Consider the following 57671-nt stretch of genomic DNA (forward strand, 5'->3'; position numbering starts at 1 on the left):
ATACTGCACTGCTAACCATTGGACTACATATTCTGGCCAATTGGAACGCGACCTACCATCTGTAATAGATCCACCTATAAATCCTAGAGTAACCGTACCGGCTGAAATACACTGTTGAAAGACAGTTAATGGTTCTCTCTCTATCCAATACGGAAGTGTCATCTCTATATCTCCTTCAACTATTTATAACCATTCTATTAAGTTTCTTTCGAAAATGAAAAGCGCATCAGTAGTTATCTCTTCAGCTTAATATTAAGTTAGGTAATTGCTCTCTGGTTATAGTTCTAGGATGATTATAAAAGTCAATCAACGCTTGTCGCTGCGTATAAGTTTCACTGTAGCGAATATGATCACCTTGTCGTTTATATACAAATTCCCCATACCATGTGCAGTTCCACAGCCATAATGCATCATCTTTCATCATTTCTGAAACTGCTGGAATAACTCCATTTTCTGATAGTGTAATTATTTTATTACCTTTTGAATAAGAGCGAGCTTGTAAGAAACGATCTAATTGAGCGCTGTAGTCATGTTTTTCTGCATAGATATCTTCGCCAATAATATCTACATACTCATCTCCAGGATACCAATCATCATGCTGTCCATTCCATACCCAGATTAGATTATTCAAGCCATAATAATCCGTTAGACGATGGTACATATATTTCCATAGTTCCACACATGGTGCTGCTCCTTGAGCACCCCACCAAAACCATTCACCCGATGCTTCATGCAGTGGACGCCATAATACAGGAACATCTTCCGCTTGAAGACGTAATAATTGCTGGGCTATCGCATCAATATCTCTTACCATTAATTGAAATAATTCAGATTCTTTGTCTGCCATTGCTTCGGCAAAATTGAAGGTTGTTGCTTCAGTATAAAAACCACGATCCCAGCTACGTTCAGGTGGTATATCAATTAAGCCAACTGGAGCATTCCAATGCCAACAAAAAGTTACGATACCGCCATCTTTCCACCACTGAATCGCAATATCCGTATCTTCGCAGGTTGAACCACGCTCAACCCGTGAAGGAGTGTAATTCATAAAATCAAATCCATATACCGCGGGATACTTTCCAGTTGTTTCGCGAATAACCTCTATCTCAGGATGACCAATTACACCGATCTGCTGTCCAGAAAGTACTTTTTCACCATAAATACTGCAGAGATATTCCATTAATCGCCTTGCCGAAACAGAAGCCTTTTCATTAATAAGAGTAGGCTGTACATCATAATGCGGTAATTTATTTCTAGTATTCATACCATCTCTCCCAAAACTTTTCATCGTTTAAATGAAAAGTTGCATCGTAAGTGTAAAATTAGGAACAAATTACCCAACAATACCGCTTCTTTCAATACTTTCAACGAAGTATCTTTGTACAACCAGATATAATGCTAACAATGGTAGAATCGCAAGTAATATCCCTGTATCTATAATCATTGCCACATGATTCTGATCAGCTTTAAAATTGGAACTAGGTGAGTATCCCATTAATACAGGTATAAATTGATTCGCTTGAGACGGTAATGTTGCTACTTTCAAAGACATTAATTCCATACCATTCATAAACAATGTCGTATAAAATGTATCATTGTACTGCCATACAAAGCAGAACAATACGACCGTAATAATTGGTGGAATCGCATTAGGTAGCATAATTTGGAAAAAGGTTTGTATTCCACCAGCCCCATCAATAAGTGAAGCTTCCTCAATTTCCTTTGGTAAACCTTTGAAAAATTGACGGAAGATATAGATGAATAGTCCTGCCTTTAAGCCGATAGCGGTAGCTGAAGTAATAACTGATGGCCAATAACTATTCAACAGATTAATACCTGGTTTTCCAGAAAACAATTCAACAATTCCAAAAATATCAAAGTTTTTGAAATGTAAGTAATAAGGAAGCATTAGTGTTGTTGTTGGAACAAGTATCGTTACAATAACAAGTCCGAATAATATTCCATTACCAGGAAAATTAAACCTAGCAAACCCGTATCCTGCTAATGCACAACTAGCTACGGTACATAAGGTTGTTATAATTACAAAAACTAATGTTTTCCCTAACATTGGGAAGTAATCAAGAATTCCCATCGCTAACGTAATATTTTCCCAAGTAAAATTTACAGGTACCATATAAATGGTAGGATTATAAATATCTACTTTATCCTTAAAGGCAACGGCAATCTTCTGTAATATTGGATAGATAATGATGAATGATATACCTGTAATAAGTAAAGTACGAAATGCTACATAAAGTAGATCAAATACTTTTTGTAATAGCCGTTGATTACGATAATATCGTTCATCTGTATTTTCTTTGCTCATTACGACCACGCTCCTTTCATCGCTTTAAAGTATGATCAGTTGTAGTGTATTCGTTTGGCAAGTACTACCCCGATAATGGCTAAGAATATCGTAACTACCAACGTATATATCCAAGACATTGCTGCACTCAAACCGTAATTCTGTGTCTCAAATGCAGTAGAGTATATTAAGTTTGTAATTGGACTTCCACTGAATGAATCAATAATGGTATAGATAATATTCGTTAATATTAACGGACTCACCATCGGGAATGTAATCTTCCAAAACGATTCATAGGAAGTAGCACCTTCCATCTTCGCTACCTCATACATGGAACTTGGTACGGATTGTAGGGCAGCTAAAAATATTAAGATTTGAACGCCTGAACTTGTAATAATGCTATATATTTGTAAAATAGCTGTAACGATATAATCTGCATATGATAACGGTATACCAATATCAAGTAACATATAGACAATCGATGTTACGTTGTAGCTAGATAACGACCCTTGCATTTCTTCAACATACGTTGCACTACCTATTAAACTAATAAGGCCACTTTGCTCTGCAGATGCAATCGCATTAGACGCTAATATTACTGGTAAGAAGAAGATGGCGCGGGCTACTATCCTACCACGGAATTTCTGATTTAATAATGTCGCAGAGAACAAGCTGAAAAATAAAATCATCGGAACAGATAATATCATTTCCCACACTGAACTTGTAAGTATACGATTGAAAGTAGCTTCTACAAATAATGCCGATCGAAAGTTTTCAAAGCCTACTGGAAGTAAGGAATAACCTTCCGATTGAATTTGTAGTTTTGAAAAACTGAATTTAATAGATTGAATAAGCGGAGACATATAGAAAAATATAATTCCGAATAACCAAGGACCGATGAAGAAAAAGCCAAGCATCGAGCGCTTACGATATAGGGACATTTTGTTCAATTTCATGAGCGCTCTCCTCCTACACTGTAATTTCTTGGTGCGATTTGCACACCTTTCACCGACACTTCTTCATCGTTATAATTGACAATAACGACCTGGCCATTATCATATTGGACCTCAACAACTCCTGGCTCATGTACAATTCGATTGCTAATTGAGGCATTACTTACTGCTGCTAACACATCATTAACTTCGCTATACATGGTTACAGCATCCTCCAGCCATATTTCATATTGCGTAGAGAAATACTCATCGTATCTGGTGAACTTTAATTCAGAGGAATCATCATAACTCCATATAAAATGTGGGTATGCTCCTTGTTCAATAGATACTAGTATCTGATATTGTGTATCTTGCTCATCCGATAAGTTTATCGACTTACTTGTATAAGGAATATAACCGTGTAATACCATTTGATAGAATGGAACAGCTTCATCCGTAATATTAAAATTGCTAGATGCAGATGGCGCATCGATAATATGATCGGCATAGGCCCAAGCGTATGCATTACCACCTACAATTAATGTTTCTTGCTTATCAGCTATTTGTTGGAGTGATTGCTTGACAATTTCTTTAGCTGATTCACGATGAACAACTCTTGAGACTCGATAATCTGCACCTAGCACATTTCCTAGATCACGTAATGACAATCCCGTAACCTTATAGCGACTATAGCTATCAAGAAACTCATCTACGAAATAAGATAATTTGGATGGAGATAGTAAATATTGACTACCTAGAATTGGACTCATTCTGTTTAAAGAACGATTATAAGGATGTAGTTCTACAACTTCTCTCGTTACAAAACGTGAAGCATCAGATGACGGGGTAAAGCTTAGATCATCTTCATACATCAATTGGAACGCGACATCAGGGAACAGATTACCACCATTTTGTTGTAATTGTGCCGCTAATTGTTGCAAATCATCTTTATTACCTAGCACGGAATCAATCTTTGTGTTCGTTGGGGTTCCGTGTCGGATGCCTTTTTCGAACCAGCCAACGTAACGCATATTCACATTGTTAATTCCACGGCTACCTAATTGATCAACAATAGTACCTGCTTCTTTAAAAGTTGTCAGTGAATCGATTGCGCGATAAGGTATACCTAGAAACGACTCACGAGTATCATACGATCCAACGATATCAAGGTAGAATGGAACGGTAGCTTCTGATGTTAACTGCTGTAATATGCCCGCCTCAATTAGATGCTCCCGATAACGTTCTGCCATTCCACTATAATTCGCCTTCTCTCCACTTAGGAAGCTATAACGAACTTCAAAATCCCCGTTATATCGCTCTTCATTCAAGATTTGAATTTCTTGATATACGGTACCAGTATAAAGCTCAAGCCAATCTTCACCACGCAAACTGAATGACGAATAAACGTTATTGTAAGAGTTTTTCATTCCACTTATAGAACTAGTAATACTCCCTATAGCCTCACCATTGGTTATTTCTGCCAACCAACCTGCATCATTACGTGCCAATCCAAAGACAGGCATTCTTGCACTTTCGCTAACCATGCCACGCGACCAACGTGTATTATTCGGATCATCTCCATAAACACGTTGCACGTATTGTTCTTCTTTCACTTTACCGTTGTTCAAGTAGATTAAACTTCCTGAACCGTCTGGTACAAACATATAACCTTCATCTTCAAGTCCTGCAGCCCCAAAGAATGGCAGTATATCAATACTACGAATAAGGTAGCCGCTAGACTCTTCTATCGCCGCTACTGGAACTTTGGCAACTAATTGATCACCTTCAAGACGATATTCAAGAGAAACCGTAAACTTTGGTTTTTCAACAGTACTTCCCGCTCCAGCACCATTCTCTGCCTCGTCGAATGCCAAGTCTTCCTCCGTATATCCTGATTCATCAAAAGCTTTAATCATCTTATTAAGAACAAGTTGCTTTTCCACTTGAGCATCCAATCGTTCCATTACGTTAGGATTATCTTTCATCGCCATATAACGTGCTTTAACGTAATTCATTGAGCCTTCAGGTAGATTAGCTAGAACTTTTGATTCGAATCTTTCCTTACTAATATATTTGGGCAACGCGTCAATGCCTTTAGATACATCGCCTAGTGTGTAGGTTACACGTACACCATCAGTAATCGACTCTACAACAAATTGCTCATTTTCGATGCTTTTGTCGTAATTAGAAAAAACGTATAGATTACCTACAGTATCTCGATACTGCAGGACCAACTGTGAAGACAGTAAAGACTTTTCATATCCTGAAGCTATACTATCATCCGCCCTATCTTGCGGGTTACTGTACCAAGTTTCCCCAGTAGCAAGATTTACCACTGCAATTTCCGTGGACTTTTCATTGATGAATAGCGCTAATTCACCATTATCAGCAATGAGTTTCATGCCATCTACCTTTGCTGAACTTTTAACATTAATCGAGCTCAGGTCTTGCCCTATTTCAAGTTGTTCACTACGTGCAAATGCAGACAAATCTGTCGCAGGAGCTCCTTTATTAACTAGTAATAGTGTCCCAATGATCAATCCTGTAAGAAGGAGAGCACCGAGCACCACATATAAAACCTTTCTATTTTTCATGGTTGCCTCCCCCTTTACGTTCGGAACAGCATTTCACGGTATACGTTATAAATAAAATCATAAATTTGTTGAACCATACTTAATACAAGTGCACCAAGGAATACAATAATCCCCATTACTATGATCGTAAGACCGATTGTAATAATTGTTTTCAAGACAGTGTATTGATGCACGGTCATTATTCCAATAAAGAGCAGCCATATGAACCACAATGATGCAATCGAAATAAGTAAGTAGTAGAAGGCGATCTCCTCTTCTGCCATAAACCGACTAATAAAAGTCATTGGTAGATAAACAAGAATAATTGGAGTCAACGAGTATCCTGTCGCTTTTACAATTTCAAGAAATTTCCCTTCACCACCCATTAGCGTTGTAATGGACCAGTTGGCAACACACCATAGTAGAAATGGTAAGATTACGGTAACGATATCCATAATACTATTGAGTGTACGTGGATCAGAATAGTTAACAAGAAATCCTGCATATTTCTTCTGTAAAATGATAGCAAGAATCGTTAAGAAAATAAGAGTGTAGACAACTTTCAACTTACCTTTGTTTTCGTACTTCAGATCCCAGAAACTATCGAACGGCTTGAAGATAACTTGTAATGGGAAGTTGATGAAATCTTGCTTCATAACGCTTGATCCCTCCCAACGGAATGACTGTTATTGGATATAGCGTCTTTTCTACGCAATTTTCGCCAAATAGATATGCCAAATGCTACAAGAGAAATGATAAGAATAGTTGTCATAATAATAGTGAAATGTTCTTTCAGTTCTTCACGACGATAACGTTTGAATGCAACAGAATATTGTTCGCGCTCCATACCTTGCTTGAAGTAAAAAATTGCTTCTTCATTCTGTTTCGCCATAACTAATGAACGCCCAATGCCGATATATGCTACATCATAATTACTATTTAACGTAAGTATTTCTTTCCACAAAGGAACAGCTTCTTGACTATATCCGTTATAATGCAAACGAGATGCCTCATTGACGAGACTTCCAAATTTTGTAGGTTTTAGTATTGTAATATTAGCTTTGGCCCGATCGAGTATATATTGCTTCTCTCCATCGAATTCAACCGCTACAGGAGTTTTGAATGTTCCCATCTGATTACCAAGTGCACCATAGATATAAAGCAAATTGCCTTCTGCGTCATATGTAAATACTTTACCTTGGCGTCTATCTAATGCACTATATAGACCATCACCTAAATATTTAATATCCACAAAAACAGATGGCCCTACTGAAAACCGAAATATAATATCGCCTTTAACATCAAAATATCCGAATCGTTTTAATACATCTTCTCCAGAAGGATTCAGACGTTTAATCGGTGTCTGAGTATTCAAATCTATATTAGTCGCATATACAAATCCTTTATGATCGACATCAAGATTTGAAAATTCTGTAGGAATAAATAACACCATCTGACTGCGTTGTTCCTTCGTAGAAAGTGATCTCCATAATATTTCGTAATAATCACGTCGAACTTCATTTTTTCCGATATATCCTAGAAATGATCCATCGATATCGAATTGCATAATCCCCTCAAACACGCCATTCGCTACGACGTACATACGCTTTGCTTCGTCTACCGCTATTTTTTGTGGAACGAATTTGAACCCTGTAGCAATAATATCTGATTGTGGATTTTCAATAACAAGTCTCAAATTATATTGATCATCAAATGCAACGACTTGACCTAGTACAGAGTCTGCCACGTACAGTAAATTATCTGTATCTACAAATATACCTGTTGGATTTTGAAAATTCGTCTCCGTACCATCCACTGTTGTATACCCTTCAATTATCTGTTCAACTTGCCATTGTTCATTAATAATAACAATTCGCTTATTCCCTGTATCAGCAATGTAAATTGTACCGTCACTAGCTATTGCCATATCATTAGGCTCTAATAAAGCACCTATGCCCAGATCCATTCCATATATTGTTTTCTCTGGTACATAAGCTGCTGGAGAAGCAACTGCTTCTTTCCAATAGTTATAGTTATAGGCTTCATAAGGTGTACTTGCCTTCGCGACATCGATCATACTACTCGAGAAGAGAAGGGAAGCCATTACGACAGCTGATATCCATTTCTTAATGAACATAGTTACCCTCCTATTCCTTCATACCTGATGATGCCATCGTTTCAATGATCTTACTTTGTGAGAAGACGAATAGCGTAATGGGTACACTCATAAGGATTAGTGCCACCGCTGCTGCTGCACCTGCCCTAGCAATCCCCCCATAAATGATTTGGTTTGCTGCAAAGTGAAGACTTTTCAGTTGTTCACTGTAAATAAAACCATTGCCATCACTACCCCATAAAATTTGGAATTGTAAGATGATTAACGTTAACCAAGCAGGCTTCACATTCGGCATAACAATCGTCCAAAAAATACGATATTCACTTGCTCCATCAATTTTTGCAGATTCTAACAGTGCATCTGGCATTTGCTCCATAAATTGCTTCATTAGATATAGTCCGAGTGAATATGCGAATGCAGGGATGATTACTGCCCAATAAGAATCAATAAGGCCAAGCCAGCTCATTACCATGTAATTCGGAATTGCTGTAACTGCTGGTGTAAACATTAAAGATAAAACAACAATTTGAAACAAGATTTTTTTACCCGGGAAGCGATGTTTTGCTAGCGGATATGCTGCCGCCGAAGCAAAAATAACATGTCCTACAACACCCATTAATGTAATGAATACCGTATTAAAGATATAACGACTGAACGGGACCCAAGATTCTCCCAGTAGGTTAAGTAAGTCGCTAAAGTTATTAAAGGTCGGATTACGTACGAACAAAGTCGGTGGGAACAGAAATATTTCATCTAATGGCTTAAATGCATTATTAACCGCATATACCAAAGGCAAAATCATAAATGCTCCAAAGAAGGCTAGTATTGTAAACAAGCTAAAGCTTCCCCAGAACGAGCGATTTACCCTTTTTGTACGTAGTTTAAAGGAGAAGGGCATGCTCATTCACCTACCTTACGTAATAATTTTTGTACGATGAGGTTAGTACCTAGCATAATGATAAACAGTACGGTAGCAATTGACGAAGCATACCCCATCTCAAATCGAGTTGTACCGTAATCAATCAAATGGGTAACGATCGTTTCTGCTGCATAGTTCACACTTGGGAACCCAGCTAACGCTATCGATACTTCGGCGACGGCCAGTGAGGTTGTTAACTGGATAACCGCACCAAACATTAATTGTGGACGCATCGAAGGTAGAGTAATGTACCATAACTCTTGCCAACGATTACGAATTCCATCAACTGCACCCGCCTCATAAAGCGTACGATCTACCGTCTGTAGACCTGCAATAAATGCTAGGAAACCTGTTCCCAGTGACAACCATAATTGGACAATAATAATAATAGGTAAAATATATTCTTCCTTCTTCAACCATTGAATAGGCTCCAATAGTATGCCAACTTTAATAAGAAAACCGTTAGCTATACCGTAGCGATCACCTGAAAAGATCATTAACCAGATGAAAAATACATTACCTGAAATCGATGGTGCATAGAATACCAGCGTCATTAATGCTCGCAGCTTCGGAGATAACTCATTAATAATCCAAGCGAATACGAAGCAGGCGATGTAACTTATAGGACCCGTAATCACTGCAAATAATATTGTATTTTTGATTGCAACTAAGAAAATGTCATCCTCTAAAAATAGTCTGGAATAATTATGCCACCCAACAAATTTAGGGAATTCTAGCATATTGAAATACGTAAAGCTTAGGATCATCGAAATCATAACAGGTAGAATTGTAAATATTGCGAATAAAATCATATACGGTGCTAGAAGGATATATGATTGTTTGTTCTGTTTCATTGCTTGCCATTTCAAGCTCCACCAGTTGGACATGCTGTTCTCCCCTCCTTATTGTGGCAATCCAAACTCTTCTCGTTTATTATCAATCTCATCTTGAATGTAACCGGTATAGTCCATTAAAGCTTCTCTAGCTTCTATTTGACCGATAACCGTTTTGTAGAATGCATTAAATAGATGACGACCAGTAAAGTATCCGCCCGGTACTTCCGGAATTCCTACCACGTATTGGAATTGCTCTTTCAATTGCTTATAATCTGCAACTGGCCAAGGCAAACTATCAAGCGCATTAATGTTAGCGGTAGGGTAACGAGCTGCTGCTCCCATTAATCCTTCCATTTCACGTCCGAATTTCGCTTGCGTTTCGTCACTAGTCCACCATTTCATAAATTGCCATGCTGCTTCTTTGTCCTCTGCTTTTTCAAGCATCATTACAGAAGAACCACCACTTGGTACTTGACGATTAATTGAACCATCTTCTTGCAATGTACCTGGCATTGGTGCAAACCCCCATAGACCACGAATCTCTGGAGCAAACACTGTCAGCTGATTATAAAGTGTGTAATCTGCAATTCCGATTGGCATTTGACCTGTGCGGAAACGGTTTGCAAAATCATACTCACGTTCTAATTTGTAGTCGGTATAATACTCCGTCCATGTCTTAAATGTCTCAATAGCAAGACGCGAATCAAGATCTGATTCTTTGCCATCGTTTCGATAGAATTGACCACCATTTTGGAATAATAATGCCGCAAAGAGTGAGTTAGGTGGGATGTTCTGACCTTGTACTGCTGCTTGTTGTACTTGTGGCATTCCAAATTCCATATGATTTTTACTTAGGACCGCAAGTAAAGAAGACACTTCATCCCAAGTCGTTGGAACTTCTAATCCAAGCTCCTCCAACACATCTTTACGATAGAACAACATATTGAATGTTTGTTGCTCAGGTAGAGCATATACACCATCAGAGTATTGATAAGGGACAACTGCGCTTGAACGAAAACGTGTTGCTACCTCGGCGAAATCTTCAAATTGTGTTAGATCAACCGAAGAATTACGCATCGCAAAGTTTACTGGAATATCATTTTCAATTTGCATCGCAACATCTGGACCTTGCCCCGCTAAAGTTGCCGGTAGTAGCGTATGCATTTGGACAAGTTTCAAGTTAACGTTAATACCTGTCTCTGAAGTAAATGTCTCATCGATCATCGCCTTCATCGTATTCGCTTGGTCACGACCACTACCAATCCATACTGTTATCGTTCGTTGATCTGTAGCATCAGATACATTACCGATACTGTTGTAATCGATAAAGAAGGAATTAGCAAACGTCTTTACTTCATGCGTTGCTTTCGCTATCAAACCTAATCCATCTACTTTGATCTTCTCATCTGGTGAAGTTAGTAAAATGGCATCGATCTCAAGTGGATGTTCTCTAGCTTTTTGAACCCATGTGCCAAGACCACCTGTATTCGTCTTATATTCGTTTAGTTTACGATGAATATTTTCAGGTTTTTCAATCATTTCATTAAGCTGGACAGTCATTGTTTTCAATAATGCTTCTTGATCGCTTGAACCATCAGCTAATAGTTTCAATTGAGCTGCAACAGCCGTTAAACGATTTCGCTCTTTAGTTAAATTCTCAATTAAATTAGGAATTTTACTCGTCAGTTGATAATCACGATATTCATCAGGCTTCGTACCTGTAATCATGAGAATACTACGATAGGTCGAGTTAAGTTCGTATAAGGAATCTTCAACCTCAGAGATTAGCTCGGCAAATGGACCGAGTGTAACTTCCATACGAATCGAATGCTTACCCGCTGTGAAATGATATAAGTATGGTTTATCATCTGCTCCTAGTGTCTCCAGACGGTAGCCACTCTTGTATTTGAATCCTACTGCATTCATTTCTTGGAATGGAACTTGACCATCAATGTAAAGTTTTCTAGTAGAATAGATTCCGCGAACCCAGTTCTGCTGAGTTACAAACGATAGGTTATATAAACCATCGGTAGGAACATCTACTTCCCATTCCACCCATTGTCCTGGCATGCGCCAGTTAAATCCGCCAATCGTATTTATTTTAATTAGAGAAGCGCTATATGGTGATACCGCTGCACTAGTACGTTCACTAACTGGATAGAGCGTAGGAGAAGATTTTACAATAGCGGATTCACCTTCAACTCGAAGCTGCACTCCTGATGTTTCTACAATTCCTGCTTGCTCATATTGTTGCAATAACGTTTCATAGGTTGGCACAACTTGTTGTTGCATTAATTTTAATTCTTTCAGTATCATGGGCTCACGAGAAGCTTGGAATGAAAGACTATGTATGCCTTTACTAAAGTAAAATTGGAATGGCTCCGTTATGTAGCCATTAGAATCTTGAACTAGCTTAGTTGTCCATCGTGGAGCTTCGACTTGCCTAGGGCGTAACTCATTCCCTTGATTATCTACTTTAATTTCGGATAGTTCGTTATTCCATAATCGATCGAATTGGATAAATTGTGCTTCTTCAAAAGGTACTATGCCATCAATAGCAATAATTCTTTCGATAGATGAACTCTTTCCCTCTACGGGATAGTAAAGTACTTCTAATTGGTACAGTCCTGCTTGCTTGACCTCAAAATCCCATTGCACTGTTCCTGTCTCACCTGTGTAGAGTGCAGAACCTTCTATTCCTTCAACCTGTAACACTTCAAACTCAGTACCATTCACATGAGCATATTGGGTTGCGTCAATGACAATCGTTGTGTCAGGTTTTGATGCAGATTCATGTTCAGAAAGGTATGATGCATAGCTGTTCTCTCCATTTAGAGATGTCGCCAAAAAATCATTAATAGTCGATACTACTTGATTATCTTTACTTGAAAACGCATTCACAATAAGGATGATTGTCGTTAATAAGAGCAAACATGCCCCTAACATAACGATCGCTGTAGCCTTATTAGGCTTCCTACGCTGACGGCTCACCAAGTTTCCTCCTCACTTCCGCTATTGCTATGAACAATTATTGGTATAAGAAAAGGGAAGGCATAGTACACTTCCCCTTTTCATCATTAGCTATTGCAATTAATTACCAAGTTTCTTTATCGCAGCTTCTGCTTGCCCTTTATAAGTCTCCGCAGCGGCAGCAGCACTAACTTTATTGACAATAATATCATTAACAAATGCCCAAGTAGGGAATTCAGGGAAGGCATCATCAAGGGTGATTAAACCAGTACCAGCTATATGATTACGAAGCATATCAACATCATCTTCGAAGCCATATTTCCCTTCTAAGTAATCTTGACCTGGATAGTCTTCAAGCATTGGTACATCAAATGTTTCTTCGAAGATTTGGTAAACTAGTTTTGAATCTTTAACACCTTTACCAATGAACTTTCCAGACGCAGCTGTATTTGCATAAGTATAGTCTGTTGTTTGGCTAGGACCTTTAGGAATTGGCACGATACCGAAATCGAAAGTCAATCCTCCTAGATTCCATTCAGCTACCGTAAACATTGCTACGTCGCCGTCTTTGAATGTATTAGATTCATTCCAATCCATTGGGTCACCAGTACTTACTTTCACAACTTTATCTACATTATATAGTTGGTTCAAGAACTCGCCTGTTTCAATAGATCCTGCACTAGAAAGTCCTTCAACTAAATTTACATCATCAGCGATATTTACTCCATTTGATACTGCGAAATGTTTATAAACATCTAAACTCCATCCAGCGAATCCAAATACATCATTTTTACCGTCATTGTTCGTATCCTTTGTTGCTAGCTTAGCAAGCTCTAGGAATTTATCCCATGTCCACTCACCATTTGCATACAACTCTTTCGGATCTGGAAGACCAAGTTGTTCGAATATTGCACGATTATAGTGCATACCTGCTCCGATTGATGATGGATTGTCGAATCCATAGTAATCACCAGCAATTGGTGAATACTTAGTTAATAAGTTACCTTCGTTATTAATGTTACTAGCGGAATCAGTAAATTCACTAATAGGTTGAATGAGTCCTTGCATAATAAGTGGTAATGCTGCTTTATACTCTAGTTGTACGATATCAGCGAATGGTTCGCCGCTAAGTACACTATTCGTGAAATTAGCAACCATTTCTTCAAATGGAACGACCACGAATTCGATCTTCACCTTATATTTTTCCTCTACTGCAGCAATTTTTTCTAATCTGTTAATATCTGATTGTGTTTCACCTAGTGGGGTTTGATCATACCAAGCAGCAATTTTAATGACACGTCCACCAAGATCGTATGTTTCTTCTGGCTCAGGTGTTGGAGTTGTTTCTTCTACTACTGGAGTTGGTGTTGGAGTTGGTGTAGCATTAGCAGGACTTTTACCACCGCCACAAGCTGTAAGTACCATTACTAGACAAAGAAGCAAAAATGAAAACCCTTTCAATTTACGCATTGTCGAACCTCCCATTTTTATTATGTTTAGGTCACACCAACAAAACTGGACAAATGATGTAAAATAAATTGTTGCACTCTCGCATAACATGTAAACAATTGTTATGATTTGTTATTTTGTTAGCGCTTCTTTACATAACAAATATTAACATGCACATAACAGTTTGGTCAATGATATTATCTTTTTTTTCCATAATTATTAATAAACCACATATTTTTTAACAGTTCCACATATAATGACGTTGCAAAACAGTAACTATCATGTTATGTTTGGGATAACAAAAATAACAAATAAAGCGAAGTGATATTTTATCATGAGAAATAAAATAACGATACAAGATATAGCTAATGAAGTTGGGATGTCCAAGTATGCAGTCTCACGAGCTTTATCAGGTAAATCTGGGGTCAGCCCGGAAACAAGACAGTATATTGTTCAAAGTGCTGAACAGTTAGGTTATTTTAAGGAGAAGCCACTAACGAAATTTTATTCTCCTACTATTGAAATCCCTCTTGATTCTTGGACTGGAACTGGAACCATTCTTGTTCTATTTCCTAATATTCCATACCAAGATACAGAATCTTTATATTGGGGTCCTCTCTTCAATGGTATATCTACTCGCTTGAATCAAAAAGGAGTTAACATTCTTACATTAACCGAACCACCTAACGATTCTATTTTTTCGTTATTGAATCCAGATGCAATTAAAGGCATTGTTACACTTGGTTCAATTTCTACTTCTATATTGCTAGAAATACAGAGTCTCAATATACCGATGATCATGGTTGATCACCTGGATTCGAATTTGCAGTGCGATACTGTTTTTTCAGATAACACGATAGCAATGCAACAAATTATGCAACAACTAATACACGATGGATATCGTAAGTATCAATTTATTGGAAGAATTAAAGAAGCTCAAAGCTTCAAAGAACGCTGGTTAGCTTATCGTACTGCTTTAGAAGAACATGATATCGAGCTGAATCAGAATCCAATACTAATCACGCCCACTTTAGAGCATATCCATGATGCAATTCTAGAAGCTGTTCAAAAGGATGGGCTCCCTGAAGTATTTGTATGCACGAACGATACTACTGCAATGTTCACTATTGAAGTACTAAATAGCATTGGCTTACAAGTTCCACGTGATTGTATCCTTACAGGCTTTGACTATACCTATCCTGAATTACCGTTATATGCAACGGTTAATGTGAACAAAGAGATTATAGGTAGTCGTGCCGTAGATCAATTGTTTTGGCGTATTATGAATCCAAATCAACCCTATGAACGTAAGTCACTCAGCGCAGATCTTATTTTGAATAAACAATACAGTAAAGCATTACAAAAAACATAATCAACAAAAAGAGGAAGCAGAGAGCAGCCCACTAAGGGGCCATCCCTGCTTCCTCTTTCTATATATTTATGTTGGATGTTAGCACACGACTTGTTGTGCATCGCACAACAGAGTCCTGACTACCTCGGAGCATTACTCGCACGCTGCGATGATGTTACCCCAGAAGCAACCCCAACGACTTGTTGTGCAGCGCACAACAGAGACCTGACTACCTCGAAGGTAATTCATCAAGCTTCGTAAGGATTACCCCAGAAGCAACCCCAACGACTTGTTGTGCAGCGCACAACAGAGGCCTGACTACCTCGAAGGTAATTCATCAAGCTTCGAAAGATACCCAGAAGCAACCCCAACAACTTGTTGTGCAGCGCACAACAGAGACCTGACTACCTCGAAGGTAATTCATCAAGCTTCGTAAGGATTACCCCAGAAGGTGCTTCGCGAGCCAGCTCGGTTGTCAGCACCAAGAAGATGACATGAAGCTAGTGACGCGAAGCGCGGAATGTACGTTATTGGTACATGAGCACTGGAGCAAGCGATGAATGGCATATTCGCAGTCGAATCCGCTACGTCAGCATAACCATCGTGATCACAAGCGAGCTAAACCATTACGCGGCAAATATTGTTACTTAATTCAACCGGATCCTCAATCGATAACCCTTCAATCAATAGAGCTTGGCTATATAATAGTTGTGTATACAGTCCAAACTTCTCTTGATCATTACTGTATGCTTGTTGTAGTGCACGGAATACATCATGGTTGATGTTAATTTCTAATACTTTATCCGCTTGAACGCCATTAGCATCAGGCATTCCTTTTAAGATTTTCTCCATCTCGATGGACAATTCGCCTTCGGAAGATAGACATACTGGATGACTCTTCAGACGTTTAGAAGCTTTAACAGACTTCACTTTTCCATCAAGTAAACTTTGCATACCAGCAAACAATTCCTTTGTTTCCTCAGTCTCAGCTTGTTCTTGATCTTCGCTGCTATTCACATCAAACCCTAAATCTCCGCTTGAGATTGAACGGAATTCTTTCTCATTGTAGCTTTGGATAACTTTTAGAGCGAACTCATCAATATCATCCGTTAAGTACAATACTTCATAGCCTTTATCTAGCACAACTTCAAGTTGTGGTGATTTCTCAATTCTCGCTACGGATTCACCTGTAGCATAGTAAATATATTTCTGATCTTCTGGCATACGCTCAACATACTCTGCAAGAGTAACTAATTGTTTGTCTTTGGAAGATGTAAACAATAGTAGATCTTGAAGATCACCTTTGTTCATACCGTAATCATTGTATACCCCAAACTTCAATTGGCGACCGAATGATGCATAGAATTTCTCATAAGATTCGCGCTCATCTTTCAACAAGCTTTGAAGCATAGATTTGATTTTGTTTTTAATATTTTTCGCAATTAATTTCAATTGACGATCATGTTGTAATAGCTCACGAGAAATATTAAGAGATAGATCCTCTGAATCAACCATACCTTTCACAAACCCAAAATAGTCTGGAAGTAGATCCGAGCATTTCTCCATAATTAGTACGCCATTAGAGTATAATTCTAACCCTTTTTCATATTCCTTCGTGTAGAAGTCATATGGCGGATTTTCAGGTAAGAATAGAATTGCATTGTATACAACAGCACCATCTGCGCTAATATGAACATGTTTCAATGGTTTATCAAATCCATAACGCTTGTCCATATAGAAGAGATTATAATCATCGTCTGTTAGCTCATTTTTGTTGCGGCGCCATAGAGGAACCATACTGTTAAGTACTTGCTCTTCCACAACTTCTTCAAATTCGCCTTCGCTATCTGCTTTTGGTTGCTGTGAAGCAATATCCATCTTAATCGGATAACGAATGAAATCTGAGTATTTTTTAACAATAGCTTTTAAGCGATATTGTTCAAGATACTCATCATATTGCTCATCTTCAGTGTTTTCCTTAATGTGCATTACAATTTCAGTACCAATCGTTGCTTTCTCTGCTGATTCGATTACATAACCATCTGCACCATCAGAAACCCAACGATATGCTTCATCACTACCAAGTGCACGTGATGTTACAACTAGCTTATCTGCAACCATGAATGCGGAATAGAAACCAACACCGAATTGACCAATAATGTTATGTCCATCTTGAGCTTCATTTTCTGACTTGAATGCAAGCGAACCACTCTTAGCAATTACGCCTAGATTATTATCTAGCTCTTCCTTAGACATACCGATACCAGTATCAGTAATTGTTACCGTACGAGCACTTTTATCGATTGAAATTTTGATGAAGTAGTCCTCTTTATTGAACACTAACTGATCATCAGATAACGCCTTATAATAAATTTTATCCATAGCATCACTTGCGTTAGAAAGTAATTCTCTAAGGAAAATTTCCTTTTGTGTATAGATGGAGTTAATCATCATCTCCAACAGTCGTTTGGATTCTGCTTTAAATTGCTTTTTAGCCATTGTGATTCCAATCTCCTTTCAACTACTATCCATTTTTATTAGCACTCTATCAACTAGAGTGCTAACCCTACTTGTTTATATACCATATTTTAAATTCCACTGTCAATATTTTAGAGATTAACTTCTCCAAAAACGTTGCATTGAATTACTGTTTGGATTGTTGCCATAGACCCTAAATTTAATGCCTGTACAAAGAAAATAAGTAATTTGAGCTCCATAGACCACAATTTTAATGCCTATACAAAGCAAATGAGCAATTCCAGCGTCATAGGCCACAATTTTAGTGTCTATACAAAGAAATTAAGCTATTCCAGCTTCATAGACCACAATTTTAGTGTCTATACAAAGAAATTAAGCTATTCCAGCTTCATAGACCACAATTTTAGTGCCTATTCAAAGCAAATGAGCAATTACAGCTTCATAGACCATAATCTTAATGCCTATACAGAGAAATTAAGCTTTTCCAGCGTCATAGACCACCATACTGTGCAATTTGAAGTAACCTTTGGCACAATGTACAAATACTCCGTACATAGTAGCGGAGAGGACATATCGTTGATGGAAAAGCGTTAACAATCGTGTTGTTCACAGATTTATATTGTACGTACACTTAGAAAAATCCGTGGACAACGGCGATTTGAGTATTGATTTGTTCTGGAAGCATCAAAATTACACAGCTTCATTAGCTACATCAAAACGTCTCACTAGTACATATTAATTTACTCCGTAGTGTTGTATGCATGTAGCAATGTATAACGCTCAATGCGAATATGATGTGCTTCCTCTAAACTTAATTTACAAAGTTCTGGTGAAATACCAAGCTCAGCAATCGTTGTTGGACCACCCACTTTAGCGAGCAGTTCTGTTAAAACTTGGCTACTTGGAAGTTCACTCAATAGTTGCTTAATTTCTGCCCAATGTTGCGTGATAGCTGGATTAACATTTGGCTGTGAACCGAAATCTTTTTCCGCTAGTTGATGATACAATGAAGCGATTACAATACAGCTTACGCCAACCTTTGCACCATGCAATAGTTGCTTATAGCCTTTCTTAATAAATTCCATCTCCCAATAGTGTGACAGATGATGTTCTGCGCCTGAAGCTGGATGCGATTTCCCGAATATTAACATAGCAATACCCGATTCAATAAGTGCACTCATAAGATGTGCAATACCCGCTTCTTCTCCCGCAGCGATACTATCTGCTGCTCGTACGCATTTGTGAAGTGCATTGACCGTAATCTCATCTGATATAGGAAGATACGGCTCATCATTCGTTAGATTGCCGAATTTCCAATCCAGCAACGATGTATATTTACCTAGAATATCACCAAAGCCTGCGGCAATAAGTGACTTAGGTGCTTTAACTAATATATTTAGATCAGCGAAAACAGCATCTGGACCAATCGCTACGATCGTTTTCTTGAATCCCCGTATGATGATTGGAGCGCCTTTGGAGTTGAATCCATCGACAGAAGGAGCTGTTGGTACAGATATGAATGGTAATGATACCGTATGCGCCGCATAACGCACTACATCATGAATCGTACCGCTACCTACAGCAATAACTACTTCGGGATGATGCTGTTGGATCGCTAATATTAACTCGATAATAGTTTGCTCGTCTGCAATAACATCATCGATTTTATTAGCAGTAAGTATTGTAGTTGTCACTCCGACTGTACCATCTTCATTAAAGTATTGCTCTAATTGCTTGGCAGCTACTTCATAAGTTTTGTTATCCGCTACTAACATAACCTGTTTCATTCCACGTCGTTTCACATAAGGAACAATTTTTGATAAAGCGCCTGTTTCAATCATAATAGTATCCATACCGATACTTTCTCGTACGTTTACATCTAACTTTTCCATAATGGAGTTAATGTCTTGCACATAGTTCATCATGATCTCTCCCAGCTCATCTGTAGTATAGGTAAAGGAGACAATCCCTCACTCTAATATAGAGAGGAAATTGTCTCCTTTCATTATAACTATTTCTTGTTTATAAGTCATATCAATTACTAGCTTAATCATCTAGTAATTGATCTCAGTCTGTATAACGGTTCATAATTACCATTGAATGGACGGGGCATTAATAAAATACGTCTCTGTAATCCCGTTCTTTATATATACTAATTTGTATTGCACTGAATCAGTCCCTTGAGATGGATAGTGTATAAAATCCATATTTCCTTCGTTCTTAGCTTCTTGAGGTTGCCACTCTTCTCCAACCTTTACCGATAACAACATCTCATCTGCATCATCTTTCTTCTCAAATCCTAAAGAATGAATATATTGATTACTAAAATAAATATCGTCTAATGTAATAACATATTCATTAATAGAAACTCCCTTGCTAATTGAGTAGAAGGCGGGTACATAAACAGTAAAATTTTGTTCAAGACTCGTTTGTAATTCGTAAATATTGAATGGTTGCACAACGGTATCCACATTCAAAATGAATTGTTTCTCACCTAATATGCTATGTTCCACAGTTATTGTGAAAATCATCTCGGCTTGCTGTTGTTCCAAACCCCATCTGAATACTCCATCAGCATTTCCGTCATTGTCTACATCTAGCTCAGGAAGAGACTCACTACCCTGTCTAACTGCTATTAGCTGAATCGATGGTACTGTGGAGCTGAATAGAAGACTTATACCATCAGTATTCACTGGTATTGCTTCATTTGTTAGTAGATATGTGATATCTTCGTCGCCAACCACATCATTCTTAATATAATCAATAGGTTTCAACCTTACAACTTTCTGAAGATTAAGATCGAAAGGTCTCGCTATATCTGACCATTGAGGGGGTACTGTTGATAAATTTAAGTTGAATTCTTTCTCACCTAACATTTCGTGATTCACCTTTATTGTGAATCTCATCTCAGCTTGTTCTGGTTCCAACTGTGTTGTAAACACACCATCATCTAGTTTTCCGATGTCTTTGCCGTCGCTTCGTGTAACCTCTAGTAGCTGTATCGATTGATCTTCAGATTGGAATACAAGATTTACATCATAGCTGTTTACTTCTATTGGTTGTTCAATGACTAGATTGGTGTAATCATCATCAGTTTCATCGCCGCTTCTAGTATAATCCATAGGCGTTGAACTTCCGTCTGTCTCGAGTTGAACAATAAACGGTCTTATTATATCTTCCCATGTAATCAATGGCGTCGAAACAGTAGTAGCTACATTCAAATTGAATTCTTTCTCACCTAATTTGTCATGTTTCACCGTTACTTTGAATCTCATCTCAGCGTGATCCTTATCCAAATGTGTTCTAAACACACCATCATCTTGCTTAGGAAGAGACTCGTCACCTCGTGTAACTTTCAATATTTGTATCGATGAATCTTTTGATTGGAATACAAGATTTACATCATCGCTATTTACTAGTATTGGTTCTTCAATTATTAGATCAGTTATCGAATTACCACTTTTAATATAATCCATAGGTGTCTGAATTCCATCTGTCTGGAGTTGAACATCGAATGGTTTTGTTATGTCAGACCATGTAATTGATGGCCCGGGTGGATTAGTTGGCTTAGGTGTATTAGGAATAGATCCATTCTTACTTTGCTCTTCTTCTAATCTCTCTTGCTTCTCACGTTCATATTTATCTCTCTCAGCCTGACTAAGCTTTTGAAGCCACAACTTTTCTAATGCATCGAGACGATCCTGTTTTAATTTATCTTCTTTAGCTTTTTGTTCGCTAGCGTTGAATCCATTGGTTAATGCATCTTTTTTCGCTTGTTCAGCAAGTAATTTTTCCTGGCGTTGTTGTTCTGATAATGCATCAAGTTCAAATTTCCAGTCTACATCGCCTGTATTTTGATGTAATTCATTATTAGTTAATTGTTGTTCTTTAATTTGCTGTTGTAATTTTAACAGATTATTTCCATCTATTTTGTTAAGTTTAAATGCCTCTTTTGCTAATGCAAGTAATAGATTATATACGTTATCGGTATATTGGTTTTGTGATAACGGGAATTGATTAATTTCAGTTGGGAAAGTTGATGTTGTAAATTTATTCATCAATTCTTGGTTTTCACTAATTATTTTTTGAGCACTTTCCAATATTGATTCCATAACTTCAGTACTTGTCGATTTAAGCATTTGCGCTAAAACTTGATTATCAATCGGAATCATCTGAAGCTGATCTTGAGCCCCTACAGTTAATGCTGAAGCTGGATATACATTAAAATGATCCGAATTATTGTCGTTGCCTGTAACATTAACATTTCCAGATAATACGGCTAATGATGGTAGTCCTGTATTAGGATCTACGCCTACAAAGAAATTAGTACCTCGCACGCCCATTATTGCAGTAGGTGTTTCCAATACAAATTCGTCATCTTTATTTTTGATCGACTTCACATCGACCCATACTTTACCTTTAAGCATACTTACTTTGGTTGTTGTACCACTCTTGTTAGATAACTTACTAAACGTTACTGTGGTACTGCTTTCTAATACGAAAGTGTCATCTTCTGATGTTCCATTCGAAAACTTCAATACAACTGAACTTTTCTTACCCGTTGTTACGACATCACCTTGATTCAAACTCATGCCTTTGAATCCTTTTAGTGTCTTCTTGCCACCAGATTTTTTGACATCAACAGTACCTTCAATCTTGGAAATAATTGCTACTCTTGAAGTAGCGGCTTCTGCTAATCCAACATGACTAAATATCGATACAGCTAAGAAGATAGCAATAAAAGTGACTATACTCCATCTTTTCAAAGTATTCCCTCCTTCGTTCATTATGAGTTAAAGATTGTATGTCGAATGACAACATTATTGTTCGCTTGATCCCACTCCACGTCATATCCAAGTTGCTCTGCAAAGAATCGCAATGGAACTAACAAGCGATTTTCCTTTACGATAATTGGATTTCCCATTAGCAATTCACTACTTACTCCATCATTAATAATATTTACGATGTTACTTGTTGCAGAGAATCTATAGGAAAGTTTATCATTTACGATAACTTCATATTGCTCAGTCGCTGCCAAATAGTTTATTGTCATACCAAGCTTCGTAACGATTGCTCGTAGAGGTACATACGTACGATTTTCTTTCATAATAGGAGCTACATCAGTTTCTAAGAGCTCATCGTTAACGATAATATGGATTTCACCATCTTGCTCTACTGTTTCAGGTATTACATAAGATTGTACGACTCTAATCCTATTGTTGGAAGAGTCCGCTATTGCGATATCTCCATTATCCAATTCTATGACGTCAGTAGGTTCATTCAATGCTGCCGAGGATAGTACGCCATCTGCGAAACCATATTCCCCACCAATACCTGCTAACGTAGTGACGTTACCATTTTGAATGGCACGAATGACATGATTAAGCGTATCTGCAACTAGCAATACACCTGATTTTGTTAGTGTAATACCCGACGGAGAAGATAGTCTTGCATCTGAGATTGGTCCGTCGATATAATCTCCTGTCACGTATAGTTCATTGCTGCCATACGATCCATTCCCCGCTACAGTGGACACCTTGTTGTTAGAAAAATCGATATAACGGATTCGCTGATTTCCTTTATCACTTACATATAAATTATCTTTCTCATCTATTACTAAGCCAGTAGGTTCATTGAACATAGATTCAGAGATAGAACCATCAGCAAAATCCCCACTATGTTCTATTACACCTGGGAAATACTCTACGACTCTTTCTGAAGCTTTATTCAAAGTTGTAACTTTGCCATCCGTATCAATTTTACGAATAAGATGATTAAGTGTATCAGTAACATAGACGTTACCTTTACTATCTACCGCAACATCTGATGGATAGTAGAAGCCTGCTGCTGAACCTATGCCATCTTGATCACCAGGTCGCCATGAGCCGGCAATCGTAGTAACAACACCGTCTTTACCAATACGGCGAATACTATGATTATCTGTATCTGCAATATAGATTTGTCCTTGTGCGTCTAGTGCAAGCCCACCAGGTGACTGATACATAGCTACATCAATAGCACCATCTCCGTAACTTCCAATAGGTAGCGAAGATTCATCGAAATCTACAATAAGACCGCTTAGTGTTTTTAGCTTGTCATTAGCTAGTACTCTAATTTTATGATTTTTGCTATCACTAATTAATAAGCTACCATCTTGCTGCTGCAATAGTGAAGTAGGATAGAAAAGTGATGCCTCTGCGGTAGAACCGTCATTAAAATCAGACTTTGATTGTCCAATCATCGTTCGTAATTCTAATAACCCTTTCTTACTATTAAGCACACTATCAGCTTGCACAGTTAATGGTGTCGCTACAGCCATAACGAACACCGACGTAATAATGATATTTTCCCTTAGAAATTGACGTTTCAAATCAGTCACCAACCTTTTATTTTTCAACTCACTTTTGCATCTCGCTTAATACCTTTAAGTGAACTTTCCTATAAATGTTATTTACTCTAATAGCAAATATACATGTTCATATAGGTCATTTCAGTAATCCAGCTCTCATTTTGCAAAATTATTTTTTTCTTAACAACTCATAAATGGCAATCGCTTGTGATTTACCTTTGAATATTTTCTCTTCGGCATCTCCATACTCAAAATGATCACTAGTCGCTCTATAGACATCCTCTGACACCATAATTTGACCAGCAGCAGTTCCAGACTCTATTCGAGATGCTATATTCACGCTATCACCAATTGCTGTATAATCCATTCGTAAGTAAGATCCTATATTACCGATAACGACATTTCCTGTATGAATCCCAATACCAATATTTACTTCAACACCATACTTCTTTAATAGTTGATCATGAATTGGCTTCATATTTTGTTGTATCTGATATGCAGTTAAGACAGCCATTTTTTCATGCTCTACTACATCAAGCGGGGCATTGAACAGAATCATTGCAGCATCTCCGATAAATTTATCAATGGTACCATTGTTTTCTAACGCTGTTTTGGTAATCATTGTGAATTTCGTATTCAACACATCAACAACTTCAGCAGGAGTTAGCTTCTCAGAAAGTGAAGTAAACCCACGAATATCTAGGAATAGAATCGTTATTCGCTTTGATATCCCACCGATTTGAATATCCATTCCTTGCTTCACAATGTCCTTTACAAGATCAGGGGAAATATATCTACCAAACTGTCTAGTAACAAAGTTTTTCTGCGATTGTTCCATATAGGATTTCAATGACACATTAAATACATAAGCAAGTAGCATACCTACTAGTACGTATACAACACTTATATGATAGTTAACATGTTGATAGCTATATTGCTGAGCAAAATAAATAACAACTATGCTTAGTATGACAATGCTAAATGTATATAGATTTTTTAATCGCCAAGGTAATAACATGAAAAGTACATATGCAATAATAATTATACTTAGTTCAACAACATTGGGTGCGTATTGAATATAACTCCCTTGTAATAATTGGTTTGCAATATTAGCATGTACATAGACTAACTTAGTATCTCGTTCAAGTGGTGTAGGTCCAGAATCTTGTCCACTATCACCTGAAACACCCGTTGCCGTTGCCCCTACAAACACGATAGCATTTTGAAAAGTTTCCGGAGGTATGTCGCCATAGAGCACATTAACAAATGGAACAGTTAAGAAATCATCTGTAACCAATTCATAATCAATGGTCATCGTATTTTTCGCTATAGGATCACTTGTTTTCTTGCGATCTGTAAATTCATCGTAGAAAGAGAGATCCGCACCCGTCATTTCTACTGCTTTGTAGGCTAACGAAGGAATAACTGTTCCATCAGGTGCTTGTACGTTCAACCATGCTTGTCTTATAACTCCGTCATGACTTACAACACGATTGATATGAGCAAATCGTGCATGTTGTGCTAACAGATCATATGGATAGAAAACTTGATTCGTTTGCAAATATTGATCTTCACGAACAACAGAAGTTTGGAATACGTCTCCTGACGTGACCCCTACAACAGGCAATATAACGTTATTATATGATGACAAAGCTTCAGCAAACATGAGATCGCTTTCTTCATTGCTTGCATCGCTAAATGTTAGGTCAAATGCAATAGCATCAGGCTCATAACCTTCTTGATTCACCATTTCGAGAAAAGAGGCATACACCGCACGATCCCAAGGAAATTGCCCTAAAGCTTCGATCGATTCATTGTCAATAGCAACAACAACAATATGAGGATCAGGATCATGACTTGCTGATTGCTTCATATTCATATCTAGCATAATCGTTTCAAATTTTTGAAATCCGTGTAGTTGATAACTAAAAACAACTATAAACAGTAGTATAATGTTAGCAATTATGAATGTTTTTTTAATTGTTGATTTCAATCCATCCCCACTTTCCATAAAAAGGTTCTATATCTATATTAAACTATCGAAAATTAACGTCAATAGTTATGATAGATTTACATACATTTAATGCAAAAAAAAATCCTCATATATCATTGCCATCATCTGAGATGACTAATTGATTTATAAGGATTATCGGAGAATTGTATAGTTAAATTATGCTAATTATAATTGAACGATAACTTCGATTTCTACAAGAGCATCTTTCGGTAACCTTGCAACTTCTACAGCGCTACGAGCTGGATAAGGTTGTTCGAAGAAACTAGCGTAAACTTCATTAACAGAAGCAAAATCGTTCATATCTTTCAAGAACACCGTTGTTTTAATAATATCGCTCATAGTGCCTCCAGCAGTTTCAACAATCGCTTTCACATTTTCAAGAGATTGCTTCGCTTGTTCTGCTGTAGTAGCAGGGAAAATATTATTTACAGGGTCCATTCCTAATTGACCAGACGTGAATAGTAGGTTGCCTACTTGTACAGCTTGAGAATATGGTCCAATTGCTTGTGGTGCTTGCTCCGTATGTATTGCTTTCTTCATCTAAAATCTTCCTTCCTATTCTGTTCGATTCTACATATATTTGATCATTATATTTTATCTATTATTATCTTATATAGCAAGTTATTGGTGATTATTATACATGATTCTTTTTTGGAGACAATAAGGGACGATACATCATACGCGCATTATTTTCTGTAATGAATTCATCACTTAATGTAAAGCCCTCTTCATCAAACATTTTTCTAAATATAACATTATGTCTAATATAATATCCTTTAGAAGTTTGTTTAATTCGATGTTCTCTCTCATATATTTCATAGTGGTAGGGAAGTTGTTCATCCGAGCGGATTTGTCCTTGAAGCTCATTCTCAGTTAATAGTAAGTGCAATTGAAAACGATAAGGGGTATCATTCCTCAATTGTAAATCTTCTGTGTTAAATATACAGGTTGCTCCAATACCAAAAGGACGAGATCTTGCCTTGTCTGGAAATAGATCATAAGGGTGACGATGTCTCTCTATAATCGAAAGTGGGGTATGTAATGCCATCCAATAAATAAAACTAGATACTTGACTCAATCCTCCACCTATCATATGTGTCATTTTATCATCCTGTAACCCATAACTTTTCTTATAACCTCTTCCACGACTAGGGGCACCTATAACTTTCCAAAATGAAAATATTTGTCCTGGTTCTATTATTAGTCCATTTATACACTTAAGCGCTAACGCAAGATTATGTTGTGTGTTTAGGTCATATTGAAAAATATTAGGCAAAAAACTCTTCTTCAATATTGTGCGATGTTCAAATAAATTCACTTCTAGTAAAGTTTCATCATATAGTTTTGCATAATTCCCACTATTCATGTACCACTGGATATAACGTTTTATTTTAGGAAAAGTTCTTAATATCGGGAACGTTTTCTTCTTCTCAATCGATAAATGTTTCATTTGTCCACCCTAACTTAATACTGTAATTACAAATTTATACATTATTATCATTGTAATATTTTTACAGCATATGTCAACTTATTTATAATGTCATTACCCACCGTCGTCTCTCGTTGAATCAACTTTTAATAAGGCCAGATAGCAAAGAAGACCATTCAAAAGATGAATGGTCTTCAATTACATAGATATACTATCTAATTTTTACTCTATAGCATTATCATTCTTTAATTCGATATAAGATTGCTCAATAGTATTGAGTGCTTCCACATGTTTAATTATGTTATTTGTTAATGTCATCAGAGCGAACAAGATAACAACAGCAACTAATACTTTCTTTAATAAGTTATGTTTAACTTGAATAAGGAACCTTCCACCTAGCAAGAAAAATGCGAATATAAAATGTCCTGCGTACAAATACAGATCATATTTAAACACAGCAAGACCGAAGCCAACGATAATATGAAGCAAAATCGCAAATAAAATGTAAGATGCCAGTATCCAAGTTTCTTTAGATTTAATGCCTTTTATAAACCCTACCAAGGCAAGAAGAATCATACCGAAGCCAATAATATGCACATAGAAAGGATAAGGACGTGAAAGATCAGTTACAATAGCTACAATTCCTGGATCAAGCATCGTAATGTCTGGCGTTAAAATAGGACTTATTACAAGCATATATATAGCTTTCCAATGTTCACTGAACATGAATACTCCCGTATAACTGAACCCACCACTGCTTAAGCCTTTTATCCAATTATTAATCCATGAATTTCCGTTAAATGTGAGAAGCTGAATTAAAGTAACCCCTACTACCATTAACAAAAAGATGATTACAATCTTTATAAATCGTTTGAATGTTTTTTTATCTCTTCTTTCGAACATATTGAAAAATAATGATCCGAAAAAAGGAACTATATTGGTCGAAGTTAAGCCAAAATTAATCAATGCAAGTGAGGCATTCGGCAATACAGCTGTCTTCTCAACGACTCTAGAGTATTGTAAGTACAACACTGAAAAGATAATTACAAATTGTACATACGGATAGGAATCTGGAATAAATGCAGTGAAAATACTATATGAGCTAATACCGAAAAATGCTGCAAATAACATCGGAATGATATTGTTAGTATCACTTCTTCTTAAATAATAATAAATCATCACTACGCTAAGCGCATTAATAGCCGATTGTATGACTGAGAAAAACAAGTTATCAAATAAATATTTCGCAATATAAGTAAATGATCCTGTCATAAAATTAATAAAAGGATGAATTATCGACGTATTGCTTGATCCGTAATACATAGACGGATCGAAATTAAATAAATTCAACATAAATGGTGCGCCATAAAAAGGATTATACACCGCAAGATCAGCTATATTATTTTTCATATAACTAATAATCGGGTAATTCATAAGCAAGTAAAAAATAAAGAAACTGAAAAACAACGAAATAGCTTTCTTATTATCGCTTTTATTTTGTAATATATAACTCCAAAAGCTCATATTGATCCACCAATCAATTAGTATTTTAATAACTTATTACGAGATTAATACAACTAATCCAGAAATAATAAAAGCAACGCCAGCGATTTTATAAATTCCTATTGTTTCTTTGAAAAACCATTTGGCAAAAAATAAAGTCCAGATGAATGTCAGTGCATTTGCAGGAAGTACAACTGTATACGGTAATACTTTTAATAGATAAATATTAAGAAGAGCTCCCGTACCATAAAAAGCAAAGCCAATTAATAGGTAAAGTAATTTCTTTTTGAGAGTATAAAACTTAAAAAACACACTGCCTAGTGAGCCTGCTAACGTCATAATAAGAAGTATAAGGATAAGCCATTCATTTTTCATAGGATGTCAATGTCACTCCTATTCCTAATAACGCTACGGCAATAGCCTTTTTCAATGTAATATCTTCCCCAAGAAAAAAATCTCCGTAAAAGAGAGCGAATATATAACTCATGCACATTAAAGGATAGGCTACAGATAGCTTTTCCAATGAAAATGCTTTTAGCATAAAGACCGCGCCTAACCCGTAACATATAAATCCAAGCAGCATATAAAGAAGATTGCTATGTCCCCACTTCCAAAAAAGCTGTCCTGTAGCAGTTAGAAATGCGGAAATAATCATCATAACTTTACCAATGTGACTGTTCTTTACGTTCTCCAATTTAGTTCCTCCAACCCATGGCTATGCTTGTTAATTAGATACCTCGTCTTAACTAGCTTAAACATAGGCATATCCGTTAATGAATCTGAATACGCACAAGATTGTTCATAATCAATTTGTAGATCATTGTCAGCTAAATACTGTCTAATACGTACTACTTTCTCTTCTCCCTTACAATTGTTACCTTCAATCTCATTAGTATAGCGTCCATTTCGCTGAATTAATTCAGTTCCGATAACGGCATCCACACACGGTAAATTATTAAAGTATTTCACATAAGCATGAGGTGAGGCGGAGACGAGCAGCACATGATAACCGGCTTCTTTTTTGACCTGTAATTCTTGCAAAGCATCTTGATACAGATTACGTACCAATACATCGTTGTAGAAATTTTCTAAGTCAGTTTCTTCAAAGAATCGAATCGCGTAAAAAAACGATCCTTTTACTTTTTCTACTTTCATCAACTTTAATTTGTATAATACGGTTACTACTCCAATTGTAAATAAATTAAAAACCGTCCAGGGCTTCTTTTTCAGTCCGTATATGACGAACAGAAACATCGAGTCTTTTTTTATTATCGTTTCATCAATATCAAAGATAGCAATTTTCTTTTCCATAATTATTCCCTCTATATCATTCAGTCATTTATTCAAAAACCGCCAAAATACATACTACACTAGCAACATACAATATTACGGTAACTAATATATGTTTATCCTCAAATAATACTCGGTCGGGAGATCCACCTTTTTTCTCGATGTGAATCAAGTAAAGATATCTGAAAATCCCATATATAACAAATGGTATTGTCCACATCAAATGAACCGTACGTCCAGAGGTAAATGTGAATAATGAATAACTAATTATAGTTGCCGAAGTTACAATACTATTAAGCTGATCTAATAATGTAAATGAGTACTTTTCTAATACTTTACGATGCGTTCCCATCTCATTTTCTAAAAGAAATAATTCATGCCTTCTTTTACCGATTGCCAAAAATAAAGATAGTAGCATCGTACAAATTAAGAACCACGGTGTAAATGGAACATGAATAACTAATCCACCTGCAATCGCACGCATTACGAATCCGGTAGCAATAACCATAATATCAACGATAACGACATGCTTTAGATAAAATGAATAACACACATTCAACGCAAAATAAGCTATAAGAAGAAGCGTGAACAGTGGATTCAAAAAATAAGAAACTATTAATGAAGCTATTAATAGAAAGCTACCAAAGGTTAATGCCAAATTAGGGTTGAGTGCTCCTGAGGCCATTGGTCTAAATCTTTTGACTGGGTGATTCTGATCAGCCTCTCTGTCTACATAGTCATTAATGATATAGACACAACCAGATATAAAACTGAAAAGAAAAAAGCCCAATAATGTATTCATTATCGTCGTAACACTGATCATTTCAAAAGAAAAGAGTAGAGCAGCAAACACTAGTAAATTTTTAGTCCATTGCTTGGGTCTTAGTTGCTGAAACAAAAGTTTGAACACATTACTATGCTGTAAACGAATTTCTTCATTCGTAATATTGATATTAGTAGAATTCATCTGTTAATCTCCTGCCGTATAGATTCTTATAAACTTCTCCTCAGAATTTGATTCAAAAGAAGCGTACTAAGTCTACCATATTTACAAATCCTGTACAATCATATAAGAATGAACAGTACCTAAGCCATTCGTTCCTAACGAGTAGAAATCCGCGAATAGTCCTTATTCATAACAAAAAGAGACACCTCTTCATTAAAGAGGTATCCCTTCGTTCATCGAATTAATTCAGTTGTAGTAGAATATCCTCGTCTATTTCTGCTTATGAAATGCTAATGGAGCTACGACTGTTCCTAGTACAAGTAGAACTATTCCGAGCATTAGAAAGAAACCGTACTGTTGAATCCAAAGTGGAAATCGTTTCAATTCCTCGAATATAGTACCACCAATCGTTGGTCCAAAAAAACCAGCCAAACCTGTAATTGCGGAGAAAACAGCGATATATATTGGTCGTTCTGCTTTTGGGGACGAGCCAATCATAAAGATAAAAATTTGTTGGTTATAGCTGCCTAGACCAAAACCAAGACAAAGAAAGATTAATATAAGAACAAGCAGTTCAGGTAAAAAAGATAACGTTCCCCATAAGAGTGCAGCAACTGCAAGAAATGGTAATGATGATAATAATAATGTTCGTTCACTAAACTTTCGAGAAAGTTGACCACAAATATAGAACCCACACATTGATGATACCGTTTGCAAAATGACTAGATTTGCTACCGTTTGATACCGTACACCTAGTACATCAAGCATGACATATGAGAAAAAGGGATGCGTCATCGTAATAATGAATGTCCAAATCGATAGAAATAGTAGCCCTTTAAAAAAGACTCGATCCTTAAACGGTCTTAATACAAATGTACCTACTTTCATTTCACGTGGTTTTTCAAATTCTGGGTTAGGATATCTAGCAAAATAAATGATGTTCATGATTACAGTGATTGCTGCAAGGATGAACATAATATTGAATCCGAGTGCTCCCTCATATCGATCGATAATAACCCCTGTAATATATAGTCCAATACTATTAACCGCACTAGTTATTACATTTCGAATGCCAAAGTATTTTCCACGTAATTGACCAGGTACCATATCCGAGATGAGTGATGTCCAGATAACCCCTGCAAACGCGTTTATGGATGAATAAAGCAAAAAAATAACGATAAAAACAGTTAACCAAATCTCTTTCGGAAATATAAATGGAATAAGTCCTGTCATCAAACCTATTAAACGGTGAGCTGAAGCAAAGAGTACGAAAGCACGTTTACGATTTTTCAGTTTTTGCATGTACATAGCAGATAATATTTGTAGTAGATTTGCGATAGCTGGTACTGCGAGCACGAGACCAATTTGTTGAGAATTCGCTCCTAAATATAGTAAGTACGCTGTTAAAAACGGGCCAGAAAGCATAGTTAGCAATAACATTGCCCATATACCTTCCACTACTGCGAGCTCCATACCTTGTCGGTATGGAGATTTAATTTTATCTACTTGCGGCTTAAACGTAAAACGCATGTACGTGCCCTCCTGAGTAGGTCAATTATGATTGATCATTAAGTTCCAAACGCATTTGTATATGATAGATACCATCTTCAATATATGGATCTGACTCTACAACGAATCCTACTCGCTCATAAAAGCGTGTTAATTGTTGCTGAGCAGAAATTGTAATGGCGTCCCCTTGCCAATGTGAAGCAATAAATGCGATGGCACGCTGTAACATTTGTTCTCCGAAACCAGATCTCCTTAAAGGCGGAGTAATGATGACGCGACCAATAGAATAGGTCTTATAACTGACTCCTTGATTCAATAACCTTAAATACCCTAACAATTGACCCGCTTCATCTCTTAATTGCAAATGAAAGGCTTCAAGATCTTTGTTATCACAATCCGCATATATACTTTGTTGTTCAACAACAAATACATCGGTACGTAACTTTATTATTTCATATACTTCTACATTAGATAATTGTGAAAAATGTTTTATGCTCCACTCCATATGAACTAGCTCCTTCAGTCATTTCATTGTTGTTGAATCGATCCAAACCTTATTTTAGTTGTATCGTTTCTTTTTCATTCTATTGCTAACATCATACTATGGAATCCATAAAAAAAATATGGCATTATCATTATATTTTAAGGTGATTTTTGCCTTGATAGAACTGTTCGCTTATACTTAATCTGATACTAACAGACTGATCGGAGTGAGTACTAACATGATATCAAAATCTTTACTAGGACTAAGCAGTAAGTTAAAACTTTCGCTCTTTCTTTTCCTTACAACATTAACCCTGTTATTAGGCGGTTGTAGTGAATTACTTACTGATCAAGATCTAGCTTACGATGCTACATCTGATTCTCAGCAAAACGACCAAAGTGGCAATGCGTCTGAGAATCAACAAGAAGATACTAGTAAGAACAACCCATCTCAATCTGATTCCTTGTCGCCTTTAACTAGCTTTGAAGAAGTTGCTGCATATATACGCGAGAATGGGAAATTACCTGATAATTTTATTAAGAAAAAAGATGCTGAAGCACTAGGTTGGGTCGCGTCCAAAGGTAATCTTCAAGAGGTAGCTCCTAATATGAGCATCGGTGGCGATAAGTTTGGCAATCGTGAAGGACTATTACCAAAAGCCAATGGACGAATATGGTATGAAGCAGATATCAATTATACAGGTGGACGCCGTAATGCTGATCGTATCGTATTTTCTAATGATGGACTTATCTATATGACGACGGATCATTACAGTAGCTTTACTGATATTACTAGGGGGGATTAAGAGACGTGAGTGACATTATAGAATTACGATTGTCTGAAGCTAAAAACTACGAAGGCGTTCATGATTGGTTAGCCGCTAAATTAGAGCTGCCTGCGACCTATGGACGTAATCTCGATGCACTGTGGGATTGCTTAACTGGCTATATTGATCTTCCTAAAACGATATTGTGGATAAATGACATTGAAACTACTGAAGATTATACCGCTATCACTGATTTGTTCGAAGAAGCCTCTGGAGAATGTGATCAATTAAGCTTCGGATATCTTGTAGATGACAACGACGAATAGTAACTCCATTGAAACAACAAAGGGAACTGTAAACTCATCTCCATAATTATGGATTGAGCTTACAGTTCCCTTTTAACATTACTTTGTGATCACTAGCAATTGGTTCTGAACAACCTCTTTCAATAAAGTTCATAGAGATCGTTTGTCAGCACCAAGAAGATTATCCTTTTACTGACCCTCCCAGTAACCCCTTAACAAAAAACTTCTGCAGGCTGAAAAATACAGTCAACGGCATAAGCATGGAAACAAACGCTGCTGCCGTTAGTAAATGCCAATCCGAGCCACGCGAGCCTGCCATATCGGCAATTCGCATAGACATAACTTGAACATCAGCCTGGGTTCCAATAAAGATTAAGGATATGAGATAGTCATTCCATACCCATAGAAATTGGAATATACCAATTGAAGCGATGGCAGGTATTGATAGTGGCAACACTAGTTTCGTAAAAATTGTGAAATTCGATGCACCATCCATAAAGGCTGATTCAAACAAATCCTTCGGTAGCTGACTAATATACGAATACATAAAGTAGATTGTGAGCGGTAAACCAAAACCTGTATGCACAATCCAGATCCCGAGGTAAGTTCCATTTAAACCAAGAGAGGTGTAATCCTTCATAATTGGAATAAGTGCTACTTGTAGCGGTACAACCAATAACATAATTACTGTAATAAACATTGTTTTTCGCATGGGGAAACGAAGCCAAGCAAATGCATAGGAAGCAAAGGTCGCAATTAGAACGGGAATAACCGTAGCAGGGATAGATACAATTAATGTATTCATAAATGCTTTGGACATCCCTTGACCCTTTTCAGTCTTAACCGTTCCATCCGCTTGTTGAATTTTATATAATTTACCTGTTAATACACTTTCGTAGTTAGAAGTCGTAAATTCCATATCCATCTTTAAGCTTTTATCTTGAATATTGACAGTACGAGCACGTCTATTTTCCCAAATTAATCGGTTACCATCCTTTGTAATTACTCCTTCCCTAAGCTGATCATCACTGAAAGTTTCACCATTAATAGCTATCGGTTCACGCAGATCTGTATTCTTAGGCAAAGTGATCGTGTCTTGTGTAGCATAATCTTTGTGAGGAAAGACATCCCACCAACCGCTTTGCAAAATATTTACCGCAGGACGGAATGACGAAACCAAAAGTCCAAAGGTTGGTATAATCCATATCAAACAAATAAAAGCAAGAATTAGATTCACTAACCACTTTTTACTTTTACGTCGTTTATGCTGTGCCATTAAAATCCCCCCTGCTTTTTGAACTGGCGTAAATTAATCCAGATCACTGGAATAACGCAGATTAGGAGAACAATGGCTAACGTCGAGCCAAATCCTGCATTACGATACATAAAAAATTGACGATAGAACTGCGTCGCAACAACTTCAGTATCATATTGACCACCTGTCATTACCATAACAACATCGAATATTTTTAGTGTAAATACGACTATGGTAGTCGATACAGATAAAATCGTACCAGATATAAATGGAACAATAATTTTGAAAAAAATACGAGTTTCCCCCGCACCATCTACGCGAGCAGCCTCAAGGAGTTCCTCTGGAACTCCTTTTAGTGCTGCGGAGAACAATACCATCGCAAATCCTGTCTGCATCCATATTAAGATAACAATCAGAAATAGATTATTCCAAGGCTGGAACATACTTGTAAAGGCCTGTGGCTCAAAACCAAATGAAACCAATATGGCATTCAGCAATCCAATCTGCTCAGTACCTGGTTTATAGAAATAGATAAACTTCCATATTACACCTGCTGCTACAAATGAGATCGCCATCGGCATAAAGATAATACTTTTGGCAAGCTTCTCGAAACTACTACGATCAGCTAACACTGCGATTAGCAGACCAAGGACGATACAAGCAGTAGCTCCGAACACAACCCATAATAAGTTGTTACGTAGTGCACCTAGTAGTATTCGATTGGTGAACACCTCAGCATAGTTTGCTAAACCTACGAAATTTGTAGTCGTAGAATCAAAAAAGCTCATATACAGTGTGCGGATTGTTGGCACTAGAAGTAGCCATGCAAGTAAGGCAACTGCCGGTCCGACGAAAAGTATAGGTATCATCTTTTGCTTCCAGCGATCTGGATACTGCTCTATCGCCAAGTTAAAGGACCAGTATATGAAATATACTCCGAATATCCCCCATAGGATGGCTACTACTGCGTTAATCACACCAGGAAGATTACCGTCCCTTAATACAATATAGAACACTGAGTGTATCAATGCATTGCTGAAGATCACCAATAAAGTGCTTAATATAATACGTAACGGCCTAACTCCTGGTACTGATGTACGCATAGTAAGCCCTCCTAAAACTTTTCATTAACTTCGCGAAATGACTTTCCGTATTGAAAAGTCACTTCGAAAGAATAATCTAAAACTTTTCATTAACTTCGCGAAGTAACTTTCCTTTCAACGAAAAGTTACTTCGGAAGCATGCCCTCTTAACTAGTTGTTGTAGCCTGCTGCGATCTCAGATAATGCTTGATCTAGTGTAACTGTTCCGCTTACATAATCAGTCGTACCTTTCCAGAATGTTCCCGCACCAACTGCACCTGGCATAAGATCAGAGCCATCGAAACGAAGCGTAGAAGCATTTTGTACTAGTTCGCCCATACGTCTTTCAGCTTCTGAAGGATACCAGTCGAGACTTACATCGTTCATTGGAGCAATTACGCCACCCGATTGAACCCATTTTTTAATTGATTCGCCTGTTGTGAAGAACTCCATAACGGCACGAACTTCTGGACGGTCATTGTGCATAGCATAAATATCACCTGCTACAAGAACAGGGCTACCGTATTGTGGATCGATTGGTGGCAGATAGAACCAGTCATAGTCTACGCCAGCAGTTACACCTTCTGGGAAGAAACTAGTAATAAAGCTTGCTTGTCGGTGTAACCAAGCATCCGCCGGAGTTTTGAACATTGGTAATACCGAGTCACCGAATGATGTTGTTACGATTGATTTGGTTCCACCATATACGTAGTCTGGATTTAACCAGATTTCAGACATTTTTTCGAAAGCATTTTTCACAATTGGATCAGTGAATTTAAGCTCACCAGTAACCCATTTATCATAGTTTTCAGCAGATGTTGTACGCAGCATAATATCTTCAATCCAGTCAGTAGCTGGCCAACCAGTTGCTGCTCCACTTTCAATACCGATTGCCCAAGCTGTATCCCCATCAGCTGCGATTTGTTCAGTTAGTGCCAGCAGTTCATCCCAAGTTGTTGGAACTGTATACCCTGCTTCATCAAATTGCTTTTTCGGATACCAAACTAAGCTTTTTACACTACTTCTGTTCCATACTCCGGCCATGATGTCGCCATTAGGACCTTTCATAGATGCCATATCAAGCCAAGATTGATTGTAATTTCCTTTTAATTTTTCTACATCAAGGAACGTCGAGACATCGATTACTTTTCCTTGACTAACAAATGTTGATAAAAGACCTGGTTGAGGGAAGTCAGAAATATCTGGTGCATTTCCGCCTTCAATACGAACACCAATTGTTGCTTCAAATTCTTTTGATCCTTCATATTGAATATCAATTCCTGTAGTTTCTTCAAACTCAGCAATTGCATCTAGAAATTTCACTTCATCCTCATCAACAAAAGGTCCAAACATGGATACTGTTTTTCCTTTGTATGCACCTTGATAAGCTAGTTCAAGTGGTGTGCCTTCTGTCTCTACTGGGTCAGTTTTCGGATCATCCTTATTTGTATCTACATTGTTGGTAGGAGTACTCGTAGGCTTGGGTTCATTTATAACCTTGTTACCGCTACATGCTGAAAGCACTAAAACCAATACAAGAAGCAATGTCATCATTTTGTATTTAACCATTTCAAATCATCCCCTTCATTTTATTGAAACCAAACAAGCAATAAATCCCGCTAGTCTACCAGACTATGTCTTGGTCAAGCATCACCACCTTATTAGTGTTGTGAAGCTAGGATTATGAAAAATCATGATGAGAGGGTAATTAAACAGAATTTGCAATGATATAAAATCTTTTATTACAATACAAATAACTTAGTTTTTAATTATTGTCGGATTAATATGTTAGCGTTTAAGGAGTAGTAATCGCTCTTGTAGAATCTCTAATAACGAGCTCATGTGGCAAAATAATTTGAGAGGGGGAGTTAAATTCATTAGTGAGTTGATTATGAAGTAGTAACACAGCTTTATAGCCAATATCATACATTGGTTGAGCAATTGTCGTTAGTCTTGGAGTAACCATCCATGACATCCTTACATTGTCGAAGCCTATTACTGATACATTTTTTGGGACTTGTAGATTGTTATCATGGAGATAAGCTATCGCTGCCATTGCAAATTCATCTGAGCAGGCAAATATAGCTGTTATTTGTGGGTGTTTTTGCATAAGTTGTGCGACTGAACGATATGCTTCTTCAAACCAATTGTTTGCAAATGCAGTGTAGCTTTTGCACTGTTCGTACAAATTACTTGCTCGCAATGCTTGCTTAAATCCTCGATATCGTTTTTCACCTGTGATTGGATCTGGCAAAGTGAATCCTAGAAAAGCAATATTTTTATGACCTAATTCAATTAAATATGCAACCGCATCATATGCTCCCTTCTCATCGTCTATCATGATCGATGAAAGAGGGTACTGCTTTGATTCCGTGGATACTAAAACTACTGGCATATGATATTGATCAATTTCCTTGTAATAGCTTGGTAGCATAAAATCACTCGTGTACAATATGCCATCAATATGTTTATTCCTAAAGTTTTGCAAATAAGACAACGTTCTTTGTTCATCTCGATCTGTATTACAAATTATTAAGACGTAATTTAAGCTCTTTGCGGCATCCTCCATTCCACGAATTACTCCGCTATAGTACGGATTAAGAATGTCTGGGATAAGAACACCAATTGTATGAGATCGATTGTTTATCAAACCTCTTGCAAAAGAACTGGGCTCAAAATTCAACTCGTTAATAGCAGCCTGGACCCTTGCCCGCTTTTCCTCTTGTACAGCAATCGGATTATTCATTACTCTCGAGACAGTACTTATGGATACATTAGCTAATTTTGCAACATCTTTGATCGTGATTCTCAAGTCCATCATCCTTTTTTTGAAAAGGTTTTCAAGACTTATTATAACGATAAAATTTTACTTGTAAAGTTAGAATATTGTTGTCAGATATATTCGATTAATAAAATAGACTCGTAGTAGCTTTCAATCATAAAAGCTACTACGAGTCTATTCATATTAAATAGTTTGTGATTCCAACGTCGACTGAGTACTGGAACGTTGTATTGCTTCAGCAAACTTAAGTAGTTCTAATAAGTCCTGTTCATTCATCCGGAGCGAAGCTTCTACTAATTTAGAAAATAACTCTGGGTTTGCAGCATATTCTGCCCTTATATGTTCGCTATATGACTTTTTATCTATCGAATTTTCATGACTCGCTTTTGCCCCTAATAATAACCAATCAATAGATACATCGTACGTATTGGCAATAGAGATTAGCGCTTGTGCACCTGGTACTGAGGTGCGGGCTTCTGATTCCCAATCTCCGACATTACCTGCAGAAACACCTATCCCTTTGGAGAATTCTGCCATAGTCATTCCCATATCTTTTCTGAATTGTCTAATTCTCGACTTAATTCCATTCATACTATCCACCTCAATTTAACTGTCTTGTAAAAAAAAGAATAATGATTTACATATTGTGTATAATCGTATTTACGATTATAATCATTTGGAGTTTAGATTTAGTAATTATACTATCGTTTTCCATTTATAGATACTTCTATGTGAAAGGATGTAACGTTATCACCATGAGAGACGCAGATCCGATTTTTGAAATGTATATCCATGAATCAACACAAATGATTGAACTTACTGAGTCTATAGTTCTTGATTACGAGCAACAAAACGCTTTAACGGATACTGCAATTAATGAGATTTTCCGTAATATGCATACGTTAAAAGGCTCTTCTGCCATGATGGGCTTTACCGGAATTACAGATACTGCACATGCACTTGAAGATTTATTTCAGATGCTTCGGGAAGATCGTGAGTTCAAATATAGCTTCACGAATCTTTCTAATATCATTTTGCAATGCGTAGATTACTTCAAGAGAGAAATTTCAGCTATCGCTAATCATTCACCCTCAGATGAACAATCTAATTCGGCAGTTCCAACGATTACTTTGATTCAGCAGTTTATTCAGCAACTGCAACAGAAATCCGACAGCAGTTTAAACGCTCTAGTCACCACTTTAGAGGAAAACAGTCCATTAACAACTTACCAAGCGCATTTAAGATTTACCGATGACTGTGAAATGGAAAATATTCGTGCTTTTCAGACTGTACATAAGCTTGAAGATAGTATGATTGATTACTCACATGTTCCAGAAAAGTTAATAGAAGATGAGACTAGTCAGAATTATATACGTGAACATGGATTTCAACTTACTTTTCGTTCCAAACTTGCTCTTAGTGAGCTTGAACAACGTATTCAACAAACCTCATATCTCGCTAGTGCTGAATTAATCATCTTAGATGTAGAAGATGTACCTATTGTAAGCAGCACGCCAGCATTAGCTAGTAAAGATAGCTTAGATTCATATATTCCAGTAAATAACTCAGTTCATGAACAAGTCATGAACTCAACTACCACGCAACAAGCAACGGTTAGTGTAAAATCTTCTGTCATAAGTGTAAATGTGCAAAAGCTAGATCGACTGATGGATTTGGTAGGAGAGTTAGTTATTTCCGAGGCAATGCTTAACTCTGAGTTAGCACGTGCAGATAGCCCAATAGAGGCAAGGCAATCATCACAAGCAGCTCAACGCAATCAACTTCGGAAAATCACAGGAGAATTGCAAGATACAATAATGGCGATACGTATGATTCCTCTCTCACCAAGCTTTCACCGAATGCGTCGCTTAACACGAGATATGTCGCAAAAACTAGATAAAGAAGTACATATCGAATTGATTGGAGAAGAGACAGAAATTGATAAATCTGTTATTGATCAAATAGCTGATCCACTTATGCATATTGTGCGTAATGCGATGGATCACGGTATTGAGCAACAACATATTAGACAGGCCAATGGTAAGCAACCGATCGGCAAGATTACGCTGGAAGCTCGGAACATTGGAAGTGATGTATTACTGATCATTACAGATGATGGACAAGGTATCGATCGTGAGCGACTAATTCAAAAAGCATATTCTGCAGGCTTACTTGCACCACATCAAGTTGAACTTAGTGATCGGGAAGCGTATCATCTTATTTTCCATCCAGGGTTATCAACGAAAGAGGTTATTACTGAGTTCAGTGGTCGTGGCGTTGGTATGGATGTTGTAGCCAAAAATATTGAACAGATCGGCGGTACGATTTACATCGATAGTGAACTTGGAAAAGGGACCAGCATTACGATCAAAATTCCATTAACACTAGCTATCATTGATGGAATGACCGTTCGTGTAGGCAACTCACACTATACATTGCCAACAACGTCTATTAAAGAATCGTTCAGACCAGGAGAGCGAGATCTACTAACAGACCCAGCCGGGAATCTCATGGTTATGGTGCGAGGAGAATGCTATTCGATCATTAATTTAGCCCATTATTTGAAACAGCATAGTCAATATAACCATCCAACAGAAGGTATTTTAGTGATGATTGAAAATGAGTCTAGAACGATATGTCTACTTGTCGATGAGCTCATCGGTCAACAACAAGTAGTCATTAAACCTCTGCCACCTTATTTCAAACAGTTTAAAAGACTCAATGCCTTCTCAGGCTGCACACTACTTGGTAATGGCAATATAAGCATTATTATGAATATGGCTGAACTTGTTACAAGCAATCATACTACTAACTCGTTATAACCATCTCATTATAAGTAGTTCACAACTAAGTTTTGTCTTTCGATGCTACTTTTTATTACAAAGTGGTATTTCGTGAAGAAATAAAAAAGTTTTAGGAGGACCATCATACATGTCACAGCTACATACACAGCATGAGGAAGAAGATGAACAAAAAGATAAATACCTCACCTTTAATCTAGGCGAGGAGAGTTATGGTATTGAGATTCGCTATGTAACTGAAATTGTCGGCATTCAGGATATTACTGTAGTTCCAGAAGTTCCACAATATATTAAAGGAATTATTAATTTACGTGGGCAAATCATTCCTGTTATGGATGTGCGTCTACGCTTTAAAAAGACCTTTCAGCATTACAATGATCGCACTTGTATTATCGTCGTTCAAATTCAACATATCGTTATCGGGCTTATTGTAGATAAGGTAGCAGAAGTCGTATCCATTCCTTATTCTAATATTGTTCCACCACCTGAATACACACAAATAAGTAATCAGTATATTCAAGGCATCGGCAAACTTAATGATGAGGTCATGTTACTTTTAGATTGTAATAAACTCATTCATGATCAAGATGCCGTAATGATTGAGCAAATTTTTTAATATAATACTCACGCACACATCATTTAAATTACAAATAATTACACATCCATGGAGGAATTACATATGAATTGGTTCAACAATATGAAAATCGGAAACAAGTTAATTACATCATTCGTATTGGTCGCAATTATTGCAGGTATAATTGGCATGGTATCCGCAGTGAATTTAAATAAAATTAATCAAGGTTATATCGAGATGTACACAACTGATGCATATCCAGTCGGTGAATATGGCACAATCGGAATTAATTTTCAAAATAACCGATCGCTCGTTCGTAGTATTATGATGACTACTGATACTACTGAGCAACAAAAATATAGTGATCAAATAGAACAAAATGATGCTGAAAATGACGCGGCTATAAAGTCAATTGCCGCGACAATAGCTTCTACCGATGATGAAGAAAGCTTTGAGTTGATGAAAACCACTTTAGCTGAATATCGATTAACGCGAAATGAAGTCATTGCAGAAGCAAAAGACGGGAACATTGAAAAGGCAACATTAATCATGAGTGATTCCAGTGATCTTTCTACTAAAATGGATGACCTTATTACTGGTTCGTTCAAAGACAAACAGGCGTCAGCCTTAGTAAAGATGACCGATCTTTCTGAACAAGCTAAAATAACGATTATTACGTTAGTAGTCATTATCATTATTGCTGTGTTATTAGCAATTCTACTTGGGCTATTCATTTCTCGTAATATTAGTCGTCCAGTTAATCGACTTGTTGAAACTGCCAATGAAATTGCAGATGGCAATCTAAACGTTGAAGTAAGCATAAATTCCAAGGATGAAATTGGTCAACTAGCTGTTGCTTTCCAAAAAATGATTAATAACTTGAATGATGTAATGAACAATATCCGTTCGGCGTCCGATCAAGTAGCTACAGGTGCAAAGCAGATGTCTGAATCTAGTGTGCTACTATCTCAAGGAGCTACAGAACAAGCAAGTTCTGTTGAACAACTTACTGTTTCGTTAGAGGAAGTTTCTAGTAAAATTAATTCTAATGCTACTAATGCACTTGAAGCTAATCAATTAACACAGCAATCTAAGAAAAACGCATTACAAGGAAACGATCGTATGCAAGAAATGCTCGTAGCTATGGACGATATTAATGCATCATCTACTAATATCTCAAAAATTATTAAAGTTATAGATGAGATTGCTTTCCAGACGAATATTCTTGCACTTAATGCAGCTGTAGAAGCCGCTCGAGCTGGTCAACATGGTAAAGGGTTTGCGGTTGTTGCGGAAGAAGTTCGTAATCTAGCTGCACGTTCAGCCAATGCTGCCAAAGAAACAACGGAGATGATTGAAGGATCTATTCAAAAAGTAACGAATGGTACCAAAATTGCTAATGATACCGCTAGTGCTTTGAATCACATTGTAGAAGATATTACACGCGTTGCTGAGCTAGTCGAAGATATTACAGAAGCATCTAGTGACCAAGCTTCGGGAATTTCGCAAATCAACCAAGGATTATTCCAAGTCTCTCAAGTCATTCAGACGAATTCGGCAACATCTGAAGAAAGTGCTGCTGCAAGTGAAGAGCTTAGTGGACAAGCTAATATGATGAAAGAACAAATAAGCAGATTCAAAACTCGTGATGTGAATAACTATAATTACAATGCATCGTATCAAAATTATAACTTTCAATCTAACGCGTCTCAATTAGATCAAGCATTCGCCAATACGACAGCTACTATAGCACCTATTAGTATTAGCGATAAGGAGTTTGGGAAATATTGATGACTCTCAATATAAGCGAACAAGAATTCCAACAACTTGCTCAATATATTCATTCTCATTATGGTATTCACCTGAAAGATGAGAAGAAAACATTACTAGTAGGCCGCTTGCAACAAGTTTTATACAAGCTTGGGATGAAAAGTTTTTCAGATTATTACTATTATCTTGTAACTGATCGTACAGGGAACGCTGCAAAATCCCTAATTAATCATATTTCGACGAATCATACCTTTTATATGCGAGAAGCTGATCATTTCTTTTTCCTGCGAGATCATTGTCTTCCACAGATTTCGCCTCAGCAATGTAATCGAGATGTTCGTATATGGTGCGCAGGATGCTCCTCTGGTGAAGAAGCCTATACTCTAGCAATGATCCTTGAAGATTTCTATGGCGCTCAAACGCCAAATTGGGATAAGAAGCTCCTAGCTACAGATATTTCAACTCAGGCTTTGGAAAAAGCTGTGACAGGTATTTATAGCTCCGACGCTATTGAATCATTACCTCCATTATGGCGATCCAAATATTTAAGTAAATTGCCTGATCAGCAATACGAGATGCTACCACTAATTAAGGAAGAAATCCTTTTTCGAAGATTCAATCTTATGGCACCAAGTCTTCCTTTTAAGAAGAAGTTTCACGCCATTTTTTGCCGCAATGTCATGATCTACTTTGATAACCCTACTAAGGACAGGCTCATCCAACAATTTTATGAAGCAACAGAGCCTGGTGGCTATTTATTTCTCGGACATTCAGAATCTATAGATCGCAATCTGTTCGGATTTAAATATGTACAGCCATCAATTTACCGAAAAGTATAATCATAGGAAGGGTTATTGTATGAATACACCAATCCGTTTACTAATCGTAGACGACTCTATCGTGTTTCGAGAAGCTTTGGCAAGAGGTTTATCACATGAACCATTAATTCATATATTACCAACAGCATCCGATCCATATGATGCCATCGCAAAGATCCAACAGTATAAACCTAACGTTATTGTAAGTGATATAGAAATGCCAGGTATGAACGGGATTGAATTCATAAAAAATCATGTACGACCTATGAATATCCCAACGATTACTTTATCCGCCCTTCATGATCTCAAGGATCTATCATTACGTGCAGGCGCTTCGGCTTTTCTAGCAAAACCCAAATCAATTACGAACAGCGAAGTAGCCAAGTTTATTAAAGAACTTCTAATACTAGTTATTAATCTTGGTAGAGTACAATATCCTGGGGGAAATCTTCACAATCAAGATTCAGCCCCGAGAGATATGAAGGGAAGACTCATAGTCATTGGTGCATCGACAGGTGGAACAGAAGCTATTCATCATGTTCTTAGTAATCTTCCAAGTAATTGCCCGCCAATTCTAATCGTACAGCATATTCCGCATGGCTTCTCTCGTATGTTTGCTGAACGATTAAATGATGCATCACCGATGCAAGTGAAAGAAGCTGTGCATGGTGATCGATTACGACCAGGATTAGCACTCGTTGCACCTGGCGATAAGCATATGCGACTTAAAAAGCATCAACAGCATTTTTTTGTAGATTGCCGTCTCGGAGAAAAAGTCAATGGTCATACACCATCAGTCGACGTGCTATTCCATTCTGTTGCAGAAACGATGGGAGCCCACGCGATTGGAATATTGTTAACTGGAATGGGCCGTGATGGAGCGGAAGGTTTACTACAAATGCGTCTAGCAGGGGCACAAACTTTGGCACAAGATGAGGAAAGTTCAATCGTGTATGGGATGCCAAAAGCGGCAGTTGATATTGGAGCCGTAGAGAAACAAGTTTCTTTAAGTCGTGTTGCTCAAGAAATATTACTAGCACTGTAATGTAAATTTAATGCTCATACGACAGAAACGCCCTCGATTATATACTCGGAGGCGTTTTTGTCATCCATAATTATTGGCTTCGTTCAATAAATGTAGCAATACCTTCTTCTACGTTTCGCTTTGCCCACTCCACATGATCGATGTTCGTATATCCACGAAATGCACATTCAATATACATTATAAGATCAAGATACAAGTTATAGTAAGCAAGACGCTGACGTTCATTATGCGTCAATTGCTGATACTTGCCATATCCCTCTACAAATGACTTGGAATTCGCCTTATTACTAAAGTAATGCTCGATTAATGGATCACCCCAAAGTGCACGCTCAAAATCTATAATTCCTGTAATCTTTCCATGTTCAACAAAAAAGTTTCCATCCCAAAGATCCCAATGAACGAGTGATGGCGTAGTTACTTCACTTAAACAGTAGCTTCGCTTATTCAGAAGTTGACGCAATTCATCATAAGTCATGGGGAGCGGTAAGTTTACATCTTCTCCATCATCTAATACCCCATTAATCATAAGTAAAAATGCATCACGCCACGAAATCTGTTCATTCTTTCTTCCGTTGAAATAACCGAAAGAAGTACCTTTCACTTCATTCATAGCTGCATTGTATTGTCCTAGTTCAAATTCAATAGCGTGTCTTTCTTCTGAAGATAATTGATCTTTTACTTTATTGTATGGCTGACCTAGCAACTTCTCCATAATGAAAAATTCGCCTCGCAGTAAATGTCTTGATCGATCGTAAGTGATAACTTTTGGGATTGGAATACCATTTACTTGCTGCAATAAATTAAGCACTTCCACTTCTGTCTTCATCATCTCATATTCATATCGCATAAGTTTCGTCGATTGAGCAGGCGAAACTTTCACAATATAAGATTTCCCATCTTGCATTAGCACCTCGTATGCTGAGTTTGCCCATCCGTCTGTTAACTCAGTAATAGCTACTGCATCACATCCATATACTTGTTGCAATGCATGATTCAATTGTTGATCTGAAACTTTCAGCTTAACGATGCCATCCATGAATAACTCAGCTCCTTTATATATGAGGTATTCTTATTGTATCGGCATATGTTGAATAAAAACTGAACGTATGTCCAATACATTAAATTATATTGATAAGTTGATTCTTATTCTTACTTATGTTTTCATAAATAAGAGTAATGCAAGCGAAGACGGAGGTACATAATGACACAACAACCATTTGAATTTGGCATTTATACATTAGCAGATCTAGGTCAAAATCCACATACCGGTGAAATGATTAGTGCTAGAGAAAGAGTTGCAGATATTGTTAAGTTGGCACAATTAGCGGACGAGCTAGGATTAGATGTTTTTGGTATAGGTGAGCATCATCGACTTGATTATGCAATATCATCGACTGCGGTTACTCTTGGGGCAATTGCTCAAGCAACGAAGCGAATTCGCTTAACTAGTGCTACAACGGTTATTAGCACAATTGACCCTGTTCGTTTATTTGAGGATTATGCCACTCTCGATTTGATCTCTAATGGCAGAGCAGAGATTATCGCAGGTCGGGGAGCATTTTTCGAATCATTTCCGCTTTTCGGTTATAATACCAATGATTATGATGATCTATTTGAAGAGAATACAAAATTGTTTCTTCTACTAAATAAGAATGAGCGTATAGATTGGGAAGGTCAATTCCGCCCTTCACTACATGATGCTGAGATTGCGCCTCGTCCCATACAATCTGAAATACCTTTATGGATTGGAGTTGGGGGTAGTATCTCTAGTGCAGAGCGTGCTGCAAAATATGGTTATGGCATGACGCTTGCTATTCTTGGAGGAGAGGTCACTACATTCCAACCACTTGTGGATGCCTATCGTCAGACGTCATTGAAACTAGGAAAATCTATAGATGAGATGCGAATTGCTGTGACAGGACATACTTTCATCGCTGCAAATGGAGAGCAAGCGAAAGAACAATATTTCCCTTACTACGCGAATTATAAAAATTATGTTAACGCGCAGCTTGGTAAAGACAAAATTTATACAAGAGAGCAATATGAAGAGATGACCACATTACAAGCGTCCCTCTTTGTTGGTAGTCCAGAACAAATTGCTGACAAGATATTATATCAGCATGAATTATTTGGCCATACTAGATTTATGGCGCAATTAGATATCGGAGGATTACCTTTCGATCTAGTTGCAACAAGTCTTGAACTACTAGCAACTAAGGTAATCCCTATCGTTCGAGAACACCTAAAATCATAAATTTTCATATATAAATAAAAGTTCATAGCTAAAGCGAAATCCACTATAAATATACATCCTTATTATGTAAGGGTGTATATTTATGTTACCTATTGAGTATTTATACATTATGTTGTATTATTATTCATATGTAGAAGGAGAGTGACTTTTAATGATTTCACAGTTAGAACACATCGAAGCGTTGAGCCTTAATCATTGGCCAGCATTACAAACGAAAGAAATAGATGGTTGGAAACTACGTACAGCTAATGGATTTACGAAGCGAGCAAACTGTGTCAGTACATTACTTGGCTCTAACGAGAACATAATAGAAAAAATTGCACGCTGTGAACAATACTATGACGCTATAGAGCAACCTACCATATTCAAGCTAACTCCTTTTTCGGAACCTTCGCTTGATGGATTGTTGGATCAGCTTAATTATATCAAGCAAGATGTATCCTTAGTAATGACTATGCCATTAGAGAAATTTCATCCAGTTACTATGTCATCACTTCAACAGACTGATGAAGTGAAATTCACTTTGCTCCACCATATCTCAATTAAGTGGATCGAGCAGTACTGTAAGCTTAGCGGAACATCTGAACAGTTAATTCCCACTATCATTGATATGATGGTAGCTATACAAGGAGAGATTGTATGTTGTAGTTGTAGCTCAAACAATGAAGTCTTAGCAGTTGGATTAGCTGTCATAGATAATCAATATATTAGCTTGTATAACATCATTACCGCTGAGCAACATCGTAATAAAGGCATAGCTAGAGCACTCATAACAGAACTATTGAACGTAGGTATGCAAAATGGTGCACATACTAGCTATATACAAGTGCTATCAGAAAATCCATCCGCTCGTCATCTATATGAGAAATTAGGTTATCGTGAACAATATCCTTACTGGTATAGAGTTAAAAACGATTAACCAATACAAAAAAGCATTCTGCGTATCGTCGGGCAATTGCACGGCGATGCACAGAATGCTTTTTTGTATTTCACATCTATATCGGGTCTCATTAATTGCTTATTGTTTTTGAAAATGCCAAGTTTCACTCATTATTTCCCTTGCCTGATTATATAAGACACTTCCTTTGAAGGAATCAAGAAAAGGTTGTAACAACGCATTTATCACTGCGTCTCGTAATGGTTCTTGCTCAATTTCATATCGTAAGGAAGTAGCTAAATCCAGTTGCGGTTTAGTTAACTTAAAATTTTGTATCAAATCATCATATAGTGATAATATTTCTTCTCGCTTAATTTTATCCTGGTTCAACGACACTTTCAACAATACTAATTTTTCAGTATCTAACACAGCAGTATTTTCATTTATTAAGCAATTAATAATAATCTGCATATATTGGTATACTGATACAGCAACTGTCTTTACATTTAATCCACGTTGATTGATGAATTTCCCAGTGAATAATAAGTGTTGCTGCATCCCGTTGCAAATAACCGCTGCTTCAAATGCATGGGGTCTTAATCCTTCTCCAAATATTTCAACTAGTCGATTTGCTAACCATTCTAATTCAGCCATTTTGAAATTAAGGACAAGCTTTTTCAAATCAGTATCACCTGAATGAAGTAGTTCTTCAAACAGTGCACTTAAACCACGTTTTTCATTAATACGAATAATAATCGAAGTCTGTTCGATAAGTAAATTAATATCTTTTGGATCTTTACCTAGTTGTAGTTCACTTTGAAGTAAACTTGCTTCACTTCGTATTTGTTGTAAAATGGCACCTACACATTCATATTTGGAAGAAAAATAATTATAGAACGTTCCTTTAGAAATACCCGCGCGCTCTATAATATCTTGGATAGACGTCATTTGAATGCCCTTTTCAAGAAAAAGAGCTTGAGCATGTTCGACTACCATTTTCTTTCGCTTATTCATGTAGTACCTCCTAAATTTTTTTGTTAACTTCCAAAATGACTGCTTCTGAACAAAAAATAGCTTCTAAAGCAGATGCAAAGTTAACTGAATTGCTATAAGTATAACCTTAAATTTGTTAGTTGTACATGAAGTTTGAACTACAAGTACAAAAAACTTGAATTTTTTGTACTCATGATATAAAATCGTTAAGAAACTAAAAACTTTAGAAGTAAAAGATAGGAGAAAAAAACAAGATGAGTGAACCTTTACAACAGTTAAAGAAACCCCCGTATTTTATGCTGGCTATATTGTTTTTTGGAGCTTTCGTTTCTTTTCTGAATAACTCATTAATGAACGTAGCACTTCCAACAATAATGGTCGATTTTGGAATGTCAGATTATTCTACCGTACAATGGCTTACAACTGGTTATATGTTAGTAAGTGGTGTACTAATTCCAGTATCTGCTTTCTTACTTACAAGATTTACTAACCGTGCTTTATTCATTACCGCAATGACTTTATTTACAATTGGTACAGGTATTGCTGCAATTGCACCAAACTTTGGTGTGTTATTAACAGGCCGCATGATTCAAGCTGCTGGTTCGTCTGTTATGTCACCTTTACTAATGAACGTAATGTTAATTAGTTTCCCGCGTGAGAAGCGTGGTGCCGCAATGGGCGTATTCGGTCTTGTAATGATCACTGCCCCTGCTCTTGGACCAACACTATCCGGATATATCGTTGAATATTACGATTGGCGTGTTCTGTTCGAAATGATCTTGCCATTTTCTATTATTGCTCTGGTTCTTGCCATCTTCAAGCTTCAAAATGTTATGCCAACGAAAAAAGCTACACTCGATTACTTATCCGTTGTGCTTTCTACACTAGGCTTCGGTGGTTTGCTTTATGGATTCAGTTCTGTAAGTTCAAGTTCTGAAGGATGGAAAGACCCTGTAGTTATTACAACAATTGCTGCAGGTGCTGTATTGATTATATTGTTCGTAATACGACAATTGCGATCTAAGCAACCATTATTGAATTTATCTGTGTACAAATTCCCAATGTTTGCACTAGGTAATGTTATCTCTGTTGTGAACTCTGCTGCTTTATTCTCTGGAATGATACTTACGCCAGCTTATATGCAAACAGTAAAAGGAATTTCACCTCTAGATTCTGGATTAATGATGCTACCAGGTGCGCTTGTTATGGGCGTAATGTCTCCAATTACCGGGAAACTATTTGATAAATTTGGTCCACGTATTCTTGGTATAATCGGTATTGGTATTACAGCTATTGCAACATATCAAATGACATTCTTTGAACTTGATACATCAAATCTACACATTATTTTGGTTTACTCTGTACGTATGCTTGGTATTTCAATGGTAATGATGCCGATTATGACCAATGGTTTGAATCAATTACCAACACGTCTGAATCCACATGGTACTGCTGTAAATAATACGATTCAACAAGTAGCTGGGGCAATTGGAACAGCTATCTTCGTAAGTATTATGAACTCACATACAACAAAAAGTATTGCAGGACAACTAGATGGAATTGATCCAACTACACTTCCTGCCGACCAAATGAGTCTTATTACAAAAACGGGAATGCTTGAAGGTATTCAGTATACATTCTTAATCGCAACATTTACTACACTTGTTGCCTTTGTTCTTACTTTCTTTGTGAAACGTGTTGATGTTAGTAAAGAAGCTATCGCGAAAATTGAAGGCGAAAATGCAACTTCGTAAATTTTATTTATAATACTTCGGAATATTTATAGTCGTTGAAACATACAATATAAATGGACACGGAAGTAAATTAATAAGAGGAACCCTACCCATTTTTCATGAAATGGATGGGGTTCCTCTTTGTTATGTTGTGATCTATTATACAATTGACTTATCTTTTGCCATTGATTCTGCATAGATGATATAACGCTGGCTAGTAGTATGAGCATCTGACATCGTTATAACTAATTCTTCTTTCCCAATAAGTCGGGTGATTTGTAATTGCGAATTATGAATCATTTCAATTTTATTAATCCGATAATGATAAGATCCGTAAGGCATTTCTATAGTAAATGTATTCCCAATCATCAGCTCACGAATACGATATGTTGTGCCTTCATAATAACCAGCAAATATAATTTGTTCATGATCTGTAGGAAAAGCAGAAGAAATATAGTGCCCTAACCCATGTTGTAGGTGATATGGTTCTGTTCCTTCGAGTAGTTGCATTGACAGATGATGCCCTTGGAAGGTTATTGTTCCAAAATGTTCTCCGACTACCGGTATGAAACTTTCACGAGTCGATAATTCCGATGATTGCTCTTTCGTATTAGATTCATTATTTTTTTTAGCTGATTTTTCATTTGAACGTTCCTCTTTTTCTTCATTGTCTGAACTCTTATTGTTAGAATTCCCCTTGTTATTCGAATTGCTTCGAGTTGTTTTTGTATTATCATTATTTTTAGATTGCTCCCCATCAATATCCTCTTTACGTCCTCCTGAACTCGATGGATTTTCACTAGAACGTGCACTACCTGTACCAGAATTAGTTGGTGCCTCCCCCCCCATATTGCCTGCCCCAGAAGATCGTCCTGTTAGTTTGTTATAAGCATACATAATTATATTTAGTAAACCTATTGAAGCGCCTAATGTACCAATAGCTTTTCCTGTTTGCAAACTGTTCTCAGCCTGTTCTAATGCTTCATTAACAGAAGCATTTAATTCCTTCAATTGCTCATCTGACATCGTCGGAGAAGGGAGCTGCTCAGTACGAGTGATATTCAAAGCTTCCAAAATTTCAGTAAGTACATCCTTGATATCACCTAATTCGGAGGATGAATCCTGTTGTTGTTGGTTCGGTGTACTTACTATTTCCTCATTATTATTTACCACTTGAAGCCCTCCATTCGTTCCTTGAGTCTCTAGGTTGGATGGCGTTGCAGTTGAAATCGGAGTAGAAGATGGAAACGTCGTCGTTGCTGGCTCTGGCGAGATTGGATTTATTTCGGGCGTTGACGACGGGGTTGATGTTGGGTCTAATGTTGGGATTGGAGTAATGGCTGGTTCGGGTGTTGGCGTGGACGTTGGGGTCGATGTTGGGTCTGGCGTTGGCGTTGGTGTCGGGGTTGGCGTTGGGTGTGGCGTTGGCGTCGGGATCGGGGTTGGGTCTGGCGTCGGCGTTGGCGTTGGCGTCGGCGTTGGGTCTGGCGTTGGTGTTGGATCTGGCGTTGGGGTTGGGTCTGGCGTTGGGGTTGGCGTCGGCGTTGGGGTTGGGTCTGGCGTTGGGGTTGGGTCTGGCGTTGGCGTCGGCGTTGGGGTTGGTGTTGGGTCTGGCGTTGGGTCTGGCGTTGGTGTTGGTGTTGGTGTTGGGTCTGGCGTTGGCGTCGGCGTTGGGGTTGGGTCTGGCGTTGGGGTTGGTGTTGGGTCTGGCGTTGGCGTTGGGGTTGGTGTTGGGTCTGGCGTTGGCGTCGGCGTTGGGGTTGGGTCTGGCGTTGGTGTTGGGGTTGGGTCTGGCGTTGGCGTCGGCGTTGGGGTTGGGGTTGGGTCTGGCGTTGGCGTCGGCGTTGGGGTTGGGGTTGGGTCTGGCGTTGGCGTAGGCGTTGGCGTCGGCGTTGGGGTTGGTGTTGGGGTTGGTGTTGGGGTTGGGGTTGGGGTTGGGGTTGGCGTTGGCGTTGGCGTTGGGGTTGGCGTTGGCGTTGGGGTTGGGGTTGGCGTTGGTGCTGTCATCTCAGTGGTTGCAGGAGCATTACTTAATAAATCTAGTTGTACGATCTGATCCGTAGCTGATGCTTTGAACAGATATTTCCCACTTACTGCAACAGGTAGCTCATCAAGCAATATTTTCAGATTGAAGTGATAATCACTACTATTAAGTAAATTTATAGATATGATCGCATATATATTGAGACTTATTCGATTATTAACTGGATCCAGCAATATTTTATCCGAAGCAACATTTCCTTTAGCTCTAGTTAGAAGTAGCCCCGGCACATCATAATCAGCACTCACTCTAGAAGCAAATCCAGCCCCTTCAGCAGCCATAATTGCAGATATTTCTGGTGGAATCTCAAAGATAACCCAAGCGGTACTTAGTAACGATAATTTCACCGTGCCTGTCCCTGTATAGTTTAACTTTATTTGCTCTTTGCTCCCAGAAGGCTGATGATTTGCTATTAGACTCCCACTAGTCAATATAGAAACATCAAGTACTCCAACAGCATTTACTAACGAATCAATATCATCATCAACATTAATTATTTGCATGATATGAGATTGGATTGTTCCATATAATGAAGTTGGAAGCATTAACGCAGACGTAAGTACAATTAAACTAATCATTTTGAATCTTGAAGCTGTCGCTTGTTCTTGACGAAGATGCCATACTTTCAATATATATTTTGTACGTCTTCTACTTCTTTTTACCCTCATAAATATGACCTCCCATCTCTGTAATACCTGCTAATCACGATAGATTATTAGGTTTACAACCAAAGAAAGCAAAGAGTGAAACAATTGCAAATTGCTATAATAATGTTATATGCAAGCTTGTATTAAACGTGTCGACCATTGCGGAACGATGTAACAATTAGTCTCTTCCCTTGATGATTTACTTAAGTTTAGATGCTTTATAGTCGCCTCATTAACTGAAGAAAAGGATGCCAGAGAAGTATCGAATAACGTTATCGCTCCTTCTCTAGCATCCCTTATAGGTTATGGCTGGGGATATGTTTTTTGTAGAAAATCAACCGATTCTTGAATGAATTGTTGTAGCACCTCTATGTGAATATCTGATACTTTATTTATATAAACACAACCTTTTCCTGAGCTATGTTTCCCAAACTGTTGTAGAAGTTCATTTCTTACTGATTCTTCGGTTGTAAAGTAGAGACTAATTTTTGCTTTGCGTGGAGAAAAACCAACTAGCGGTGCTGACCCAGAATGTCCCGTCGCGTAAGTATAGTGATAAACGCCAAAACCAATAATGGTTGGCCCCCATAATTTTGCTTCATATCCTGTCACTTCACTAAATATATCGAGTAAGCGATAAGCATCCTCTTTCTTTGATATGCTTTCTACACTTTCAATGAATTCAATAACACTATTATCAGTCTGTTTTGTCTTCTGCTCGTAAGCCATGCTTGACCATCCTCCTCATAATAAAACCGTATTAAACTGTACTATCTCACATTATAGTGTGATCGTCTCAGTATTACAAAGTTCTAATTTTGAAGTTATTGTATGCAAAATAAACAGAATAAAATAAAGGAGTAATTACTGAATCCAGTAATTACCCCTTTATGATTTACCTCTTCTGACTAAAGCTTAGTTTAACGTGTAGGTGTCCTTGTATCATTCGATTTATTAAAGTGTTATTTTACTGTCACAGGATGTACCCATGACACCACACCATCGTCCTCTTCAAACTCAATAATAACGTCAGTCACACCATTCATTGCATGTAATTTATCTTCAATGCGCTTTTTAATCGCAATAGCTTCTGCAACAGAAATTGAAGTATCTATTTCAAGTTTCATCTCAATATGATAATCTTCGCCTTCCTTCATAGCAAATAAAGCACGTATATCTTTAATTTCTGGATTTGTGTAGATATATGCAGCGATAACATTTTCCATCTCATCATCAGCTTCACTAAGTACACCTTTTGCATTATCTAAGAACACTTTACCTACCACATAGAACATCATAATACCAATGACCATAGAAGCCACACCTTCAGCTGCATGCCATCCTGCAAAGTAAGACAGCAAAATACTGATTATAGCAATAACACCACCGGCAGTCGCAACTAAATCCTCCATAAATACCAGCTTAGTTGCTGGTTTGGAACGACCAAGATTTGCAAAGCTTTTGGACAATATAGAAAAACCTTTTGCTTTTACGTTCACTTCATGTAAAACTTCTTTCATCGCCTTAAACAGTACAAATGATTCTAAGGCTACTGCTATTACCAATACTACCAGATTAATAATAATTGATTTGCCTGTAGAACCTACTGGATGAAGAATATGATGATATCCTTCTTTAATCGTTTCATAACTCATAATTCCAACAATAAGAACCGCTCCAAGTAATACTAAGTTAACTAAGCGTCCGAACCCATTCGGATAACGATCAGTCGGCATTTTCTTACTTAGCGCGCTACCAAGGTATACGAAAAATTGATTCGCTGCATCTCCAAGTGAATGCATCGTTTCTGCAAACATCGCTACATTTCCTGTAAGCGCGAATGCGATACCTTTAAGAATAGAGATGATCGTGTTCACAATTGCTGCTATTAATGCTGATTTGTTACCTTGTCGTAATAGTCCTTCTTTTTTCATAAACCCTCCTACAATAACTGTTGCAGCCTCACATGAATATGCTTAGCATTTGCATCTCTTCATAAATTTATGAGGACAATATGCAGATCATGTTTTCAAAATTCAGCATGCATAACTTTTTCTTTTTATTTATGTATTTTCCACTTTCTAACTTTTAATATATACTTATTTTCGTTATTTGACTACGATGATTTTCAATAAAAATTTCAACGTATATCAAAAAAAGATGCAGTTTCCCCCTATAGTGGAATAGCTGCATCTATTGATATTCGTTATATAATTGGCAGTTTCTAGTTTTGAATCTTCTTTTGCAACTTTGCTTCATACCGTGCAATATTATCAGTAATTCTATACTTCACGATTTCACTGATTAATTCGAATGGAAGTGGTTCATTAATCGGGAACTGTACAGAACCTTTTGCAGATTTATATAATGATAACTTATGTTCAAATGCTTTAATCCCACTAGCACCTGGGTAAAATCCGATATGATTTTTATATGCTGCGTAATGCACTAGATTGCCATGCAATGCAAAAGTTG

The 57671-nt window shown here is 37.3% G+C and carries 47 protein-coding genes (2 of these 47 running past the window's edge); 11 read left to right on the plus strand and 36 right to left on the minus strand.

The window, feature by feature from the left end; translation table 11 throughout:
* The 11 genes from NV377_RS20045 to NV377_RS20095 form a co-directional block, all read right to left on the minus strand.
* A protein-coding gene (locus NV377_RS20045; protein WP_258202576.1) for an SGNH/GDSL hydrolase family protein crosses the window boundary here: on the minus strand, positions 1 to 162 show its start. It extends 948 nt beyond the left edge of the window; only the first 162 of its 1110 coding nucleotides appear in the window; its start codon is at positions 160 to 162; its stop codon lies off the left edge, out of view.
* A 79-nt stretch (positions 163 to 241) separates the two neighbouring features.
* Entirely contained in the window at positions 242 to 1264 is a 1023-nt protein-coding gene (locus tag NV377_RS20050) for a glycosyl hydrolase (protein WP_258202577.1), read from the minus strand.
* 69 nt (positions 1265 to 1333) lie between these two features.
* Positions 1334 to 2326 carry a carbohydrate ABC transporter permease gene (locus NV377_RS20055; protein WP_258202578.1) on the minus strand — a complete coding sequence of 331 codons (993 nt, stop codon included), beginning with the start codon at positions 2324 to 2326 and terminating at the stop codon, positions 1334 to 1336.
* A 35-nt stretch (positions 2327 to 2361) separates the two neighbouring features.
* Entirely contained in the window at positions 2362 to 3261 is a 900-nt protein-coding gene (locus tag NV377_RS20060; protein WP_258202579.1) for a carbohydrate ABC transporter permease, read from the minus strand.
* On the minus strand, positions 3258 to 5831 hold the full coding sequence (locus tag NV377_RS20065; RefSeq protein WP_258202580.1) for a DUF5696 domain-containing protein: 2574 nt from the start codon (positions 5829 to 5831) through the stop codon (positions 3258 to 3260). The genes NV377_RS20060 and NV377_RS20065 overlap by 4 nt, the downstream gene beginning before the upstream one ends.
* Before the next feature lie 14 nt (positions 5832 to 5845).
* Entirely contained in the window at positions 5846 to 6466 is a 621-nt protein-coding gene (locus tag NV377_RS20070; protein WP_258202581.1) for a Yip1 family protein, read from the minus strand.
* Positions 6463 to 7947 carry an NHL repeat-containing protein gene (locus NV377_RS20075; RefSeq protein WP_258202582.1) on the minus strand — a complete coding sequence of 495 codons (1485 nt, stop codon included), beginning with the start codon at positions 7945 to 7947 and terminating at the stop codon, positions 6463 to 6465. Before NV377_RS20075 ends, NV377_RS20070 begins: the two co-directional genes overlap by 4 nt.
* A 10-nt stretch (positions 7948 to 7957) precedes the next feature.
* Positions 7958 to 8830, minus strand: a complete 873-nt coding sequence (locus tag NV377_RS20080) for a carbohydrate ABC transporter permease (RefSeq protein WP_258202583.1) — start codon at positions 8828 to 8830, stop codon at positions 7958 to 7960.
* Complete coding sequence (locus NV377_RS20085) at positions 8827 to 9732, minus strand: carbohydrate ABC transporter permease (protein ID WP_258202584.1); 906 nt, start codon at positions 9730 to 9732, stop codon at positions 8827 to 8829. The genes NV377_RS20080 and NV377_RS20085 overlap by 4 nt, the downstream gene beginning before the upstream one ends.
* Before the next feature lie 15 nt (positions 9733 to 9747).
* Positions 9748 to 12627, minus strand: a complete 2880-nt coding sequence (locus NV377_RS20090; RefSeq protein WP_373425841.1) for an extracellular solute-binding protein — start codon at positions 12625 to 12627, stop codon at positions 9748 to 9750.
* A 144-nt stretch (positions 12628 to 12771) separates the two neighbouring features.
* The gene (locus NV377_RS20095) at positions 12772 to 14121 is read right to left on the minus strand and encodes an ABC transporter substrate-binding protein (RefSeq protein WP_258202586.1); all 1350 of its coding nucleotides are present in this window, start codon (positions 14119 to 14121) and stop codon (positions 12772 to 12774) included.
* 313 nt (positions 14122 to 14434) lie between these two features.
* Between NV377_RS20095 and NV377_RS20100 the strand changes: the two genes are divergently transcribed.
* On the plus strand, positions 14435 to 15472 hold the full coding sequence (locus tag NV377_RS20100) for a LacI family DNA-binding transcriptional regulator (protein WP_258202587.1): 1038 nt from the start codon (positions 14435 to 14437) through the stop codon (positions 15470 to 15472).
* A gap of 597 nt (positions 15473 to 16069) precedes the next feature.
* On the opposite strand, the gene htpG is transcribed toward NV377_RS20100, so the two are convergent.
* The 14 genes from htpG to NV377_RS20170 form a co-directional block, all read right to left on the minus strand.
* The gene (htpG, locus tag NV377_RS20105; protein ID WP_258202588.1) at positions 16070 to 17950 is read right to left on the minus strand and encodes a molecular chaperone HtpG; all 1881 of its coding nucleotides are present in this window, start codon (positions 17948 to 17950) and stop codon (positions 16070 to 16072) included.
* A 719-nt stretch (positions 17951 to 18669) separates the two neighbouring features.
* Positions 18670 to 19854, minus strand: a complete 1185-nt coding sequence (locus NV377_RS20110; RefSeq protein WP_258202589.1) for a sn-glycerol-1-phosphate dehydrogenase — start codon at positions 19852 to 19854, stop codon at positions 18670 to 18672.
* Between the two features lie 165 nt (positions 19855 to 20019).
* Entirely contained in the window at positions 20020 to 22695 is a 2676-nt protein-coding gene (locus NV377_RS20115; protein WP_258202590.1) for a FecR domain-containing protein, read from the minus strand.
* A 20-nt stretch (positions 22696 to 22715) separates the two neighbouring features.
* The gene (locus NV377_RS20120; protein ID WP_258202591.1) at positions 22716 to 24299 is read right to left on the minus strand and encodes a stalk domain-containing protein; all 1584 of its coding nucleotides are present in this window, start codon (positions 24297 to 24299) and stop codon (positions 22716 to 22718) included.
* Between the two features lie 148 nt (positions 24300 to 24447).
* Positions 24448 to 26271, minus strand: a complete 1824-nt coding sequence (locus NV377_RS20125; protein WP_258202592.1) for a CHASE2 domain-containing protein — start codon at positions 26269 to 26271, stop codon at positions 24448 to 24450.
* A gap of 186 nt (positions 26272 to 26457) precedes the next feature.
* Positions 26458 to 26832 carry a RidA family protein gene (locus NV377_RS20130; RefSeq protein WP_258202593.1) on the minus strand — a complete coding sequence of 125 codons (375 nt, stop codon included), beginning with the start codon at positions 26830 to 26832 and terminating at the stop codon, positions 26458 to 26460.
* A 94-nt stretch (positions 26833 to 26926) separates the two neighbouring features.
* Positions 26927 to 27742, minus strand: a complete 816-nt coding sequence (locus NV377_RS20135) for a VanW family protein (protein ID WP_258202594.1) — start codon at positions 27740 to 27742, stop codon at positions 26927 to 26929.
* Between the two features lie 201 nt (positions 27743 to 27943).
* A complete protein-coding gene (locus tag NV377_RS20140) occupies positions 27944 to 29245 on the minus strand; it encodes a DUF6080 domain-containing protein (protein ID WP_258202595.1) in 1302 nt (433 codons plus the stop codon).
* 36 nt (positions 29246 to 29281) lie between these two features.
* Entirely contained in the window at positions 29282 to 29599 is a 318-nt protein-coding gene (locus NV377_RS20145; RefSeq protein ID WP_258202596.1) for an EamA family transporter, read from the minus strand.
* On the minus strand, positions 29589 to 29882 hold the full coding sequence (locus NV377_RS20150; protein WP_258202660.1) for an EamA family transporter: 294 nt from the start codon (positions 29880 to 29882) through the stop codon (positions 29589 to 29591). Before NV377_RS20150 ends, NV377_RS20145 begins: the two co-directional genes overlap by 11 nt.
* Positions 29883 to 29905: 23 nt before the next feature.
* On the minus strand, positions 29906 to 30535 hold the full coding sequence (locus NV377_RS20155) for an HAD-IB family hydrolase (protein ID WP_258202597.1): 630 nt from the start codon (positions 30533 to 30535) through the stop codon (positions 29906 to 29908).
* A 28-nt stretch (positions 30536 to 30563) separates the two neighbouring features.
* Positions 30564 to 31481 (minus strand): decaprenyl-phosphate phosphoribosyltransferase, encoded by a 918-nt coding sequence (locus NV377_RS20160; RefSeq protein ID WP_258202598.1) that lies wholly within the window; start codon positions 31479 to 31481, stop codon positions 30564 to 30566.
* Positions 31482 to 31730: 249 nt separating this feature from the next.
* Positions 31731 to 32990 carry an MFS transporter gene (locus NV377_RS20165; protein WP_258202599.1) on the minus strand — a complete coding sequence of 420 codons (1260 nt, stop codon included), beginning with the start codon at positions 32988 to 32990 and terminating at the stop codon, positions 31731 to 31733.
* Positions 32991 to 33015: 25 nt separating this feature from the next.
* Complete coding sequence (locus NV377_RS20170) at positions 33016 to 33474, minus strand: GNAT family N-acetyltransferase (RefSeq protein ID WP_258202600.1); 459 nt, start codon at positions 33472 to 33474, stop codon at positions 33016 to 33018.
* A 217-nt stretch (positions 33475 to 33691) separates the two neighbouring features.
* Here NV377_RS20170 and NV377_RS20175 point away from each other — a divergent pair, with 217 nt between their 5' ends.
* Together NV377_RS20175 and NV377_RS20180 are read left to right on the plus strand one after the other, a co-directional pair.
* The gene (locus NV377_RS20175) at positions 33692 to 34258 is read left to right on the plus strand and encodes a ribonuclease domain-containing protein (RefSeq protein WP_258202601.1); all 567 of its coding nucleotides are present in this window, start codon (positions 33692 to 33694) and stop codon (positions 34256 to 34258) included.
* A gap of 5 nt (positions 34259 to 34263) precedes the next feature.
* Positions 34264 to 34545, plus strand: a complete 282-nt coding sequence (locus tag NV377_RS20180) for a barstar family protein (RefSeq protein ID WP_258202602.1) — start codon at positions 34264 to 34266, stop codon at positions 34543 to 34545.
* Positions 34546 to 34705: 160 nt separating this feature from the next.
* Here NV377_RS20180 and NV377_RS20185 read toward each other — a convergent pair whose 3' ends face one another.
* The 5 genes from NV377_RS20185 to NV377_RS20205 all read right to left on the minus strand — a co-directional run bounded on the left by NV377_RS20185 (position 34706) and on the right by NV377_RS20205 (position 40234).
* The gene (locus NV377_RS20185) at positions 34706 to 35800 is read right to left on the minus strand and encodes a carbohydrate ABC transporter permease (RefSeq protein ID WP_258202603.1); all 1095 of its coding nucleotides are present in this window, start codon (positions 35798 to 35800) and stop codon (positions 34706 to 34708) included.
* Positions 35800 to 36882, minus strand: a complete 1083-nt coding sequence (locus NV377_RS20190; protein ID WP_258202604.1) for a carbohydrate ABC transporter permease — start codon at positions 36880 to 36882, stop codon at positions 35800 to 35802. The genes NV377_RS20185 and NV377_RS20190 overlap by 1 nt, the downstream gene beginning before the upstream one ends.
* Positions 36883 to 37032: 150 nt before the next feature.
* Positions 37033 to 38430, minus strand: a complete 1398-nt coding sequence (locus NV377_RS20195; RefSeq protein ID WP_258202605.1) for an ABC transporter substrate-binding protein — start codon at positions 38428 to 38430, stop codon at positions 37033 to 37035.
* 226 nt (positions 38431 to 38656) lie between these two features.
* Positions 38657 to 39673 carry a LacI family DNA-binding transcriptional regulator gene (locus tag NV377_RS20200; protein WP_258202606.1) on the minus strand — a complete coding sequence of 339 codons (1017 nt, stop codon included), beginning with the start codon at positions 39671 to 39673 and terminating at the stop codon, positions 38657 to 38659.
* Between the two features lie 153 nt (positions 39674 to 39826).
* Complete coding sequence (locus NV377_RS20205; protein WP_258202607.1) at positions 39827 to 40234, minus strand: helix-turn-helix domain-containing protein; 408 nt, start codon at positions 40232 to 40234, stop codon at positions 39827 to 39829.
* 164 nt (positions 40235 to 40398) lie between these two features.
* Between NV377_RS20205 and NV377_RS20210 the strand changes: the two genes are divergently transcribed.
* The 5 genes from NV377_RS20210 to cheB all read left to right on the plus strand — a co-directional run bounded on the left by NV377_RS20210 (position 40399) and on the right by cheB (position 46651).
* Positions 40399 to 42465, plus strand: a complete 2067-nt coding sequence (locus NV377_RS20210; protein ID WP_258202608.1) for a chemotaxis protein CheA — start codon at positions 40399 to 40401, stop codon at positions 42463 to 42465.
* Positions 42466 to 42574: 109 nt separating this feature from the next.
* On the plus strand, positions 42575 to 43060 hold the full coding sequence (locus NV377_RS20215; protein ID WP_258202609.1) for a chemotaxis protein CheW: 486 nt from the start codon (positions 42575 to 42577) through the stop codon (positions 43058 to 43060).
* A 63-nt stretch (positions 43061 to 43123) separates the two neighbouring features.
* Positions 43124 to 44809 carry a methyl-accepting chemotaxis protein gene (locus NV377_RS20220; RefSeq protein ID WP_258202610.1) on the plus strand — a complete coding sequence of 562 codons (1686 nt, stop codon included), beginning with the start codon at positions 43124 to 43126 and terminating at the stop codon, positions 44807 to 44809.
* On the plus strand, positions 44809 to 45627 hold the full coding sequence (locus NV377_RS20225; RefSeq protein ID WP_258202661.1) for a CheR family methyltransferase: 819 nt from the start codon (positions 44809 to 44811) through the stop codon (positions 45625 to 45627). The genes NV377_RS20220 and NV377_RS20225 overlap by 1 nt, the downstream gene beginning before the upstream one ends.
* A gap of 19 nt (positions 45628 to 45646) precedes the next feature.
* Positions 45647 to 46651 (plus strand): chemotaxis-specific protein-glutamate methyltransferase CheB, encoded by a 1005-nt coding sequence (cheB, locus tag NV377_RS20230; RefSeq protein ID WP_258202611.1) that lies wholly within the window; start codon positions 45647 to 45649, stop codon positions 46649 to 46651.
* Positions 46652 to 46721: 70 nt separating this feature from the next.
* On the opposite strand, the gene NV377_RS20235 is transcribed toward cheB, so the two are convergent.
* On the minus strand, positions 46722 to 47687 hold the full coding sequence (locus NV377_RS20235; RefSeq protein WP_258202612.1) for a phosphotransferase family protein: 966 nt from the start codon (positions 47685 to 47687) through the stop codon (positions 46722 to 46724).
* Positions 47688 to 47852: 165 nt separating this feature from the next.
* On the opposite strand from NV377_RS20235, the gene NV377_RS20240 reads away from it, so the two are divergent.
* Together NV377_RS20240 and NV377_RS20245 are read left to right on the plus strand one after the other, a co-directional pair.
* Positions 47853 to 48905 carry an LLM class flavin-dependent oxidoreductase gene (locus NV377_RS20240; RefSeq protein WP_258202613.1) on the plus strand — a complete coding sequence of 351 codons (1053 nt, stop codon included), beginning with the start codon at positions 47853 to 47855 and terminating at the stop codon, positions 48903 to 48905.
* A gap of 151 nt (positions 48906 to 49056) precedes the next feature.
* The gene (locus NV377_RS20245; protein ID WP_258202614.1) at positions 49057 to 49824 is read left to right on the plus strand and encodes a GNAT family N-acetyltransferase; all 768 of its coding nucleotides are present in this window, start codon (positions 49057 to 49059) and stop codon (positions 49822 to 49824) included.
* 99 nt (positions 49825 to 49923) lie between these two features.
* On the opposite strand, the gene NV377_RS20250 is transcribed toward NV377_RS20245, so the two are convergent.
* Positions 49924 to 50796, minus strand: coding sequence for a TetR/AcrR family transcriptional regulator (locus tag NV377_RS20250; protein ID WP_258202615.1), 873 nt, complete (start codon positions 50794 to 50796; stop codon positions 49924 to 49926).
* Positions 50797 to 51029: 233 nt separating this feature from the next.
* On the opposite strand from NV377_RS20250, the gene NV377_RS20255 reads away from it, so the two are divergent.
* The gene (locus NV377_RS20255; protein WP_258202616.1) at positions 51030 to 52529 is read left to right on the plus strand and encodes a DHA2 family efflux MFS transporter permease subunit; all 1500 of its coding nucleotides are present in this window, start codon (positions 51030 to 51032) and stop codon (positions 52527 to 52529) included.
* A 138-nt stretch (positions 52530 to 52667) separates the two neighbouring features.
* Here the strand turns inward: NV377_RS20255 and NV377_RS25820 are convergent, their stop codons facing one another.
* The 4 genes from NV377_RS25820 to NV377_RS20280 all read right to left on the minus strand — a co-directional run.
* Positions 52668 to 55217: a sortase domain-containing protein gene (locus NV377_RS25820; protein WP_308860189.1), complete on the minus strand. Its 2550-nt coding sequence runs from the start codon at positions 55215 to 55217 to the stop codon at positions 52668 to 52670.
* A gap of 282 nt (positions 55218 to 55499) precedes the next feature.
* Positions 55500 to 55925 (minus strand): DUF1801 domain-containing protein, encoded by a 426-nt coding sequence (locus NV377_RS20270; protein ID WP_258202618.1) that lies wholly within the window; start codon positions 55923 to 55925, stop codon positions 55500 to 55502.
* Positions 55926 to 56158: 233 nt separating this feature from the next.
* Positions 56159 to 57130, minus strand: a complete 972-nt coding sequence (locus NV377_RS20275) for a cation diffusion facilitator family transporter (protein WP_258202619.1) — start codon at positions 57128 to 57130, stop codon at positions 56159 to 56161.
* Positions 57131 to 57420: 290 nt separating this feature from the next.
* A protein-coding gene (locus tag NV377_RS20280; RefSeq protein WP_258202620.1) for an iron chaperone crosses the window boundary here: on the minus strand, positions 57421 to 57671 show its 3' portion. 145 nt of this gene lie beyond the right edge of the window; the window shows 251 of its 396 coding nt (coding positions 146-396); its start codon lies off the right edge, out of view; its stop codon occupies positions 57421 to 57423.

This window comes from Paenibacillus endoradicis (genome assembly GCF_024721975.1).

Excerpts from the sequence above, each read along its gene's own strand:
- NV377_RS20050 (WP_258202577.1), bottom strand. The coding sequence starts at position 1,264 with ATGAATACTAGAAATAAATTACCGCATTATGATGTACAGCCTACTCTT.
- NV377_RS20055 (WP_258202578.1), bottom strand. The coding sequence starts at position 2,326 with ATGAGCAAAGAAAATACAGATGAACGATATTATCGTAATCAACGGCTA.
- NV377_RS20060 (WP_258202579.1), bottom strand. The coding sequence starts at position 3,261 with ATGAAATTGAACAAAATGTCCCTATATCGTAAGCGCTCGATGCTTGGC.
- NV377_RS20065 (WP_258202580.1), bottom strand. The coding sequence starts at position 5,831 with ATGAAAAATAGAAAGGTTTTATATGTGGTGCTCGGTGCTCTCCTTCTT.
- NV377_RS20070 (WP_258202581.1), bottom strand. The coding sequence starts at position 6,466 with ATGAAGCAAGATTTCATCAACTTCCCATTACAAGTTATCTTCAAGCCG.
- NV377_RS20075 (WP_258202582.1), bottom strand. The coding sequence starts at position 7,947 with ATGTTCATTAAGAAATGGATATCAGCTGTCGTAATGGCTTCCCTTCTC.
- NV377_RS20080 (WP_258202583.1), bottom strand. The coding sequence starts at position 8,830 with ATGAGCATGCCCTTCTCCTTTAAACTACGTACAAAAAGGGTAAATCGC.
- NV377_RS20085 (WP_258202584.1), bottom strand. The coding sequence starts at position 9,732 with ATGTCCAACTGGTGGAGCTTGAAATGGCAAGCAATGAAACAGAACAAA.
- NV377_RS20090 (WP_373425841.1), bottom strand. The coding sequence starts at position 12,627 with ATGTTAGGGGCATGTTTGCTCTTATTAACGACAATCATCCTTATTGTG.
- NV377_RS20095 (WP_258202586.1), bottom strand. The coding sequence starts at position 14,121 with ATGCGTAAATTGAAAGGGTTTTCATTTTTGCTTCTTTGTCTAGTAATG.
- NV377_RS20100 (WP_258202587.1), top strand. The coding sequence starts at position 14,435 with ATGAGAAATAAAATAACGATACAAGATATAGCTAATGAAGTTGGGATG.
- htpG (WP_258202588.1), bottom strand. The coding sequence starts at position 17,950 with ATGGCTAAAAAGCAATTTAAAGCAGAATCCAAACGACTGTTGGAGATG.
- NV377_RS20110 (WP_258202589.1), bottom strand. The coding sequence starts at position 19,854 with ATGATGAACTATGTGCAAGACATTAACTCCATTATGGAAAAGTTAGAT.
- NV377_RS20130 (WP_258202593.1), bottom strand. The coding sequence starts at position 26,832 with ATGAAGAAAGCAATACATACGGAGCAAGCACCACAAGCAATTGGACCA.
- NV377_RS20135 (WP_258202594.1), bottom strand. The coding sequence starts at position 27,742 with ATGAAACATTTATCGATTGAGAAGAAGAAAACGTTCCCGATATTAAGA.
- NV377_RS20140 (WP_258202595.1), bottom strand. The coding sequence starts at position 29,245 with ATGAGCTTTTGGAGTTATATATTACAAAATAAAAGCGATAATAAGAAA.
- NV377_RS20145 (WP_258202596.1), bottom strand. The coding sequence starts at position 29,599 with ATGAAAAATGAATGGCTTATCCTTATACTTCTTATTATGACGTTAGCA.
- NV377_RS20150 (WP_258202660.1), bottom strand. The coding sequence starts at position 29,882 with ATGATGATTATTTCCGCATTTCTAACTGCTACAGGACAGCTTTTTTGG.
- NV377_RS20155 (WP_258202597.1), bottom strand. The coding sequence starts at position 30,535 with ATGGAAAAGAAAATTGCTATCTTTGATATTGATGAAACGATAATAAAA.
- NV377_RS20160 (WP_258202598.1), bottom strand. The coding sequence starts at position 31,481 with ATGAATTCTACTAATATCAATATTACGAATGAAGAAATTCGTTTACAG.
- NV377_RS20165 (WP_258202599.1), bottom strand. The coding sequence starts at position 32,990 with ATGCGTTTTACGTTTAAGCCGCAAGTAGATAAAATTAAATCTCCATAC.
- NV377_RS20170 (WP_258202600.1), bottom strand. The coding sequence starts at position 33,474 with ATGGAGTGGAGCATAAAACATTTTTCACAATTATCTAATGTAGAAGTA.
- NV377_RS20175 (WP_258202601.1), top strand. The coding sequence starts at position 33,692 with ATGATATCAAAATCTTTACTAGGACTAAGCAGTAAGTTAAAACTTTCG.
- NV377_RS20185 (WP_258202603.1), bottom strand. The coding sequence starts at position 35,800 with ATGGCACAGCATAAACGACGTAAAAGTAAAAAGTGGTTAGTGAATCTA.
- NV377_RS20190 (WP_258202604.1), bottom strand. The coding sequence starts at position 36,882 with ATGCGTACATCAGTACCAGGAGTTAGGCCGTTACGTATTATATTAAGC.
- NV377_RS20195 (WP_258202605.1), bottom strand. The coding sequence starts at position 38,430 with ATGGTTAAATACAAAATGATGACATTGCTTCTTGTATTGGTTTTAGTG.
- NV377_RS20205 (WP_258202607.1), bottom strand. The coding sequence starts at position 40,234 with ATGAATGGAATTAAGTCGAGAATTAGACAATTCAGAAAAGATATGGGA.
- NV377_RS20210 (WP_258202608.1), top strand. The coding sequence starts at position 40,399 with ATGAGAGACGCAGATCCGATTTTTGAAATGTATATCCATGAATCAACA.
- NV377_RS20215 (WP_258202609.1), top strand. The coding sequence starts at position 42,575 with ATGTCACAGCTACATACACAGCATGAGGAAGAAGATGAACAAAAAGAT.
- NV377_RS20220 (WP_258202610.1), top strand. The coding sequence starts at position 43,124 with ATGAATTGGTTCAACAATATGAAAATCGGAAACAAGTTAATTACATCA.
- NV377_RS20225 (WP_258202661.1), top strand. The coding sequence starts at position 44,809 with ATGACTCTCAATATAAGCGAACAAGAATTCCAACAACTTGCTCAATAT.
- cheB (WP_258202611.1), top strand. The coding sequence starts at position 45,647 with ATGAATACACCAATCCGTTTACTAATCGTAGACGACTCTATCGTGTTT.
- NV377_RS20235 (WP_258202612.1), bottom strand. The coding sequence starts at position 47,687 with ATGGATGGCATCGTTAAGCTGAAAGTTTCAGATCAACAATTGAATCAT.
- NV377_RS20240 (WP_258202613.1), top strand. The coding sequence starts at position 47,853 with ATGACACAACAACCATTTGAATTTGGCATTTATACATTAGCAGATCTA.
- NV377_RS20245 (WP_258202614.1), top strand. The coding sequence starts at position 49,057 with ATGATTTCACAGTTAGAACACATCGAAGCGTTGAGCCTTAATCATTGG.
- NV377_RS20250 (WP_258202615.1), bottom strand. The coding sequence starts at position 50,796 with ATGAATAAGCGAAAGAAAATGGTAGTCGAACATGCTCAAGCTCTTTTT.
- NV377_RS20255 (WP_258202616.1), top strand. The coding sequence starts at position 51,030 with ATGAGTGAACCTTTACAACAGTTAAAGAAACCCCCGTATTTTATGCTG.
- NV377_RS25820 (WP_308860189.1), bottom strand. The coding sequence starts at position 55,217 with ATGAGGGTAAAAAGAAGTAGAAGACGTACAAAATATATATTGAAAGTA.
- NV377_RS20270 (WP_258202618.1), bottom strand. The coding sequence starts at position 55,925 with ATGGCTTACGAGCAGAAGACAAAACAGACTGATAATAGTGTTATTGAA.
- NV377_RS20275 (WP_258202619.1), bottom strand. The coding sequence starts at position 57,130 with ATGAAAAAAGAAGGACTATTACGACAAGGTAACAAATCAGCATTAATA.